The 56,192-nt window shown below is 68.3% G+C and carries 45 protein-coding genes, 1 rRNA gene and 1 pseudogene; 20 read left to right on the plus strand and 27 right to left on the minus strand.

All coding sequences use genetic code 11. The features are described from left to right. Positions 1-4: 4 nt before the first annotated feature. Positions 5-1,536: ribosomal RNA gene (locus AC1Q6V_RS08945) — 16S ribosomal RNA — on the minus strand. Positions 1,537-2,096: 560 nt separating this feature from the next. On the opposite strand from AC1Q6V_RS08945, the gene AC1Q6V_RS08950 reads away from it, so the two are divergent. Together AC1Q6V_RS08950 and AC1Q6V_RS08955 are read left to right on the plus strand one after the other, a co-directional pair. Then, entirely contained in the window at positions 2,097-2,486 is a 390-nt protein-coding gene (locus AC1Q6V_RS08950) for an OsmC family protein (protein WP_454751023.1), read from the plus strand. Positions 2,487-2,916: 430 nt separating this feature from the next. Next, positions 2,917-3,738: a hypothetical protein gene (locus tag AC1Q6V_RS08955; protein WP_010813533.1), complete on the plus strand. Its 822-nt coding sequence runs from the start codon at positions 2,917-2,919 to the stop codon at positions 3,736-3,738. Between the two features lie 182 nt (positions 3,739-3,920). Here the strand turns inward: AC1Q6V_RS08955 and AC1Q6V_RS08960 are convergent, their stop codons facing one another. The 8 genes from AC1Q6V_RS08960 to AC1Q6V_RS08995 all read right to left on the minus strand — a co-directional run bounded on the left by AC1Q6V_RS08960 (position 3,921) and on the right by AC1Q6V_RS08995 (position 12,979). Next, the gene (locus AC1Q6V_RS08960; protein ID WP_454751022.1) at positions 3,921-4,682 is read right to left on the minus strand and encodes a lipoate--protein ligase family protein; all 762 of its coding nucleotides are present in this window, start codon (positions 4,680-4,682) and stop codon (positions 3,921-3,923) included. A 46-nt stretch (positions 4,683-4,728) separates the two neighbouring features. Further along, positions 4,729-5,070: a carboxymuconolactone decarboxylase family protein gene (locus AC1Q6V_RS08965; protein ID WP_010813531.1), complete on the minus strand. Its 342-nt coding sequence runs from the start codon at positions 5,068-5,070 to the stop codon at positions 4,729-4,731. A gap of 79 nt (positions 5,071-5,149) precedes the next feature. Continuing rightward, complete coding sequence (locus AC1Q6V_RS08970) at positions 5,150-6,274, minus strand: acetoin dehydrogenase dihydrolipoyllysine-residue acetyltransferase subunit (RefSeq protein ID WP_454751021.1); 1,125 nt, start codon at positions 6,272-6,274, stop codon at positions 5,150-5,152. Then, the gene (locus tag AC1Q6V_RS08975; RefSeq protein WP_010813529.1) at positions 6,274-7,290 is read right to left on the minus strand and encodes an alpha-ketoacid dehydrogenase subunit beta; all 1,017 of its coding nucleotides are present in this window, start codon (positions 7,288-7,290) and stop codon (positions 6,274-6,276) included. The genes AC1Q6V_RS08970 and AC1Q6V_RS08975 overlap by 1 nt, the downstream gene beginning before the upstream one ends. A 36-nt stretch (positions 7,291-7,326) precedes the next feature. After that, the gene (locus tag AC1Q6V_RS08980; protein WP_011616379.1) at positions 7,327-8,328 is read right to left on the minus strand and encodes a thiamine pyrophosphate-dependent dehydrogenase E1 component subunit alpha; all 1,002 of its coding nucleotides are present in this window, start codon (positions 8,326-8,328) and stop codon (positions 7,327-7,329) included. Between the two features lie 71 nt (positions 8,329-8,399). Beyond that, positions 8,400-9,479, minus strand: coding sequence for an ATP-NAD kinase family protein (locus AC1Q6V_RS08985; RefSeq protein WP_010813527.1), 1,080 nt, complete (start codon positions 9,477-9,479; stop codon positions 8,400-8,402). A gap of 236 nt (positions 9,480-9,715) precedes the next feature. Continuing rightward, positions 9,716-11,722, minus strand: coding sequence for a sigma-54-dependent Fis family transcriptional regulator (locus AC1Q6V_RS08990; RefSeq protein WP_010813526.1), 2,007 nt, complete (start codon positions 11,720-11,722; stop codon positions 9,716-9,718). Between the two features lie 216 nt (positions 11,723-11,938). Continuing rightward, positions 11,939-12,979 carry an LLM class flavin-dependent oxidoreductase gene (locus tag AC1Q6V_RS08995; RefSeq protein WP_010813525.1) on the minus strand — a complete coding sequence of 347 codons (1,041 nt, stop codon included), beginning with the start codon at positions 12,977-12,979 and terminating at the stop codon, positions 11,939-11,941. 191 nt (positions 12,980-13,170) lie between these two features. Between AC1Q6V_RS08995 and AC1Q6V_RS09000 the strand changes: the two genes are divergently transcribed. Next, positions 13,171-13,926, plus strand: coding sequence for an IclR family transcriptional regulator (locus tag AC1Q6V_RS09000; RefSeq protein WP_037025844.1), 756 nt, complete (start codon positions 13,171-13,173; stop codon positions 13,924-13,926). Positions 13,927-13,938: 12 nt separating this feature from the next. Here AC1Q6V_RS09000 and AC1Q6V_RS09005 read toward each other — a convergent pair whose 3' ends face one another. After that, positions 13,939-16,716 carry a hypothetical protein gene (locus AC1Q6V_RS09005; RefSeq protein WP_454751020.1) on the minus strand — a complete coding sequence of 926 codons (2,778 nt, stop codon included), beginning with the start codon at positions 16,714-16,716 and terminating at the stop codon, positions 13,939-13,941. A 203-nt stretch (positions 16,717-16,919) separates the two neighbouring features. On the opposite strand from AC1Q6V_RS09005, the gene AC1Q6V_RS09010 reads away from it, so the two are divergent. From AC1Q6V_RS09010 to AC1Q6V_RS09035, 6 genes are all read left to right on the plus strand, one after another. Continuing rightward, a complete protein-coding gene (locus AC1Q6V_RS09010; RefSeq protein ID WP_454751019.1) occupies positions 16,920-17,591 on the plus strand; it encodes an IclR family transcriptional regulator in 672 nt (223 codons plus the stop codon). A 63-nt stretch (positions 17,592-17,654) separates the two neighbouring features. Continuing rightward, positions 17,655-19,262 (plus strand): OPT/YSL family transporter, encoded by a 1,608-nt coding sequence (locus AC1Q6V_RS09015; protein ID WP_037025827.1) that lies wholly within the window; start codon positions 17,655-17,657, stop codon positions 19,260-19,262. A gap of 67 nt (positions 19,263-19,329) precedes the next feature. Continuing rightward, positions 19,330-20,523, plus strand: coding sequence for an aminotransferase class V-fold PLP-dependent enzyme (locus AC1Q6V_RS09020; protein WP_010813520.1), 1,194 nt, complete (start codon positions 19,330-19,332; stop codon positions 20,521-20,523). 46 nt (positions 20,524-20,569) lie between these two features. Beyond that, on the plus strand, positions 20,570-21,325 hold the full coding sequence (gene pepE, locus AC1Q6V_RS09025; protein WP_010813519.1) for a dipeptidase PepE: 756 nt from the start codon (positions 20,570-20,572) through the stop codon (positions 21,323-21,325). A 134-nt stretch (positions 21,326-21,459) separates the two neighbouring features. Further along, positions 21,460-22,620: a porin gene (locus tag AC1Q6V_RS09030; protein ID WP_058697761.1), complete on the plus strand. Its 1,161-nt coding sequence runs from the start codon at positions 21,460-21,462 to the stop codon at positions 22,618-22,620. A 58-nt stretch (positions 22,621-22,678) separates the two neighbouring features. Continuing rightward, entirely contained in the window at positions 22,679-23,635 is a 957-nt protein-coding gene (locus AC1Q6V_RS09035) for a DUF1177 domain-containing protein (protein ID WP_454751018.1), read from the plus strand. 25 nt (positions 23,636-23,660) lie between these two features. On the opposite strand, the gene AC1Q6V_RS09040 is transcribed toward AC1Q6V_RS09035, so the two are convergent. Next, entirely contained in the window at positions 23,661-24,641 is a 981-nt protein-coding gene (locus AC1Q6V_RS09040; protein WP_011616368.1) for a DedA family protein/thiosulfate sulfurtransferase GlpE, read from the minus strand. Positions 24,642-25,051: 410 nt separating this feature from the next. On the opposite strand from AC1Q6V_RS09040, the gene kdgD reads away from it, so the two are divergent. Next, positions 25,052-25,966 carry a 5-dehydro-4-deoxyglucarate dehydratase gene (gene kdgD / locus AC1Q6V_RS09045; protein ID WP_454751017.1) on the plus strand — a complete coding sequence of 305 codons (915 nt, stop codon included), beginning with the start codon at positions 25,052-25,054 and terminating at the stop codon, positions 25,964-25,966. A gap of 103 nt (positions 25,967-26,069) precedes the next feature. Continuing rightward, entirely contained in the window at positions 26,070-27,596 is a 1,527-nt protein-coding gene (locus AC1Q6V_RS09050) for an aldehyde dehydrogenase (NADP(+)) (RefSeq protein WP_454751016.1), read from the plus strand. Positions 27,597-27,762: 166 nt separating this feature from the next. On the opposite strand, the gene AC1Q6V_RS09055 is transcribed toward AC1Q6V_RS09050, so the two are convergent. The 3 genes from AC1Q6V_RS09055 to gudD form a co-directional block, all read right to left on the minus strand. Further along, positions 27,763-28,761 (minus strand): Bug family tripartite tricarboxylate transporter substrate binding protein, encoded by a 999-nt coding sequence (locus AC1Q6V_RS09055; protein WP_011616365.1) that lies wholly within the window; start codon positions 28,759-28,761, stop codon positions 27,763-27,765. Between the two features lie 101 nt (positions 28,762-28,862). Continuing rightward, the gene (locus AC1Q6V_RS09060; protein ID WP_454751015.1) at positions 28,863-29,885 is read right to left on the minus strand and encodes a Bug family tripartite tricarboxylate transporter substrate binding protein; all 1,023 of its coding nucleotides are present in this window, start codon (positions 29,883-29,885) and stop codon (positions 28,863-28,865) included. 82 nt (positions 29,886-29,967) lie between these two features. After that, a complete protein-coding gene (gene gudD, locus AC1Q6V_RS09065; protein ID WP_037025823.1) occupies positions 29,968-31,323 on the minus strand; it encodes a glucarate dehydratase in 1,356 nt (451 codons plus the stop codon). 154 nt (positions 31,324-31,477) lie between these two features. On the opposite strand from gudD, the gene AC1Q6V_RS09070 reads away from it, so the two are divergent. Beyond that, entirely contained in the window at positions 31,478-32,242 is a 765-nt protein-coding gene (locus AC1Q6V_RS09070; protein WP_010814026.1) for a FadR/GntR family transcriptional regulator, read from the plus strand. A gap of 66 nt (positions 32,243-32,308) precedes the next feature. Here AC1Q6V_RS09070 and AC1Q6V_RS09075 read toward each other — a convergent pair whose 3' ends face one another. Next, on the minus strand, positions 32,309-32,938 hold the full coding sequence (locus AC1Q6V_RS09075) for a response regulator transcription factor (protein ID WP_010814027.1): 630 nt from the start codon (positions 32,936-32,938) through the stop codon (positions 32,309-32,311). A gap of 293 nt (positions 32,939-33,231) precedes the next feature. Between AC1Q6V_RS09075 and fusA the strand changes: the two genes are divergently transcribed. Continuing rightward, complete coding sequence (gene fusA, locus AC1Q6V_RS09080; protein WP_010814028.1) at positions 33,232-35,337, plus strand: elongation factor G; 2,106 nt, start codon at positions 33,232-33,234, stop codon at positions 35,335-35,337. A 92-nt stretch (positions 35,338-35,429) separates the two neighbouring features. On the opposite strand, the gene AC1Q6V_RS09085 is transcribed toward fusA, so the two are convergent. Next, positions 35,430-36,452 carry a DUF1338 domain-containing protein gene (locus tag AC1Q6V_RS09085; RefSeq protein WP_010814029.1) on the minus strand — a complete coding sequence of 341 codons (1,023 nt, stop codon included), beginning with the start codon at positions 36,450-36,452 and terminating at the stop codon, positions 35,430-35,432. A 188-nt stretch (positions 36,453-36,640) separates the two neighbouring features. Here AC1Q6V_RS09085 and AC1Q6V_RS09090 point away from each other — a divergent pair, with 188 nt between their 5' ends. From AC1Q6V_RS09090 to AC1Q6V_RS09100, 3 genes and pseudogenes are all read left to right on the plus strand, one after another. Next, the gene (locus AC1Q6V_RS09090) at positions 36,641-37,558 is read left to right on the plus strand and encodes a LysR substrate-binding domain-containing protein (protein WP_010814030.1); all 918 of its coding nucleotides are present in this window, start codon (positions 36,641-36,643) and stop codon (positions 37,556-37,558) included. A gap of 423 nt (positions 37,559-37,981) precedes the next feature. Next, positions 37,982-39,084: pseudogene (locus tag AC1Q6V_RS09095) on the plus strand (porin). Positions 39,085-39,284: 200 nt separating this feature from the next. Beyond that, entirely contained in the window at positions 39,285-39,710 is a 426-nt protein-coding gene (locus AC1Q6V_RS09100; RefSeq protein ID WP_010814032.1) for a PRC-barrel domain-containing protein, read from the plus strand. Between the two features lie 13 nt (positions 39,711-39,723). On the opposite strand, the gene AC1Q6V_RS09105 is transcribed toward AC1Q6V_RS09100, so the two are convergent. The 3 genes from AC1Q6V_RS09105 to AC1Q6V_RS09115 are packed head-to-tail and all read right to left on the minus strand — an operon-like array spanning position 39,724 to position 42,019. After that, the gene (locus AC1Q6V_RS09105) at positions 39,724-40,086 is read right to left on the minus strand and encodes a DUF3325 domain-containing protein (RefSeq protein ID WP_454750642.1); all 363 of its coding nucleotides are present in this window, start codon (positions 40,084-40,086) and stop codon (positions 39,724-39,726) included. Then, on the minus strand, positions 40,083-41,726 hold the full coding sequence (locus tag AC1Q6V_RS09110) for a PepSY-associated TM helix domain-containing protein (RefSeq protein WP_454750641.1): 1,644 nt from the start codon (positions 41,724-41,726) through the stop codon (positions 40,083-40,085). The genes AC1Q6V_RS09105 and AC1Q6V_RS09110 overlap by 4 nt, the downstream gene beginning before the upstream one ends. Next, a complete protein-coding gene (locus AC1Q6V_RS09115; RefSeq protein WP_454750640.1) occupies positions 41,726-42,019 on the minus strand; it encodes a DUF3649 domain-containing protein in 294 nt (97 codons plus the stop codon). Before AC1Q6V_RS09115 ends, AC1Q6V_RS09110 begins: the two co-directional genes overlap by 1 nt. Positions 42,020-42,695: 676 nt before the next feature. On the opposite strand from AC1Q6V_RS09115, the gene fur reads away from it, so the two are divergent. Both fur and AC1Q6V_RS09125 read left to right on the plus strand, forming a co-directional pair. Further along, positions 42,696-43,184: a ferric iron uptake transcriptional regulator gene (gene fur / locus AC1Q6V_RS09120; RefSeq protein WP_011616358.1), complete on the plus strand. Its 489-nt coding sequence runs from the start codon at positions 42,696-42,698 to the stop codon at positions 43,182-43,184. Between the two features lie 28 nt (positions 43,185-43,212). Then, complete coding sequence (locus AC1Q6V_RS09125) at positions 43,213-43,476, plus strand: hypothetical protein (protein ID WP_010814037.1); 264 nt, start codon at positions 43,213-43,215, stop codon at positions 43,474-43,476. Between the two features lie 22 nt (positions 43,477-43,498). Here AC1Q6V_RS09125 and AC1Q6V_RS09130 read toward each other — a convergent pair whose 3' ends face one another. From AC1Q6V_RS09130 to AC1Q6V_RS09140, 3 genes are all read right to left on the minus strand, one after another. Next, a complete protein-coding gene (locus tag AC1Q6V_RS09130) occupies positions 43,499-43,828 on the minus strand; it encodes a helix-turn-helix domain-containing protein (protein ID WP_010814038.1) in 330 nt (109 codons plus the stop codon). Beyond that, positions 43,812-44,066 carry a type II toxin-antitoxin system RelE family toxin gene (locus AC1Q6V_RS09135; RefSeq protein WP_058697758.1) on the minus strand — a complete coding sequence of 85 codons (255 nt, stop codon included), beginning with the start codon at positions 44,064-44,066 and terminating at the stop codon, positions 43,812-43,814. The genes AC1Q6V_RS09130 and AC1Q6V_RS09135 overlap by 17 nt, the downstream gene beginning before the upstream one ends. Positions 44,067-44,142: 76 nt before the next feature. Then, positions 44,143-45,072: a DMT family transporter gene (locus AC1Q6V_RS09140; protein ID WP_454750639.1), complete on the minus strand. Its 930-nt coding sequence runs from the start codon at positions 45,070-45,072 to the stop codon at positions 44,143-44,145. A gap of 519 nt (positions 45,073-45,591) precedes the next feature. Here AC1Q6V_RS09140 and AC1Q6V_RS09145 point away from each other — a divergent pair. Next, the gene (locus AC1Q6V_RS09145) at positions 45,592-45,915 is read left to right on the plus strand and encodes a PadR family transcriptional regulator (RefSeq protein ID WP_010814041.1); all 324 of its coding nucleotides are present in this window, start codon (positions 45,592-45,594) and stop codon (positions 45,913-45,915) included. 82 nt (positions 45,916-45,997) lie between these two features. On the opposite strand, the gene AC1Q6V_RS09150 is transcribed toward AC1Q6V_RS09145, so the two are convergent. The 4 genes from AC1Q6V_RS09150 to AC1Q6V_RS09165 form a co-directional block, all read right to left on the minus strand. Further along, positions 45,998-47,026: a putative 2-aminoethylphosphonate ABC transporter substrate-binding protein gene (locus AC1Q6V_RS09150; RefSeq protein ID WP_454750638.1), complete on the minus strand. Its 1,029-nt coding sequence runs from the start codon at positions 47,024-47,026 to the stop codon at positions 45,998-46,000. Between the two features lie 61 nt (positions 47,027-47,087). Further along, positions 47,088-48,815 (minus strand): putative 2-aminoethylphosphonate ABC transporter permease subunit, encoded by a 1,728-nt coding sequence (locus AC1Q6V_RS09155; protein WP_454750637.1) that lies wholly within the window; start codon positions 48,813-48,815, stop codon positions 47,088-47,090. Further along, positions 48,812-49,906 (minus strand): putative 2-aminoethylphosphonate ABC transporter ATP-binding protein, encoded by a 1,095-nt coding sequence (locus tag AC1Q6V_RS09160; RefSeq protein WP_439669572.1) that lies wholly within the window; start codon positions 49,904-49,906, stop codon positions 48,812-48,814. The genes AC1Q6V_RS09155 and AC1Q6V_RS09160 overlap by 4 nt, the downstream gene beginning before the upstream one ends. A gap of 163 nt (positions 49,907-50,069) precedes the next feature. Further along, positions 50,070-53,327, minus strand: a complete 3,258-nt coding sequence (locus AC1Q6V_RS09165; RefSeq protein WP_454750636.1) for a bifunctional diguanylate cyclase/phosphodiesterase — start codon at positions 53,325-53,327, stop codon at positions 50,070-50,072. Positions 53,328-53,551: 224 nt separating this feature from the next. Between AC1Q6V_RS09165 and AC1Q6V_RS09170 the strand changes: the two genes are divergently transcribed. After that, entirely contained in the window at positions 53,552-55,543 is a 1,992-nt protein-coding gene (locus AC1Q6V_RS09170) for a sensor domain-containing diguanylate cyclase (protein ID WP_454750635.1), read from the plus strand. A gap of 18 nt (positions 55,544-55,561) precedes the next feature. Here AC1Q6V_RS09170 and AC1Q6V_RS09175 read toward each other — a convergent pair whose 3' ends face one another. Continuing rightward, positions 55,562-55,936 carry a hypothetical protein gene (locus AC1Q6V_RS09175; protein WP_010814047.1) on the minus strand — a complete coding sequence of 125 codons (375 nt, stop codon included), beginning with the start codon at positions 55,934-55,936 and terminating at the stop codon, positions 55,562-55,564. Between the last annotated feature and the right edge of the window lie 256 nt (positions 55,937-56,192).

A 56,192-nucleotide genomic window follows, 5' to 3' on the forward strand; every position in this document is an offset into this window, starting at 1 on the left:
CTAGAAAGGAGGTGATCCAGCCGCACCTTCCGATACGGCTACCTTGTTACGACTTCACCCCAGTCATGAACCCTGCCGTGGTAATCGCCCTCCTTGCGGTTAGGCTAACTACTTCTGGCAAAACCCACTCCCATGGTGTGACGGGCGGTGTGTACAAGACCCGGGAACGTATTCACCGCGGCATGCTGATCCGCGATTACTAGCGATTCCAGCTTCACGTAGTCGAGTTGCAGACTACGATCCGGACTACGATGCGTTTTCTGGGATTAGCTCCCCCTCGCGGGTTGGCAACCCTCTGTACGCACCATTGTATGACGTGTGAAGCCCTACCCATAAGGGCCATGAGGACTTGACGTCATCCCCACCTTCCTCCGGTTTGTCACCGGCAGTCTCTCTAGAGTGCCCTTTCGTAGCAACTAGAGACAAGGGTTGCGCTCGTTGCGGGACTTAACCCAACATCTCACGACACGAGCTGACGACAGCCATGCAGCACCTGTGTCCACTTTCCCTTTCGGGCACCTAATGCATCTCTGCTTCGTTAGTGGCATGTCAAGGGTAGGTAAGGTTTTTCGCGTTGCATCGAATTAATCCACATCATCCACCGCTTGTGCGGGTCCCCGTCAATTCCTTTGAGTTTTAATCTTGCGACCGTACTCCCCAGGCGGTCAACTTCACGCGTTAGCTACGTTACTGAAGAAATGAATCCCCAACAACTAGTTGACATCGTTTAGGGCGTGGACTACCAGGGTATCTAATCCTGTTTGCTCCCCACGCTTTCGTGCATGAGCGTCAGTGACGTCCCAGGGGGCTGCCTTCGCCATCGGTATTCCTCCACATCTCTACGCATTTCACTGCTACACGTGGAATTCTACCCCCCTCTGACATACTCTAGCCTTGCAGTCACAAGCGCCATTCCCAAGTTGAGCTCGGGGATTTCACGCCTGTCTTACAAAACCGCCTGCGCACGCTTTACGCCCAGTAATTCCGATTAACGCTCGCACCCTACGTATTACCGCGGCTGCTGGCACGTAGTTAGCCGGTGCTTATTCTTCCGGTACCGTCATCGACCCCGGGTATTAACCAGAGCCATTTCTTTCCGGACAAAAGTGCTTTACAACCCGAAGGCCTTCTTCACACACGCGGCATTGCTGGATCAGGGTTGCCCCCATTGTCCAAAATTCCCCACTGCTGCCTCCCGTAGGAGTCTGGGCCGTGTCTCAGTCCCAGTGTGGCTGATCGTCCTCTCAGACCAGCTACTGATCGTCGCCTTGGTAGGCTTTTACCCCACCAACTAGCTAATCAGACATCGGCCGCTCCTGTAGCGCGAGGCCTTGCGGTCCCCCGCTTTCACCCTCAGGTCGTATGCGGTATTAGCTAATCTTTCGACTAGTTATCCCCCACTACAGGGCACGTTCCGATGTATTACTCACCCGTTCGCCACTCGCCACCAGGCCGAAGCCCGTGCTGCCGTTCGACTTGCATGTGTAAGGCATGCCGCCAGCGTTCAATCTGAGCCAGGATCAAACTCTTCAGTTCAATCTCTGTGTGGACCCGAAGGTCCTCGCTCTTTCGAGCGGTCGCTCACTCTCAGAAAACTGACTGACCAGATCCGAAGATCCAGTCACGTTTTGCTGTGCGAGCACTGTATAACTTGTGAAGCAACACTGTCCGAAGACAGCGGCGTCCGCTACCCAGCGCCCACACTTATCGGTTGTTTGGTTGTTAAAGAACTTCGCCGCCGGCTTTGCCGTCCAGCGCCGCTGCGTTGTCTGCAGCAGAGAAACGAGATTATGCAGAGCTTTCTTCGTTTCGTCAACCGTTTCAGCAACTTTTTTCGCTGCGGCCAGCGCGCCAACTTCGCTGCGCCAACCCTTCCGGTCGACCCCGCAACCCTTGCTGCGTCTGCTTTGCAGCGCTGCGTTGTGTTGCGAGGGGGCGAATATTAAGTGACCGCAGCGGGGTTGGCAAGGGATATTTCGAAAAAAAGCCAACCCACCTGAAAAAGGCACTCCAAGCCACTTCAGCTCTCGGCGGGCGCTACTTATAGAATGGCTGTTCCGGCCCACCGGGCCGCTCTTTATAGATGGGGACGTTTGATGACTATCCAAGCGACCTGGCAACCAAGCCAGGGCAACAGCATCTGCCACCTGACCAACAGGACTGCCGAGTGGCAAGCCGACCTGGATGCATCCGCCGGCGGCGACACCCAATACCCGAACCCGCATGACCTGCTGGATTCGGCCCTGGCCGCCTGCACCACGCTGACTTTGCAGCTGTACGCCAAACGCAAGGGCTACGCCATCACCGAAGTCCATGTATCGGTCGGTCATGAAGAGGCCAACGGGACCTACACCATGAACCGGGAGGTCAAGGTCAGCGGCGAGCTCACGCCCCAGATCCTGGATGATCTGCTCCGCGTGGCGAATCGCTGCCCGGTGCACAAGACCTTGTCGGGACAGTTTTCCATCCAGACGTCGATTGCCTGACCCACCCTGGCAAGATCACGCTGCTATTGTCACCTCAAATGATAATCGTTATCATTTGCTGACTCAGGCTGTGACACGTCCTGAGTCAGCAAATGGGTTCACCGGACACGGACGTGTCCGGTCTTTTCTTTCCGGCGACCTACCGTCGCGGCGGCCCCGTTCCGGCCGATTCCCTCCTGCCCGATGTCATCGTCCTGACGCACGTGGTGCGATACCGTACCTGGCGTGGACCAGGCGCGTGCCCCACCCGTTCGAGGGGCATCCTGCCCCGGTGTGTTGGCTGGCCCACCAAGGTTTCGTCGCTTTCCGGGCAAACCGGCGCCGTACGCTTTATCTGCCATGCACCGCAGGCTTACCATGAACGGAAAGCAGAACAAGTAGAAGGCGCCAACAGAAAGCGCCGATACATCGAAGCGAGCGGGGGGATTCCTTGACCAACTTCATCGAAGCGTATTGCGCGCAGGTTCGGCTTGCGGGCGCAGTCGGCGTGATCGCCAAACCGGTTGTGGTGGCACAGGACGGCACCTACGCCATGCACTACGTGCCCTGCGAATACCTGAACCCCCAGGCACCCCTGGTGCTGGTCAGCACCACGCCCGGCCACGCCCATGTGCGGCTGGCCGCCGCCGTCACCGAAGAACTGATGCGCGCCCATGCACCCGGCCGCGTGATCCAGCGCGAGAACAAGCGGCGCGTCGAACTGGGCGGCAAGCTGGTGCGGCCCAACCTGATCCGCATGCTCGACCACTTCCGGGTGCCCGAACTGGTTGGCCTGCCGCACGCCGCGGCATTGTGGAACGATGGGTTCGAGCGCCTGCAACCGCTTGCCTTGCTGCCGCATGCCACCACGCGGCGCGGTCTGGCGTTCGACGGACCGCTGGAAGAACTGCTGGAGACCCCGATGCTGCGCGAGGTATTCGAAGCGCGGTTCCTGGGCGCCGTGCGCCAGATGCGCACGGATGCGCTGTACATCGCGCTGGGCCGTACCGCCTGGGCAGGGCTGCGGCATGCAGTCAGCCGCCGGCTGCTGGCAAAGCACCAACTGCTGGGGATGATGCCAGTGCCAGCGCGCGCCGGCAGCATGGTGCGCTACTTCCTGCGCGAGATCGCCGCCAGCGACCTGTCGGCCAAGGATCCGGTGCGCCATCGCGTGGCCTGGCTCGATGCCGCCCATGCCGAGCTGGAAGCCAGCGTGCGCAAGCTGCGCGCTGCCATCCGGCCGGACCCGCACTCTGCCTACCTGATCGCGTAAGCGATCACTCGCCTCCATGACTGTGCTCGACAGACCCCACCGAAGTGGGGTCTCGGCGATCCATGCTGTGCCGATAACGTCTCCTGAGGCATCTGACACGCCTCGCATTCCCGATTTTTGGCGGCCCCGCGTGGGCCGCGATTTTTTTGGGGATCGCCAAATGGCGTCGCCCGGTCAAGCAGCTACGCCGGTGGCGGCGTCTGCCCCACGCTTCGCCGCAGCGCATCCGATACCTGCGCCATCAGCGCGGCGTCGTCATCGACCGCGCGGCCGCTGGCCAATAATGCCTCGAGCACACTGACGACCTTGCCCGCGTCATAGTGCCGGCCGCTGTCGATGGCCGCTTCGAACGCATTGGCGCGCGCGTTGATCTGCACGGGGCCGGCGCTGACCAGCAGCACCGCATGGGCCAGCACCAGGTGGCGCTGCCCGTCGGCCGTTTGCATGGCCGCGGGTGCGCGCCGCCAGTACTGCGCCGTGCCGGCGATCTTGCGCGCGGCTTCGGGCGGGCCCCAGGCCAGGTTGTAGCGGCCGTCGCAGAAGGAGCCGGCCACCGCCTGCCAGTGCGTGTCGACGCCCAGCGATTGCAGCGCGTCGCCGATGACCTCGCACAAGTGCAGGTAGACCGCGTCGCTGCGCGCGCCCGGCGGCTGTTCCACTGTGTAGGCCAGGCTCAGGTTGAGGATGCCGGGGCCCTGCGGCACCAGCCCGCCGCCGGACATGCGCAGGAATACCGGACATCCCTGCTGCGCGAAGTCGGCGCGCGCGGTTTCCAGCGCGGCATGGCGCAGGTAGGTGCGCGGCACCACCAGCGACAGCGGCGCCTCCCACAGCTGCGCCACCTGCCGGCCTTGTGCCGCGAGGTCGAGCAAGGCCAGCTCATCCTGCAGCGGGTCGCTGCCCGCCTGCCCGGCATGGGCCGCATCAATAAATTCAAACGGCATGGGATGGCACCAACCTCCGGATAGCAACGTGCCGAGTCTAGCAACACTAGGCATTGAGCGCATCGAAGTACGCCAGCGCCTTCGACGCGTACATGGCGCCGGGTCCGCCACCCATCTCGATATTGATGGCCAGCACTTCGGCGAGCTGCTCGCGCGTGGCGCGATGGCGCAGCGCCTGGCTGGTGTGGAACAGCACGCAGTCGTCGCAGCCCTTCTGCACCGCCAGCGCGACGGCAATCAGTTCCTTGACGGCGGCGGGCAGGCTGCCGTCCTGCGTGGCGGCCTTCATCACGCCCTGGAAGGCGCTCATGGCGGCGGGCTGGGCCTGGCCGAGCGCACCGAATTGCCTGTTGATCTCGGTCAGGCGGGTCTTCAGGTCTGTGGTCATGAGGTCTCCTGTCTTGAATTGGAACAAGGCGAGCTGGCCGAGCGGATGGCGCCCTGGGCGGCGCCATCCGCGCGCGGCATCAGCCGCCCAGATGCTGCTTCAGCAGCGCGTTGAAGTCATTGGCCTTCTCCATCTGGCTCATGTGGCCAGCATCGGCAAAGACCTTGACGGTTGCTCCCGGCGGCGCGGCTTCAGCGTGCGCGGCCGGGATGATCTGGTCCTGACCGCCCCACACCACCAGCACGCGCTTGCCGCTGTTGGCCAGCCGCTGGCCAGGCTGCTCGCTCTGGCGGCCGCCGCCGAAGAGTCCCTGCCCCAGCGCCGTCAGCGCCTCGGTGACGCCGTCCAGCCGCTTGTAGCGCAGCAGGTCGTCCAGCATCTGGCGGCTGACCAGCCCCGCGTCGGCGAACAGCAGTTCGACCACGGGCTTGAGCTCGCGCCGGGACTGGGCACTGACGAAGCCTTCGGTATAGCCGCTGTTGACGGCGTCGCCAAAGCCCACCGGCGACACCAGCGCCACCGACAGCACCCGCTGCGGTGCATCCACGGCCAGCTGCGCGGCCACGCCGCCGCCCATCGAATGGCCGACCACATGCGCCGCCTCGATCCCGGTCTCGTCCATGAAGCGCGCTACAAAGCCGGCCATCTGCGCCAGCGTCGTGCCCGCGAGCCGCGGCGACGACTGTCCGTGGCCGGGCAGGTCGAGCGCCACCACGGTGTACGCGTCGGACAGGGGATCGAGGTTGAACAGCCAGTTGTCCAGGTCTCCGCCAAATCCGTGGATGAAGAGCACGGTTTCGGCGCCGCCACCCTTGCGGGCATAGCGGACCCGGATGCCGTCGACGTCGGCAAACTGGTACGCGGCAGCGGCGTCCTCTTCGCCAGCGTCGTCCGCCGGCGTTTCATAAGCCGCGACATAGTCATCGATTTGCGCATCGCTCACCTCCGCAGGTGCCAGCACGCCCAGCAGCGCCTTCACCGGCAGCACGTCGCCGGCCTGCGCCACCTTGCGGCGCAGCGTGCCGGCGTCGGGCGCCTCCACCGCATTGGCGATCTTGTCGGTTTCCACATCCAGGATCGGCAGGCCCACGGTAATCTCGGTGCCTTCGTCGACCAGCCACGCATTGACCGTGCCTTCCTTCATCGACAGGCCCCACTTGGGCATCACGATCGGGATAATCGTGGGGGAAATTTCGGTTGCCATCAGTGCTTGCCTCCCTTCATGGTCTTGCGCGCGGCGGCCGCGATCTGCGCGGCGCTGGGGATGTACAGGTCCTCCAGCGTCGGCGAGAACGGCACCGGCGTGTGCGGCGGGCACACCATCTCGATGCCGGCCTTGAGCGCGCCGAAGGCTTGCTGCGCAACCTGCGCGGAGATATCGGTGGCGATATTGCAGCGCGGGCTGGCCTCGTCCACCACCACCAGGCGGCCGGTGTTCTCGACCGACTCCAGCACCGTGTCCATATCCAGTGGCGAGAGCGTGCGCAGGTCCACGATCTCGGCCTCGATGCCCTCCTTGGCCAGCGTTGCCGCCGCTTCGAGCGCGCGATGCACCATCAACCCGTAGGTGACGATCGACACGTCCTTGCCGTCGCGCACGATATTGGCCTCGCCGAACGGGATCGCGTAGGCGCCTTCGGGCACCTCGCCTTCCAGGCCGTACAGGTTCTTGTGCTCGCAGAAGATCACCGGGTCGTTGTCGCGGATCGCCTGGATCAGCAGGCCCTTGGTGTCGTACGGCGTGGACGGGCACACCACCTTCAGGCCGGGGATATGCGTGAACAGCGGCGTCAGCATCTGGCTGTGCTGCGCGGCTGCGCGAAAGCCCGCGCCGACCATCGCGCGGATCACCACCGGCGTCTCCGCCTTGCCGCCGAACATGTAGCGGAACTTGGCCGCCTGGTTGAAGATCTGGTCGAAGCAAACGCCCATGAAATCGATAAACATCAGCTCGGCGATCGGGCGCATGCCGCAGGCCGCGGCGCCGATGGCGGCGCCCACGTAAGCGGATTCAGACAGCGGCGTGTCCAGCAGCCGGTCGCCGTGCTTGGCGTAAAGGCCCTTGGTCACGCCCAGCACGCCGCCCCAGGCGTCCTTCTCGCCGTCCGCGCCGGCGCCGCCGACGATATCTTCGCCCAGCATGATGACGCTGGGGTCGCGGGTCATTTCCTGGTCGATCGCCTCGTTGATCGCCAGCTTGATGCTCAGTTTGCGAGCCATGGTTTGTCTCCTGATATTGGGTTAGCGCGTGGCGGATCAGTAGCTGACGTAGACGTCGGTGAGCAGGTCTTCGGGACCCGGCTGCGGCGCGGCCTTGGCTTCCTGCACGGCATGCTCGATCAGCGCGGCGACCTCGCGGTCGATGGTGTCGAGTTCTTCGCGAGCGACCACTCCCGCCTGGGTCACGGCGCGGCCAAACAGCTTCAGGCAATCCTTGTTGGCGCGGATGTCGTCGAGTTCGCCGGCGGCGCGGTAGGTCTGCGCATCGCCCTCGAAGTGGCCATAGAAGCGGACCATCTTGCATTCGAGCAGCGACGGCCCGCCGCCTTCGCGCGCGCGCCGGATCACTTCGCCGGCCGCTTCATGGACGGCGAAGAAATCGGTGCCGTCCACCGTCACGCCCGGGATGCCGAAGCCGGCGGCGCGGTCCACGTAGCTGTCCACCGCGGTGCCGTAATCGCGCGAGGTCGATTCGGCATAGCCGTTGTTCTCGATCACGAAGATCACCGGCAGGTTCCAGACCGCGGCCAGGTTCAGGCTTTCCAGGAAAGTGCCCTGGTTGGAGGCGCCGTCGCCGCAGAAGGTGATGCCGACCTCGCCCTTGCCGCGGAACTTGGCAGCCAGCGCGGCGCCGCAGATCAGCGGCGCGCCTGCGCCCAGGATGCCGTTGGCGCCCATCATGCCCTTGGACAGGTCGGCGATATGCATCGAGCCACCCTTGCCATTGCACGAGCCGCCCTTCTTGCCGTAGATCTCCTTCATCATCGCCACCGGATCGACGCCCTTGGCAATGCAATGGCCGTGGCCGCGGTGTGTGCTGGCGATGCGGTCGCCATCGTTCAGGTGGTGCAGAATGCCGACGCCCGCGGCTTCCTCGCCCGCGTATAGATGGACGAAGCCCGGGATGTCGCCGCGCCCGAAGTCCACGTGCAGGCGTTCTTCGAAATCGCGGATGGTGCGCATCTTCCGGTACACCGTCAGCAACGTCTCCTTGTCGAGCGGCAGCGCGGCGGAATCTTGAGAAGCTCTGGCTGTCATGTCTGTCTCCTTCGTTTTCAGGTGTTGCACTTCAAGAAAGGGGAAAAGCGGGCGGACGCGGTGCCCGCGCGTCATCCCACCGCGGCGGGCTGCGGCAGGCTGCGCATCAGGTGGTGGCGCGCGGCATGGCGCATGCAGGCCGCGACGTCGATGCTGCGAAAGGCGTGGTCATGCAGGGTGACCGTGACTTCGTCGTCCGGGCCGAAGGCCAGCTCGCGCTCTCCGTCCAGCGCGACAATGCCGCTGCGCTGGCGCACGCGATGGGGCCGGCCGTGTTCGAGCCGCTGCCAGCCGGCCACCGGCACGGTGCACATCAGGCCGGGTGCGATCGGCGCGCACAGGTCGAATTCGCCTTCGCCGGGCGCGGCCAGTTCGATCGCGAGGCCGCCCTCCTCACGCCGGCCCACCGGCTCCAGCAGCCCGGCGATGGATGACAGGCCGATGGCCTCGGGGTCGGCAAAGGACACGTAGACGGCGGCAAGCGTGTCGGTCTTCCACAGGGCGCGCGCGCCGATGAAGTGCTCGTGCGAGATCACCGCATCCACCAGCGCAATATCGCGGCGAAAGCCGCCGTTGCCGTCACGGATGACGATGTCGAGCCGCTTGTTCGACGCCAGCGCCTGCGCAGGAGGAATGCGGCCCGTGGCATAGAGGCCGGTTGCCAGCCCGATGATGGTGGGCTCGCGCATTTCGGGGTAGGCATTGTTGGTGCCGGTCGACAGGCCCGCGATCGGCACCGCGCCGCACTCGCGCACCACCGCGCGGTGGGTGCCGTCGCCGCCCAGCACGATGATCGCGGCCACGCCCGCATCGGCCATGCAGCGCGCGGCGCGCAGGGTGTCGTCGACGCGCGCGGTGACCGGCATGTCGAGGTAGTCGACCGCGGGCAGGCCCGAGTCCGGCCCCTGCCGGCGTGCCAGGTGCCGCGCCAGCATGACGCGCAGGCCTTCGCGGTCGGGCATCATCAGCACGCGCTCCACGCCGCAGGAGGCCAGCGCGGCCAGCAGGCGCAGCACGATATTGACGCGGTCGGCCAGCTGCAGGCTGTTGGCGTTGGCGATCACACGACGGATGTCGCGCGCGGAAATCGGGTTGGCGATGATGCCGACCACTGGCGCGATCTGCGCGCTGGCGCCTGCTGCGTGCCCCATTGCCTGTCTCCTGTTGTCGTTGTCTTGCCAGGCGTATTTGCAATGGCTGTGCCAGTGCGCGCAGGCAGTGAAAACAGCGGAAACAGGGGTATCAGCGGGTCGGATCCGAGGGATTACCCCGAGACGGCAGGGCAAAAACAACGCTGCGCTGTGACAGGTGTCACAGCGCAGGTGTACAGGGGATGGACAACCGTATCGCAAGGACGGCGCGCGTGCGCCCCGTGCTGCCTGCCGGCTTATGCGTCGGTGGGCTCCGGGCCGCCGTCGCGCCGGTTGGGCGACTGGATGCCGTAGCGCTCCATGCGCCGGTACAGCGTCATGCGGCTGACGCCGATCTGCCGCGCCACGGCGCTCAGGTTCCAGCCGGACGCGCGCAGGTATTGCATCAGCAGCATGCCTTCCGGCGGCAACTGGTGCGGGTCGAACGGTGCGGCAGCGGGTGACTGGGCGGGCCCTGGCTGCGGCAGGGCGGCGGACGGTGCGGGTCCCGCCAGGCTGTCAGGCAGGTCCGGCACATCGATATAGCCGTCGGCGCAGACCGCGCGCGCGTACTCCAGCACGTTGCGCAGTTCGCGCAGGTTGCCAGGCCAGCGGTGGCGGTGCAGCCGCTCGCGTGCCGCGGGCGACAGCGTGATCTCGCCGCCCTCTGCGCTCCCTTCCTGCAGCAGCTTGCGGACCAGCCAGTCCAGGTCGGTACGCGCACGCAGCGGCGGCAGCGTAAAGCGCGCGCCGTTGAGGCGGTAGTACAGGTCCTCGCGGAAGCGCCCGTCGGCCACCAGTTGCTCCAGGCTGTGGTGCGTGGCGGAAATGACCCGCAGCCGCACCGGCACCGGCCGCGCGGCGCCAACAGGCAGCACTTCGCCCTCGGCCAGCACGCGCAGCAGCCGCGACTGCAGCTCGCGCGGCATGTCGCCGATCTCGTCCAGGAACAGCGTGCCGCCGTCGGCCTCCTGGATCAGGCCGCGCTTGCCGCGCGGGCCTGCGCCGGAGAAGCTGTTGGGCAGGTGCCCGAACAATTCGCTTTCAATCAGTGTTTCAGGGATCGCCGCGCAGTTCACCGCTACGAACGGCCCGCCGCGGCGCGCGCTGGCAAGATGCAGCGCCTTGGCCAGGAACTCCTTGCCGCTGCCGGTCTCGCCGTGGATCAGCAGGTTGATCGGCGAATCGACCAGGCGCGCCGCGCGCTGCAACTGCAGCTGCAGCGCGGCATCGCCGCCGGTCAGCGCCGCCAGGGCATCCGGCATCGCCACCTGCGTTTCGGCGGGCGGCGCCTGCCAGCGCAGCGCGGGCGGCAGCACGCTCAGGTACAGCAGGCCGCCGCTGCGGGTCAGCGCCACCAGGCGCTGCTCGCTCGGGCGCGAATAGACATAGTGGCCCAGGTCCTCCAGGCGCGCGTCGAACAGCGTCTCGAACCGCTGGCCCAGCACGGTGGCGCCCGGTGCGCCACCCAGCTCGCCTTCCAGCATCAGCCTGGCGCGGTGGTTATGGCCGACGATGCGGCCCGCCTCGTCCAGCGCCAGCAGATATTCGGGATTGACGTCGACGAACTCCGGCGCCACGTTCAGCTTCAGGATCCAGTCGCGGCGGTGCGCGCGCAGGAAGTTGGCGTTCTCGATATGCGCGGCGTAGATGCGCACCATCTGCAGCGCCAGCCCCTGGCTGTCCTTGGCCTGCGGCGAGGTCAGCGCGGAGATGTCGAGGATGGCGTGCAGGTTGCCGTGCGTGTCGAACAGCGGCGCGGCGGTGCAGGTCAGCGGGATATGGGTGGCGTCGAAATGGTCGGCCTGGTGCACCGTCAGCGCCTGGCCCGTGGCCAGGGCGGTGCCGACCGCGCAGGTGCCGGCGCCGCTCTCGCTCCACTCGGCGCCCAGGTACAGGCCCGCGTGGCGCAGCGCGGCATCGCTGCGGGCCTCGCCGATATAGTCGACGGTCACGCCCTGCGCATCGGTCAGCAGCACCACATAGCCCAGGCCCGCCACTTGCCCATACAGGCTCTGCAGGCCGTGGCGCGCGATGCGCGCGAAGTCGTCGATGCGTTCCTGGTGTTCGCGCAGGCGCGGCTGTGGCAGGATGCGCGCCTCCTGCATGCGCGACGGATCCAGGCCGTACTGGTGCACGCAGCGGCGCCATGAGTTCTGGATGATGGCGTCGTGCGCGATCCGGTCCGCAAGCACGGCCGGCGGGGCAAGGTATGTGGTGGCCTGGACCACCGTCTCGATGTGCTCGCGTTGCCGCAGGTCCATCGCTGTCTCCTGTCGTCGCTGCCGTCGGCCCCATGTTTCGGATGGGGCGGTGGATCGTGCGAACTGTCGGGCGCGTGCTGCGGGAGCCGCGCCTCTCTCGGTCTCGGGCCTTCTAATGTATCCGAGCGGATCGGCCGGGCGCAAACAGGATTCGCGGCGCGCCGGCGGGCACACGCCGCAAGTGCGGCGCACGCCATACCGGAGCATCGCAGGCGCTCAGAGCGCTGATGAGGTCTTCAGGCTGCGCGCCGCATCGGCAGCGATGGCGAACGAGCGCAGGCGTGCCTGGTGGTCATGGATCTGCCCGGTCAGCATCAGCTCATCCGGGCGCAGGTCATCGACAAAGCGCTGCATGCCGGCACGCACGGCGTCGGGATCGCCCACTACCGAGCACGCCAGCGAGCGGCGGATATGATCGGCCTCGCTCTCGGTCCACAGCGCTTCGATATCGTCCACCGGCGCGCGCAGCTGCCCCGGAGTGCCGCGCACCAGCGCCAGGAACTGCTGCTGCAGCGAGCTGAACAGGCGGCGCGCCTGGTCGCCGGTCTCGGCCGCGAACACGTTCAGGCCCAGCATCACATAGGGCCGGTCCAGCGCTTCGGAGGGCCGGAAGGTGCGCCGGTACAGGTCCACCGCCTGGCGCATGAAGCCCGGCGCAAAGTGCGAGGCAAAGGCGAACGGCAGGCCCATCGCCGCCGCCAGCTGCGCGCTGAACAGGCTCGAACCCAGCAGCCAGATGGGCACCTTGAGCCCGGCGCCGGGCACCGCGCGCAGGCGCTGGCCGGGGCGCACGTCGTCGAAATAGGCCTGCAGTTCTTCCACGTCCTGCGGGAAGGTATCGGCGCTGTCGGCCGACAGGTGGCGGCGCAAGGCGCGCGCGGTGGCCTGGTCGGTGCCGGGCGCGCGGCCCAGGCCCAGGTCGATGCGGCCCGGGTAGAGCGAGGCCAGCGTGCCGAACTGCTCGGCGATCACCAGCGGCGAATGGTTGGGCAGCATCACGCCGCCCGAGCCCACGCGGATGGTCCTGGTGCCGTTGGCGACATAGCCGATCAGCACGGCGGTGGCGGCGCTGGCAATGCCGGGCATGTTGTGATGCTCGGCCAGCCAGTAGCGGTGGTAGCCCAGCCGCTCGGCATGGCGGGCCAGGTCGAGCGAGTTGCGCATGGCCTGGCCGGCATCGCTGCCTTCAGGGATGGGGGCCAGGTCCAGCACGGACCAGGCCACGCCTGCGCCGTTGGGAATAGAGTCGTGATTCATGTGGTGGATGGCGGGCGGCCGATGCCGCACGCGGGCAATGCGTATGGCCCGCTATCTTAGAGACCATGGCGCGATCGTGCTGGCGGCCTGATCGCGGCCCTTCGGGCGGCGTGGGTATCACGGGGGCGCGGGAAGGATTGAGTCGCGCCGCGCTTGCCCGTACCATGCAGCCCGATGCCAAGGAACAAGCGATGACACTCAAGACACTGGACGGTGCGCTGGCCCTGCTGACGCACTTCACCGTGCGCCAGCCGACCTGGGGCGTGCGCGAGCTGGCCAAGCACAGCGGCGTGCACTACGCCGTGGTGCACCGCGTGCTGGCGACGTTTGCCGCCAATGGCTTCCTGGTGCAGGACGCGGCCACCGGCAAGTATTCGCTGGGACTGCGGTTGTTCGAGCTGGGACAGGTGGTGCGCAAGAGCTTCTCGCCCGACGAGATCGTGCGCCCGGTGCTGGAAAAGCTCGCCGCGCAAAGCGGCGAGACCGTGTTCCTGTCGTGGCTCGATGGCCATGAGGGCCTGTGCGTGGGACTGGTGCAGAGCCAGCACCAGCTGCGCTTTTCGATCGAGCTGGGCGAGCGCTTCCCGCTCTATGCGGGCGCGCATGCCAAGGCGATGCTGGCCTTCCAGGACGATGCCTTCCGCGATGAGGTCTACCGCCAGGGACTGGCGCGCATCGCCCCCCACACGACGCTGGACCGCGAGCGCATCGAGCAGCAGCTGGCCGAGGTGCGCGAGCGCGGCTGGGCCCATACGCGCGAGGAAGCCGCCGCCAGCGTGGCCGGCCTGGCGTTGCCGCTGTGGTCGCGCGACCGCAGCGCGGTGGTGGGCTCGGTCGCCATCGCCGGGCCGCAGCAGCGGCTGGACCAAGCCGCGGTACCGCGCCTGCTGGAGGCGCTGCGCGATGCCAGCGGCCGGCTGGAAGACGTCATCGGCTTCGTGCGCTGACGCGCTGTCTCTTCACACCAGCAGGGCCTTGCCCACGGCCCCGCCCAGCACGCGCTGGCCGATCGCATGGCCCAGCGCGCGATAGCTCTCCCATTGCGCCTCATCGAAGAACTGGTCGCCGGTGGCCTCCTGCGGAAACGCGGGATGGGTCGCGCCGTAGTGGCGCACGTCGGCCGGCGCCCATGACACCAGCCGCGGCTTGAGCAGCACGATGCGGCAGGTGCGTGCGCGTGGCGCCCCGCACTCCGGGCCGGTGCGAAAGACGTTGAGCAGCACCGCGCATTTGTCGCCGGTCGGCGCGCCCGGCAGGAAATCATCCGGCACGCCGAAGACACGGCTCAGCACCGGGTGCGTGGTGGCAGCCTCGGTATCGACCACGATCTCCAGCCCGTGGTCGATGCGCACCAGCCGGATCAGGTTGGCCAGGTCGCCGAAGCGGTAGTCGGGGTCGCCCCCGCAATCACACAGCACGATCAGCGAGACATCGCGGCCCGGGCGCAGCAGCTCGTACACGCCGGTGTTGTCGAAATGCCCGCCATCGGACAGGTACTGCCAGCCGCGCCGCGTGCCGTGGAAGCGCGCGCTCAGTTCGCAGCCCAGGTAGTACTGCGTGCGGAAAAGCGCGATGCCCGCGGCCAGCCATGGATGCGCAGCGCGTTCCGGATGGCGCCGCGCGCGGCCCCGGCGCCCGCCTTCGCGCGCGTGGCTGGCCGGATACGACGGCCACCATATGCCCAGACGCAGGTTCGCCAGGCCAAGCAGCATGGATGTGCCCAGCGTGGTCGCGCGCCCCAGCCTGGTGGAGACGGCCGCGCCCGAGATCGCCATCCAATCTCCCACCGTGCGCGATTCGGCCAGTTTGCCCGACGACGGCCATGAAACGTCGGGGCAGCAACCCCGGCCGTCGATGGTAAAGCGCGCGTAGGCGTCCGGCGGGATCGCCGCCGCCACGCCGGACAGCACCACGCAGGGGCCGGGCGCCAGGCACAGCGGCTTGCCCTTGCGGTCGCGCTGCACCAGTTGCTCGGCCGGGTCGACGGTGAGATTCAGCGTGACGTTGATCAGGTGCAGCGGCGCCAGCACGCGCGGATCGTAGTAGGTGTTCAGGCTGAGCTGGTCGCCGGGCACGGGCTCGGCCACGCTGAAGCGGGCGCGCTGGCTGCCGTCGCGGCCGGCACTCGGGTCGGGAGCCGCGAAGCGCTCCCCGTTGGATGCGCCCAGGAACGCGCGCGCGAGCCGCGCCGCGTAGAACGGCTGCAGCGTCGACAGGTTCAGGAAGCCGGAGAAGCGCCCGGCCACCAGCGCCAGCACCAGGCTCACCACAGTGAACGTGGCCAGCGCCGGGCCGGTATAGGCGTTGCCGAACACCAGCCAGTCGACCGGCTCGCGCCCGTCCCAGCGCACCCACAGCACCAGCCACGACCACAGCACGAACAGCAGCAGGGCCAGCACCGCCGCCACCGCGCCCGCCAGCAGCGATACCGGCAGCCGGGCACACAGCGCGCGCCATGGCGTGTCGGTGCTGCCCTGGCGGCCGGCGTCGCGCCAGCGCGAACCGTAGCGCACCAGCCAGACCAGCACGCCCAGCACGGTTGCGGGCAGCGCCGCGCCCCACTGGTGGTGGGCCTGGTGGGCAAACAGGTAAGCGGTGCGTGCGATGGTGTCGGCAATGCCCAGCGCCGCCAGCCACAGGGTCAGCGTCAGCGCGCCACGCAGTGCGCGCGTGGCGCGCACGCGGTAGGCGGCCACGGTGCGCGGCTCGCCCTGCAGCAGCGCCAGGCACCACAGCACACCTAGCAGCGTCAGCACGCCCAGCGCGGCAAAGAGCTTGCCGATGACCAGCCCCGGACCGAGCCATTCCGACCAGCGCGCCGCGGCCAGCAGCATCAGGCCCAGCAGCGTGGCGAGCAGCGGCGCGGGGCTCAGGAAGCGGGCCGTCGCCTGCGGATCGTTGGCGCGCGGGTAGATCAGCCAGTAGGCCAGCCCGGGCGGCACCGCGCCAGCCAGCGCGGTGGCCAGCGGCAGCCACAGCAGCGTGCTCCACCAGATCGCGCATTCGCCCTGGTTGAAGGCCTGGCGCGCGTCGTGCAGCAGGTCCATCTCATAGCGCCCCAATCCGTAGGAAACCCCCACCGCGATGTGTTGCCCGAGCGCCAGCACAGCCAGCAGCACCAGCAGCGCGCTGCCGATCACGAAATGCATGGCCAGCCAGTTGCGCACCACCAGCGCGGCGGCATAGAGGTTGTCGCCGGCACCGGTGGGCGACAGGTAGCGGCCGTTCTCGCGCAGCCATGCGACCGCGCCGCGGCCGGGGTCCGCGGCATAGGACACCGAGGTATGGATGCGCCCCGGCGGCTCGCATTGCAGCGTGTGATAGGCGTCGGTGGCGGCCTGGACCGGGCCCGCGCCCCGACGCAGGCGGCCGGGCACGAACAGGCTGACGAAGAAGGCGCCGAGGTAGCCGCCGCCGCTGACGGTGGAGAGGTAGTCGAACTGCGCCAGCAGCGAGGCCAGGCCCGGCACGGTCTGCGCCGCGGCGGCGGCCGCCGGCGTCGCGGCTTCCGCCGCGGGGGCCGGCGCTGCCGCCTTGGCGGGCATCGCGGTGCCCGCCATCGCCTGCATCACGCCCAGGCAGAAGGTGGCGCTGCGGATGCCGCCGCCGGACAGCGCCAGGGCCCAGTTGCGCTGGCCATCGCCGGCGCGCGGCGCAATGCCGAGCTGGCGGCGGCGCTGGGCGATGCGGGTGGCCTCGTCGCCGGATCCGCCGGTTCCGTGGTGTTCCGCGGCCATGCGCGTCCTCCCGGTAACAGTCGGTCTGCGCCAAGTATAGGCGGCGGCGCTCCGCCGTTGCCGCCGCCGTCATTCGCCCGGCGCGGCCAGCCGGCCCCGCGTTAACCCTGATTGTTGAGAGCCGGGCCCAAGCCTAGCATTTCTCTGTATCAGAGACGTTGTCTCTTATATAGAGACACAAACAGTCGACGCAACCACCCGCCATGCTCAAGACCCTGGACGGCGCCCTGGCGCTGTTGACCCACTTCACCGCCCGCCAGCCCAGCTGGGGCGTGCGCGAACTGGCGCGCTACAGCGGCGTGCACCACGCCGTGGTGCAGGACGCGCTTGGCCGCTACGGCCTGGGGTTGCGCTGGTTCGAGCTGGGACAAGTGATGCGCAAGACGTTTTCGCCGGCCGAGGTGGTGCAACCGGCGCTGGAAGCGCTGGCGCGCGAATGCGGCGAGACCGTGTTCCTGTCGTGGCTGGACGGTGGCGAGGGCTTGTGCACGGATATCGCCCAGAGCCAGCACCAGCTGCGCTTTTCGATCGAAGTGGGCCAGCGCTTCTCGCTGGACGCGGGCGCGCACGCCAAGGCCATCCTGGCATTCCAGCCGGAAGCGTTCCGGCGCCAGGTAACGGGCGACGCGCCCGAGCCGGAAGCATGGCTGGCGCAGATCCGCGCCGACGGCTGGGCCTACACCTGCGAGGAATCCGCCGCCACGGTGGCCGGGCTGGCGCTGCCGCTGCGCCACCGCGACACCCGGGCAGTGGTGGGATCGCTGGCCATCGCCGGCCCGCTGCAGCGCCTGACGCCTGAGGCTGTGCCGCGCTTGCTGGAGGCGCTGCGCACCGCGCGCAACACCATCGGCCCGGTGGCGGGTTTCATGCGCTGAGCGCGCGCAAGGCATCACACACAACAGACAAAACCAGACAACACTACGGGGAGCAGTGGACAAATGACCATGCCAACACAACTGAACGCGCCGATGGCGGCGCAGCCTGCAACACGGACACGCTTCATGGAGCCCTTGCTGCTGCTGGTCTCCGTGGGGCTGTCGGTGTTCGGCGCCATGATCGGGATGCAGCTGATCGTGTCGCTGGGGATCTCGGCCAACACCTCGATCATCGGCGCGCTGATCGCGATCGTGTTCTCGCGCATCCCGCTCGAGATCACGCGGCGCTTCCGCGTGCTGGAGCGGCAGAACCTGGTGCAGACGGCAATCTCGTCGGCCACCTTCGGCGCCGCCAACTCGCTGATGATCCCGATCGGCGTGCCATACGCGATGGGCATGCCGGAACTGGCCACGCCGATGCTGATCGGCGCGGTGATCGCCATGTTCGTTGACGGCGCCATGCTGTACTTCCTGTTCGGCAGCAGGATCTTTCCCGCCACCGGCACCTGGCCGGCCGGCATCGCCACGGCCGAGGCCATCTGGGCCGGCGACCGCGGCGGGCGCAAGGCCGCGTTCCTGGGGCTGGGCATTGCCGTGGGCGTGGGCGGCGCCTGGCTGGGCGTGCCGATGTCCGCGTTCGGCGCGGCCTTCCTGGGCAACCTGGCGGCACTGACCATGTTCGGCATTGGCCTGCTGGTGCGCGGCTATTCGGTGGCGCTGACCGGCATTGACATCGCCAAGGCCTATATCCCGCACGGGCTGATGATCGGCGCGGGCATCGTCGCGCTGTTCCAGGTCGCCAATGAGATCCGCCGCGCGCGCCATGCCCCGGCCGCTGACGCGCGCACCATCGAAGTTCCGGCCTCGCGCGCCAGCCGCATCCTGTCGGGCGGCTTCGTGATCTACCTGGCGATTGCGCTGCTGATCTCGGTGCTGGCCGGCCATGTCTCGGACATGTCGCTGGGCATGCTGGTGGTGTTCGTGCTCTATGCCGCCTTTGCCGCCTATGTGCATGAGCTGATCGTCGGCATCGCGGCGATGCATTCGGGCTGGTTCCCGGCCTTCGCGGTAGCGCTGATCACGCTGACCATCGGCATCCTGATCGGCTTCCCGCCGACGGCGCTGGCGGTGCTGGTGGGTTTCTCCGCCGCCACCGGCCCGGCCTTTGCCGACATGGGCTACGACCTCAAGACCGGCTACCTGCTGCGCGGCGAAGGCCGCGACATGGAGGCCGAGCTGGCCGGGCGCAAGCAGCAGTTCCTGGCCGCGATGATCGGCTTTGCCGTGGCCGCGATGGTAGTGCTGGTGTTCCACGGCACCTTCTTCGCGCAGAACATGATCCCGCCGGTGGACCGCGTCTACGCGGCCTCGATCAAGGCGGGCTCGTCGGCGGAGATTGCCCGCAACCTGGTGATCTGGGCCATCCCCGGCGCGCTGCTGCAGCTGATCGGCGGCTCCAGGCGCCAGCTTGGCATCCTGCTCTCCACCGGCATGCTGATTGCCTCGCCGCTGGCCGGCTGGGCCGTGCTGGCAGGCCTCGCGATCCGCTTCGTGCTGCAGCGCCTGCGCGGCGACAAGCACGTGGCCGAGATGAGCGCCTTCGCCGGCGGCGTGATTGCCGGCGACGCCCTGTTCAGCTTCTTCGGCTCCGTCACCAAGCTGCGCAAGTAAGTGCGCAACTGAGTCTTACCTCGGGGCGCGGTCGCCGCGTCCCGCCTGTCATTACCCGAGACGTTCCATGGATATCCAAGCCATCCAGGCGATCCGCGCCGACACCCCGCTGACGGCCTCCACCATCTATCTCGACACCGCCGCGGCCTCGTTGCCGCCCGACGCGGTGCTCGATACCGTGCGCAGCTACCTGCTCGATACCGGCCACGTCGGCATCTACCTGCCGGCCTTCCGCAAAGAGACCTATGCGCGCGTGGAAGCGGTGCGCGGCAAGCTGGCCGGACTGCTCAACTGCGCCGCCGACGAAGTCGCCTTCACCAAGAACGCCACCGAGAGCATCTCGATCGTCGCGCGCGGCATCGCCTGGAAGGCCGGTGACGAAGTGCTGGTGGCTGACACCGAGATGCTGAGCAACCTGCTGCCCTGGCGCCGGCTGGAGCAATCGCACGGCATCGTCGTGAAGATGGTCGCGGCCAATGCCGAAGGACTGCTGTCGCCCGCGGCGTTCGAGGCCGCCGTGACCTCGCGCACGCGCCTGCTCACCTTCTCGCACCTGCCCAATTCGACGGGTGCGGTGCAGCCGGCCGCGCAGATCTGCGCGCTGGCGCGCCGCCATGGCGTGCTGTCGCTGGTCAATGCGGCACAGAGCGTGGGCATGCTGCGCTCGGACGTGGCCGAGCTGGACTGCGATTTCCTGGCAGGCTGCGGCCGCAAGGCGCTGCGCGCGACCGAGGGCTCGGGCTTCCTGTATGTGCGCCGCGCGCTGATCGAGCAGGTCGAGCCCGCGCTGGTGGGCTGGTGGAACGGCGCCTATGACCGTGCCACGGGCGCGCTGTCCCTTGTCGCTGGCGCCAGGCGCTTCGAGGCTGGCTGCCCGATCGTGCCGGCGATCCTCGGCATGGGCACCGCCATCGATTACGCCGCCGCCATCGGCATTGACGCCATCGAAGCGCGTGTGCGCGACCTGACCGAGTACGCGGTGGCGAAGTTCTCGTCGACCCCCGGCTTCGAGCTGTACGGCCCGGCCGACGTGGCCAACCGCATCGGCATCGTGCCGTTCAATGTGCGCGGCGTGGACCCGGCGCGCATCGTCGCCGCGCTGGAAACGCAGCAATGCATCATCGAGGCCGGCAACTTCATGGCCGACGCCATCCTGGCGCGCTATGGCGTGTCCACCATGGCGCGCGTCTCGCTGCACTACTTCAACACTCATGAAGAGATCGACCGCGTCGCCGCGCTGATCCGCGCCGCGATCGCCTGATCGCGCATTGAACTTCACCAGACTCTCTCCTGACGGAAACCAAGACATGACCCAACGCATCCTCCTGATGAGCAGCTCGCGCAAGGACAACCTCGGCTACCTCGAGCACGCCGGCGAGCAGATCCACACGCTGCTCAGGCGCGAGCCGCGCAAGGTGCTGTTCGTGCCGTTCGCCGGCGTGACCTTCAGCTTCGACACCTATGAAGGCATGGTCAAGCCGGTGTTCGAGACGCTGGGCTACGCGCTCGAATCGATCCACCACAGCGCCGATCCGCTGCGCGCCGTGGAGCAGGCCGAGGCCATCGCGGTGGGCGGCGGCAACACCTTTGCGCTGCTCAAGCGCATGTACGACGCCGGCATCGTCGACGCAATCCGCGCCAGGGTGCGCGCGGGCACGCCATACGTGGGCTGGAGCGCCGGCAGCAACGTCGCCTGCCCGACCATCCGCACCACCAACGACATGCCCATCGTGCAGCCGCCGTCGCTGCGCGCGCTGGGGCTGGTGCCGTTCCAGATCAACCCGCACTTCATCAGCGGCAAGCCCGCCGGCCACAACGGCGAAAGCCGCGAAGAGCGCCTGGCCGAGTTCCTGCACATCAACGCGCCGGAGCAGGTGTTTGCGCTGCCGGAGGGTTCGGCGCTGTTCTCGGACGGCACCCGCGGCACCGTGCTGGGCGAGCGCCATGCGCTGTGGTTTCCGGCCGAAGGCAAGGTCGAAACGATTCGCGAGGGCGAGATCTTCCCGCTGTCGCAGATCACCGGTCCGGCCGGGATGCAGGACTGGCCGGGATTTGCTGCCTGAGCCGGCGGCACTGCCCTGAGCCGCTGACGCACTGACCCGGGCCGGTCCCGGGCACAACAAAGAGAAAACCGCCCCGCGGGCCGCGCAGTGCCGCCCGCGCGGGCTCCCTTTTGCCTTTTGGAGGAGAAAACAACATGAGCCACACTATTCGCCACGCCGCCCGCCTGGCACTGCCGTTGCTGCTGGGCCTGCCGGCCGCCGCGATGGCGCGGTCCGGGGTGACGCTGTACGGCGTGATCGACACCGCGCTGACCTACCAGACCCATTCGAACCCGGCGGGCGATGCCCAGATCGGGCTGCAGCAGGGCGGCGAAGGCTTCCTGTCGGGCAGCCGCTTCGGCCTGAAGGGCACCGAGGACCTGGGCGGCGGCGTGAAAGCCGGCTTCGTGCTGGAAAACGGCTTCCTGGCCGACACCGGCAGGCTGGACCAGCAGGGCCAGCTGTTCGGGCGCCAGGCCTACGTGAAGATCGGCAACCAGTGGGGCGATCTGGCACTGGGCCGGCAGTACACCACGGCCAACACCATGCTGTACTACGTCGATCCGCTCGGCGTGGGCGCGGCGCCGTCGAACTCCTGGATGGTTTACCTGACCGGCCAGCGCTATGACAATGCCGTCAGCTATACCGGCAACTTCGGCCCGGTGTCCGTCATCGCCGAATACGCGCTGGGCGAAACCCCGGGCAACAGCAAGGCGACCTCGTCGATGTCGCTGGGCCTGAAGTACGCCGCCGGCCCGATCACCGCCATCGGCGACTTCCAGCAGACCCGCGACAGCCAGAGCCGCGCCGCGCGCATCTACATGGCCGGCCTGAAGGCCGCGGTCGGACGCGCCAACCTGTTTGCCAACTACATCTACAGCGACCGCGACGCCGCCTTCGATTCATCGAAGGGCGGCACCGACACGGCCACCATCACCAGCATGTCGACCGCCGCCACGGCCACCAACCGCGCCGCCATCAACTCGGTCTTCGGCAGCAGCCGGCGCGACGACTTCTTCACGCTGGGCGCCAACTACGCCGTCACGGGCAACGTCACGCTGACCGCCAGCATGATGCACAACCGCACCCGCGCCGACAACTTCAGCGGCAACCGCACCACGGCATACGGCGTGGCCGGCTATGCCTTCAGCAAGCGCACCGATGCCTACCTGGCGGTGGCCTATGACTGGGTGCGCGGCGGCTGGTCGGGCCTGTTCGGCAACAACACCACCAACTGGACCGGCGGCAGCGGCAAGCCGCTGGACGGGCGCGACAACCAGACCACGGTCATGGCCGGCCTGCGTCACCAGTTCTGACTTTTCGTAGACGCCATGCCCGCGCCGAGCGGGCATGGCACATCCTTTGGAGAAAGCCATGGCCCTGCAGCAGACGCTGGTCATTCATGAAGCCCTGGACAGCCCGCACGCCAACGGTGCGGTCGTCAGCGAACTGTTCGCGCCCTATGCCGGCGCCGGCGTGAGCGTGGAAGTGACCACGATCCACAACGCCCCGCCCGAGAACACGGCCAACACCACCGACTTCATCACCATCGTGATCCCCGGCACCACGGGCAAGCGTGGCGGCGGCAGTGCGCCGACGCTGGGCGTGATCGGCCGCAACGGCGCGATTGGCGCGCGCCCGGAACTGGTGGGGCTGGTGTCTGACGCCGACGGCCCGATCGGCTGCCTGGCGGTGGCGCTCAAGCTGGCGCAGATGAAGGCGCGCGGCGACCACCTGGCGGGCGACGTGATCGTGACCACGCACCTGTCGACCAATGTCTCGATGCAGCCGCACGACCCGGTGCCGTTCATGGGCATGCCGGTCTCGTCCGACACCATGAACGACTACCAGGTGCTGCCGGAGATGGACGCGATCCTGTCGATCGATGCCTCCAAGGGCAACAGCATCATCAAGCACCGCGGCTTTGCGATTTCGCCGACGGCGATGCAGGGCTACATCCTGCGCGTGGCGCCGGACCTGGTGGCGACCATGGAGTCCACCACCGGCTGCCCGGCGGTGACCTTCCCGATCTCGCAGCAGGACATCACGCCGTACCACAACGGCCTGTACCACTTCAACAGCATCATGCAGCCGCACGTGGCCACCCAGGCGCCGGTGGTCGGCGTGGCGGTGACGGCGCGGTCGGTGGTGTCGGGCAGCGCGACCTCGGCCAACCATGAGATCGACATCGCTGAAGCCGTGCGCTTCTGCGTGGAGGTGTCCAAGCGCTTCGGCGCCGGCAAGTGTCAGTTCTTCAATGCCGCCGAATGGGAGAAGATCCGCGCGGTCTACCCGGACCTGTCGGTATTCCAGACCGCGGGCAAGCGCTGAGCGCAGCGCCGGCGGCCTGGCAGGTTCAGGCGGCTTCGGCCGGCCCTGGCTGGTTGGCCGCCTCGGTCGGGGCGGTGCCGCCGTGGCGCCGCTTCCATTCGTCGAAGCCGCCGGCCAGCGCCCAGGTCTTCGGGTAGCCGGCCACGCGCAGGCGCTCGGCCAGCAGCGCGGCGGACAGTTCATTGGGGCAGGCGCAATAGACCACGATGTCGGCCCCGGCGTGCGGCACGCCTAACGCGTCCAGGCTGTCCAGCGCGCCCTGCATGTCGAGCACCACCGAGCCGGGGATGCGCTCCATCGGCGTGTCCCCGTGGGCGCGCACGTCGATCACCACCGGCAGGCTGCCGGCGAGCCGGCGCGCTTCCAGCTCATCCACCGTCATGCGCGGCACGCGCCGCGTGCGGCGCAGCAGCCGGAAGCGGCGCCACCAGCGCCACGCCAGGAACAGCGCGAACGCCACCAACAGCCCCACCACGGCCATATGCCCGTAGGCGCTAAACGCCTCCAGGATGGCATCGATAAAATCACTGAACACCACGCCGATCAGCAAGGCGCTGCCAGCCCAGACCAGCGCGCCGATGGCGTCATAGAACAGGAACACCGGCAACGGCGTGCCGGTCATGCCCGCCATCGCGGTGGACAAGGCCCCGGCACCGGGCAGCAGCTTGGCGATCACCAGCGAGCGCGGCCCCACGCGCAGGTAGAGCGACTGGGTCTGGCGGATGCACGAGTCCTGCGAAATCGATACCCGGCAGATCGTGCGCAGCATCGGCTGCCCCAGCCGGCGCCCGGCGAAGTACCAGCCGGTATCGGCAATCAGGCAGGCAAAGATCACCGCAGCCAGCACCGCGCCGATCGACGGCCCGGTCTCCTGCATGCCCAGCGCGCCGGCGACGAACAGCATCGGGTAGGCCGGCACCGGCAGCCCGGCCTGCTCGACCAGCACGTTCAGGAACACCAGCATCAGCCCGTGGTTTTCCAGCAAGGCCTGTAACTCTCCCACCATGTTCTCCCCGTCAGTCCAGGATGCCAGTGTGCCAGTCGCCGGGGGCCCGTGCACCGGCAGCTTTGCATGGGTGTTTCAAATTTCCTGAGTGGCAGGCGCGCTGGCAGAAACCACTCCGACTTACGTTGTCCTACAACATTACACGGCTGCCCCACCGGAGCTCACCCACGGTAGGACGGCCGCCCTCCATGCTTGAAGTGCCCCAGACGGCATGTTTCTGTCCCTTTTTGCTCGCCGGCAGGGCTTTCCAGCGAAAACGCCGGCCGCATCCGGTTAACCCCGAATGATCACAAGCCCTATTGCCTTCGCCAGAGCCTTGTCATACGATGACTGATAACTCGGATGATCTGCACCGCCGCAGTCAGCCGCCACTGCCACCCGGGGCCACTGGCCCGCTCAGGATTGCCGCAATGCTCGCACCCAACGAACTCAAGCAAATCATCTCCGAAGGCCTGCTGTCCTTCCCCATCACCGACTTCGACGCCCAGGGCGACTTCGCGCCGCAGTCCTACGCCGCGCGGCTGGAGTGGCTGGCCCCCTACGGCGCCACCGCTCTGTTCGCTGCGGGCGGCACCGGCGAGTTCTTCTCGCTGACACCGCAGGACTACTCGGCCGTGGTCGACACCGCCGTGCGCACCTGCGCCGGCAAGGTGCCGATCCTGGCCGGCGCCGGCGGCCCGACCCGCACCGCCATCGCCTACGCGCAGGAAGCCCAGCGCCTGGGCGCGGCCGGCTTGCTGTTGCTGCCGCACTACCTGACCGAAGCCAGCCAGGACGGCATCGCCGCCCACGTGGAGCAGGTCTGCAAGTCGGTGGATATCGGCGTGATCGTCTACAACCGCGCCAACTCGAAGCTGGATGCGACGCAACTCGCGCGCCTGGCCGAGCGCTGCCCCAACCTGGTCGGCTTCAAGGACGGCGTGGGCGACATCGAGGCCATGGTCAGCATCCGCCGCAAGCTGGGCGACCGCTTCTCCTACCTCGGCGGCCTGCCCACGGCCGAGGTCTATGCCGCGGCCTACAAGGCGCTGGGCGTGCCGGTGTATTCGTCGGCAGTGTTCAACTTCATCCCCGAGACCGCGATGGACTTCTACCGCGCCATCGCCGCGGATGACCACGACACCGTGGGCCGCCTGCTCGACAACTTCTTCCTGCCCTACCTGGCCATCCGCAACCGCAAGGCCGGCTATGCCGTGAGCATCGTCAAGGCCGGCGCCCGACTGGTCGGCCACGACGGCGGCCCGGTGCGCTCGCCGCTGACCGACCTGACCGGCGAGGAGATGGAGATGCTGGGCGCGCTGATCAACAAGCTCGGCCCGCAGTAAGCGGCAAGCAAGCCGCCCTCGCATTGCATATCGACAGGCCGGCCGCGGGGCACTTGCCCTCCGGCCGGCGTTCCCGTTCCAAACGCTGACAAGGAATCCTTCCATGCACATCACCGGCGACATGCTGATCGGCGCGCAAGCCGTGCGCGGCACCGAAGCCCTGCTGCAGGCCATCAATCCCGCCACCGGCGAAGCCCTGGGCCCTGACTTCCATGGCGGCGGCCAGGCCGAGGTCGAGCGCGCCTGTGCGCTGGCCGAAGCCGCTTTCGACACCTACCGCAACACCACGCCAGAGCAGCGCGCGGCCTTGCTCGAAGCCATCGCCACCGGCATCGAGGCGCTCGGCGACACGCTGATCGAACGCGCCCACCTGGAAAGCGCGCTGCCGGTCGCGCGCCTGCAGGGCGAGCGCGGCCGCACCGCCGGCCAGCTGCGCCTGTTCGCCACCGTGCTGCGCGAAGGCCGCTGGCAGCAGGCCACCTTCGACCCCGCACTGCCCGAGCGCAACCCGCCGCGCCCGGACCTGCGCATGCAGCGCATCGCCATCGGTCCGGTAGCAGTGTTCGGCGCCAGCAACTTCCCACTGGCGTTCTCCGTGGCCGGCGGCGACACTGCCTCGGCGCTGGCCGCGGGCTGCCCGGTCGTGGTCAAGGCGCACCCGGCGCACCTGGGCACGTCGGAACTGGTGGGGCGCGTGATCCAGCAGGCCGTGCAGGACGCGGGCCTGCCCGAAGGCGTGTTCTCGCTGCTGGTCGGGGCGGGCAATGCCATCGGCACGGCACTGGTCACGCATCCGGCAATCCAGGCGGTGGGCTTCACCGGCTCGCGCGCCGGCGGCCTGGCGCTGATGCAGGCCGCCCAGCGCCGCCCGCAGCCGATCCCGGTGTATGCGGAGATGAGCAGCATCAATCCGGTGTTCCTGCTGCCCGCGGCGCTCGATGCGCCCGGCGAGGACATCGGCCGCCAGCTGGTGGATTCGCTGGTGATGGGCGTCGGCCAGTTCTGTACCAACCCCGGGCTGGTGATCGGCATTGAAGGCCCCGCGCTCGACAAGTTCCGCGCCGCGGCGCTCGGCGCGCTGCAAGGCAAGCCGGCGGCGACCATGCTGACGCCCGGCATCCATGCCGCCTTTGAGCAAGGCGTGGCGCAGCTGTCGTCGCTCGACGGCCTGCAACGCATTGGCGATGGCGTCGACGGCAACGGGGCCAACCAGGCGCGGCCAGTAATGTTCGAGACCACCGCGGCGCAGTTCATGGCGGATCACCGGATGCAGGCCGAGGTGTTCGGGCCGTCGACGGTGCTGGTGGTATGCCGCGATCTCGAAGAGATGCTGGCGGTGGCGCGACAGCTTGAAGGCCAGCTGACGGCGACGATGCAGCTCGACGATGCCGACCACGCGGCCGCGCGGCGCCTGCTGCCGGTGCTGGAACGCAAGGCCGGGCGGGTGCTGTGCAATGGCTACCCGACTGGGGTCGAGGTTGCCTATGCGATGGTGCATGGCGGGCCGTTCCCGGCGACTTCGGATGCGCGTTCGACTTCAGTGGGAGCGACAGCGATTGACCGGTTCTTGCGGCCGGTTTGTTATCAGAACCTGCCGCAGGCGTTGTTGCCGGAAGCGGTGAAGGGTTGATCGCGCAGGCCCCGCAGTGCGCGGGGCTTTTTTCTTATTGGGGGGTCTTCGCTAGATTTGGGAAGCCCTGCTTTGGCTTGCTGCCATGCGGTCGGTTGTCGCCCTTGGCAACAACAAAAACACCCCGCAAATCTGCGAAGAACCAGCTACGGCCCGCGAGCCCAGATCAAGCCTCCAGCTTGATCCCCGCCTGCTTCACCACCCCCGCCCATCGCGCCTGCTCGGCAACAAAGAACTTCCCGGTCTCCCCGGGCGTCATCGTCACCACCTCCGCCCCCTGGGCCACCAGCTGCGCGCGCAGATCCGGCGCGCGGATGATGCGGATCAGCTCGCCGCTGAGGCGCGCCACCATCGCATCGGGCATGCTGGCCGGAGCCATCACGCCCTGCCACGTCCCGGATTCAAAATTCGGCACGCCCTGCTCGGCGATGGTCGGCACGTTCTGCAGCAGCGGCATGCGCGTGCGCTTGGACTGGGCGATCAGCTTGAGCTTGCCCGACTGCACGTGCGGCAGCGTGGCCAGCATACCGTTCATCAGCACCTGGGCGCTGCCGCCCACGGTATCGGCAATGGCCTGCGAGCCGCCCTTGTAGGGTACGTATTGCCACTTGGCGCCGGTGGCCTGCTCCACCGCCACGCCGGCCAGGTGCGGCGCGCTGCCGATGGCGGTCACGGCGAAGTTGAGCTGGCTGCGCTGCGACAGCGCCACCAGTTCCTTCACGCTGGCCGCCTGCACCGACGGATGCACCACCAGCAGGTGCGGCGAGTAGGCCAGCATCGACACCGGCTTGAGGTCCTTGGCGATATTGAAGGTCAGCTTGGTATAGACCGACGGGCTGATCGCCAGCGCGCCGATATCGCACAGCATCAGCGTGTGGTTGTCGGTGGCCTGCGCGACCAGTGCCGCGCCGACGTTGCCGTTGGCACCGGGGCGGTTGTCCACCACCACTGACTGGCCCAGCGCCTCGCCCAGCTGCTTGCTGATCAGGCGCGCGATGATGTCTGACGAGCCACCGGCGGTGTACGGCACCACCAGGCGGATCGGGCGGGTGGGCCAGTCCGGTCCGGCGTGCGCCGCCGAGGACAGGCCCGCGAGCGGACCGGCTGCCAGGCCGGCGGCCAGTGCGGAGGATTGCTTGAGGAAGGTGCGGCGTCCCTGGGTCATGCTGTTGTCTCCTGTCGATGACGCGAGCGCCGGCGCGGCACGCTATGCGTGCATGCCCGGCGCGTTCTGTGCTGCAGTGTCTGGGGTTCAGTGCGATGGCTTCAGTCCAGCGCGATCTTGCCCTTCTCGATCACGGTCTTCCAGCGCAGCAGTTCCTGCGCCTCGAACTGGTTGAACTGCTCGGGCGTGTTGGCCACCACCTCGAAGCCGCTCTCGGACAGCTTCTGGCGCATCTTCGGGTCGTTCAGCGACGACACCAGCGCGCCATGCAGGCGGCTCTTCACCTCGGGCGGCAGGCCGCGCGGCGCAGCAACGCCCTGCCACGAGTACACCTCGACGTCCTTAACGCCGGCCTCGGCCATGGTCGGCACATTGGGCAGCACCGGCGAGCGCTTGTCGGAGGTCACCGCCATGGCCTTGAGCTTGCCGGTGCGGATGTGCTGCAGCACGGCGTTGACGTTCTGGAACGACACGTCGACCTGGCCGGCAAGCAGGTCGGAGATGGCCGGGCCGCCGCCCTTGTAGGGCACGTGCAGGCCGTCGGTGGCGCTCTTCTGCCAGAACAGCGCAGCAGTCAGGTGGTCGGACGAGCCCGCGCCGGACGAGGCAAAGCTGACCTTGCCCGGATTCTTCTTCATGTAGGCCACCAGTTCCTGCAGCGTATTGGCCGGGAACTGCGGATTGGCCACCAGCACGTTGGGCGCGCGCACCGCCACGGTCAGCAGGTCGAAGTCCTTGGCCGGGTCATAGGTCAGGTTCTTCTGCAGGAACGGGTTCACAGCATACACGCCGATCGACGCCACCATCATGGTGTAGCCGTCCGCCGGCGCGCGCTTGACAAAGGTGGCGCCGATGGCGCCGGTCGCGCCGGGGCGGTTGTCGATGACGAAGGGCTGGCCCAGCTTTTCATTGAGCGGCACGGTCAGCATGCGCGCGATGGCGTCGCTGGAGCCGCCCGGCGGGAACGGCACCACCACCGATACCGGGCGTTGCGGCCACTCCTGTGGCGCGGCGTATGCGGCGGCGCTCACGGTCAGGGCCGCCACCGTGACGACAGAGCCGAGCGCAAAGGCGCGCAGCCAGTGAGGCAGGCGCAGGGCGCGCTGGCGTTGGAACGTGTACATCGTTGTCTCCTGCAGTGTCTTTATCAGATCAGCCAGCCGTGCCGATCACGGCAGCGGCCGGTTGGGCGTTGCCGGTACTGCGTCAGCGCACCATGCAGGGCGCCTTGTTGTTGAACTTCCAGCCGGGGATCAGGAATTGCATCGCCGCGGCATCGTCGCGTGCGCCCAGGCCCTTGCGCTGGTACAGCTCGTGCGCGCGCGCCAGGGCATCCATGTCGAGCTCCACGCCCAGGCCCGGGGTCTTGGGCACCTGCACCAGGCCGCCTTCGATCCGCAGCGGGTTGCGGGTCAGGTTTTCGCCGTCCTGCCAGATCCAGTGCGTGTCGATGGCAGTGACGCGCCCCGGCGCGGCGGCGGCCACGTGGGTGAACATCGCCAGCGAAATATCGAAGTGGCTGTTCGAGTGCGAGCCCCAGGTCAGGCCCCATTCGGCGCACATCTGCGCCACGCGCACCGAGCCCTGCATGGTCCAGAAGTGCGGGTCGGCCAGCGGGATGTCGACCGACTGCAGCCGCACGGCGTGCCCCATCTGGCGCCAGTCGGTGGCGATCATGTTGGTGGCGGTGGGCAGGCCGGTGGCAGTGCGGAATTCGGCCATGATCTCGCGCCCGGAATAGCCGTCTTCGGCGCCGCACGGGTCTTCGGCATAGGCCAGCACGCCGCGCTTGTCGCGGCACAGGCGCACGGCCTCTGCCAGCGACCAGGCGCCGTTGGGATCCAGCGTTATGCGCGCCTTCGGGAAGCGTTCGGCCAGCGCCAGGATCGCTTCCATCTCTTCGTCGCCGCTCAGCACGCCGCCCTTGAGCTTGAAGTCGTTGAATCCATAGCGCTCGTAAGCGGCTTCGGCCAGGCGCACCACGGCCTCGGGCGTCATCGCCCCTTCATTGCGCAGGCGGAACCACGCGTTGTCGGCATCGGGCTCGGTGCGGTAGTCCAGCGTGGTGCGCTGGCGATCGCCGATATAGAACAGGTAGCCGAGCATCTCCACGGCGTCGCGCTGCTGGCCTTCGCCGAGCAGTGCGGCCACCGGCACCTCGAGGTGCTGGCCGAGCAGGTCGAGCAGCGCCGCCTCGAGCGCCGTCACCGCATGGATGGTGATGCGCAGGTCAAAGGTCTGCAGGCCGCGGCCGCCGGCATCGCGGCTGGCGAATGCCGCGCGCACGCGGTTCAGGATGGACTGGTACTGGCCGATGGGCTGGCCCACCAGCAGCGGCCGCGCGTCTTCCAGCGTCTGGCGGATGCCCTCGCCGCCCGGGACCTCGCCCACGCCGGTGTGGCCGGCGCTGTCGCGCACGATCACGATATTGCGAGTGAAGTACGGGCCATGGGCGCCGGACAGGTTCATCAGCATGCTGTCATGCCCGGCCACGGGCACCACGGTCAGTTCGGTCACGACCGGGGTGTGGGCGGACGCCATGGGGGCGGCGGTTGGGGTCATCTCAGGGTTGTCTCCGGCATTTCCGATGGCGGGCGCAGTATCGTTCACCGGACCATCACTTCGCGTATGTTATCTGTCATCGTATGACTGATAACCCAGTATAATGAGGCCATCTCGAACCGGTCAAGTCCGGGAAACCCCGCCCGTATCCACCATGCCGAACTCCACCTCCGCCCAGTCCGTTCCGCCCGTTCCTGCGCCGCTGCGCCGCCGCGGCCGCACGCTTGCCGAAGAAGTGGTGCAAGCCCTTGGCGAAGAAATCCGCCAGGGCCAGCTCAAGCCCGGCAACAAGCTGCCGACCGAGTCGGAGATCATGGCGTCGATGGGGGTCAGCCGCACCGTGGTGCGCGAGGCACTGTCGCGGCTGCAGGCCAGCGGCCTGGTCGAGACGCGCCACGGCATCGGCACCTTCGTGCTGGCGCGCGCGGCCGAGGCGCCCTCGCCCTTCCGCATCGGGCCGGACGCGCTGGGCACGGCCATGGATGTGATGGCGATGCTGGAATTCCGCGTCAGCCTTGAGGCCGAGGCCGCGGGCCTGGCCGCGTCGCGCCGCACCGACGCGCAGCTGGCCGCGATGCGCCAGGCGCTGGACGAGCTCAAGCGCAGTGCCGGCGCCGGCAACGACGCCGTGGAGAGCGATTTTGCCTTCCACCTGGCGATTGCACGCGCCACCGGCAACCGCTATTTCACCGACATCATGGGCCACCTGGGCACCATGGTGATCCCGCGCAGCCGCCTGCAGGTCAGCACGCCCGAGCGCGAGCAGTACCTGGACCGCGTCAGCATCGAGCACGAGAACATCTACGACGCGATCGAGCGCCGCGACCCGGACGGGGCCAAGGCCGCCATGCGCATGCACCTGACCAACAGCCGCGAACGGCTGCGCAAGGCCTCGGCGCCGGCCGGCGCCCAAGGCTGAGCGACGCGCGCGCACTGGGTGGGTGCGGCCGCCAAGTCATACGATGTCTAATGATATGGACCGAGATCAGGGGGTCAGCCGGCAACGCCGCGCAAAGTCCACCAGCTCCACCAGGGACGAGACCTGCAGCTTACCCATGATGCGTGCCTTGTAGCTGCTCACGGTCTTGTTGCTGATAAAGAGGCTGGCGCTGATGGCCTTGTAGGACATGCCGCGCGCCAGCATCTGCAGCACCACCAGTTCCTTGTCGGAAAGGCGCCGCAGGATCTCCTCATCCGCCGACATGGCCTGGCGCGGCGCGCCGCCGCGGCTGAGCACCGGGAACACGGTATAGCCCGCCAGCACCGCCTCGACCGCACGCAGGATTTCCTTGATGTCCTGGGTCTTGCTGACGAAGCCCTGCGCACCGGCCTGCCATGACCGGCTGATGAACACCGCCGGGTCCAGCGCCGTCACCACCAGAATGCGCACCTGCGGATGGATCGCGCGCAGGCGCGGCGCCACATCCAGCCCGCTGGAGCGCGGGATGTCCAGGTCGAGCAGCACGAGGTCCGGCGTGCGCGCGCGCACCAGCTCGATGGCGCACTGTCCGTTGTCTGCTTCGATCACCTCGTCTACGCCAAGCAGCTGCAGCAGATGGTGCCTGAGCACCAGCCGCATCGCCGGATGGTCGTCAACGATCAGGATGGTTGTCATGCGTGGCTTCGTAGTCCGGGAACGCATCGGCGACGGCGCGCATTCTGCCCGGGCATGGGATGGCAGGGCGATTAACACGCGGGGCGCGATGCTGCGCCAGTATAGGGAGCCGCGGACGCTGGCAGGATGGGAGAAATCGGTTTCGCATGAGGCCGAATCCTAGGCCCGCCTCAGACACGCGCTCATGCCGGAGCACGGGGCCGTGGCGGTGTTGCCCCTGCGCACGGCAGGGACAACGGCAAACAGCCAGTGGTGCTACTCTATTCAAGCGTGTTTCATCCATGGAGAACACTGTGCCTCGCAAGACCCCCATCGAGCGCTACCGCAACATCGGCATCAGCGCGCATATCGACGCCGGCAAGACCACGACGACCGAACGGATCCTGTTCTACACGGGCGTCAACCACAAGCTGGGCGAAGTGCACGATGGCGCGGCCACCATGGACTGGATGGAGCAGGAGCAGGAGCGCGGCATCACCATCACGTCGGCCGCCACCACTGCCTTCTGGAAAGGCATGGCCGGCAACTACCCCGAACACCGCATCAACATCATCGATACGCCGGGACACGTCGACTTCACCATCGAAGTCGAGCGCTCCATGCGCGTGCTTGACGGCGCCTGCATGGTCTACGACGCCGTCGGCGGCGTGCAGCCACAGTCCGAGACGGTCTGGCGCCAGGCCAACAAGTACGCGGTGCCGCGCATTGCCTTCGTCAACAAGATGGACCGCGTCGGCGCCGACTTCTTCCGCGTGCAGACGCAGATCGCCGACCGCCTCAAGGGCCGCGCCGTGCCGATCCAGATCCCGCTGGGCGCCGAGGACCATTTCCAGGGCGTGGTCGACCTGGTCAAGATGAAGGCCATCGTCTGGGACGATGCCAGCCAGGGCGTGCGCTTTGCCTACCAGGACATCCCGGCGGACCTGCTGGCGACCGCACAGGAATGGCGCGACAAGATGGTCGAAGCCGCCGCCGAGGCCGACGAGACGCTGCTCAACCAGTACCTGTCGGGCGAGCCGCTGACCGAGGAGCAGATCAAGCGCGGCCTGCGCAAGCGCACCATCGCCAACGAGATCGTGCCGATGCTGTGCGGCAGCGCCTTCAAGAACAAGGGCGTGCAGAGCATGCTGGACGCGGTCATCGACTACCTGCCCTCGCCCGCCGACGTGCCGGCCATCCTGGGCCACACCGAAGACGACCGCGAAGCCGAACGCCATCCCAACGACGACGAGCCGTTTGCCGCGCTGGCGTTCAAGATCATGACCGACCCCTTTGTCGGCCAGCTGATCTTCTTCCGCGTCTATTCCGGCGTGGTCAAATCCGGCGACACCGTCTACAACCCGGTCAAGGCCAAGCGCGAGCGCCTGGGCCGCATCCTGCAGATGCACGCCAACGTGCGCCAAGAGATCAAGGAAGTGCGCGCCGGCGACATCGCCGCGGCCGTCGGCCTGAAAGAAGCGACCACCGGCGACACCCTGTGCGACCCCGACAAGGTCATCATCCTGGAGCGCATGAGCTTCCCGGAACCGGTGATCTCGCAGGCAGTGGAACCCAGGACCAAGGCCGACCAGGAAAAGATGGGCATTGCGCTGAACCGCCTTGCGCAGGAAGACCCGTCCTTCCGCGTGACCACGGACGAGGAATCCGGCCAGACCATCATCTCCGGCATGGGCGAGCTGCACCTGGAAATCCTGGTCGACCGCATGCGGCGCGAGTTCGGCGTGGAGGCATCGGTCGGCAAGCCCCAGGTGGCCTACCGCGAGACCATCCGCCAGCCGGTCAAGGACGTGGAAGGCAAGTTCATCAAGCAATCGGGCGGACGCGGCCAGTACGGCCACGTGGTGCTCAACCTCGAGCCGATGCCGCACGGCGGCGGCTATGAGTTCGTCGATGCCATCAAGGGCGGCGTGGTGCCGCGCGAGTTCATCCCCGCGGTGGACAAGGGCATCCGCGAGACCCTGCAGTCAGGCGTGCTGGCCGGCTACCCGATCGTCGACATCAAGGCCACGCTGGTGTTCGGCTCCTACCATGACGTCGACTCGAACGAGAACGCATTCCGCATGGCCGGCTCGATGGCGTTCAAGGAAGGCATGCGCCGGGCCAGGCCCGTCCTGCTGGAGCCGATGATGGCCGTCGAGGTGGAAACGCCTGAGGAATTCACCGGCAACGTGATGGGCGATCTGTCGTCACGACGCGGCATGGTGCACGGCATGGAAGACATCGCCGGTGGCGGCGGCAAGATCGTGCGCGCCGAGGTGCCGCTGGCAACCATGTTCGGCTACTCCACCACGCTGCGCTCGCTGACGCAGGGGCGCGCGACGTACACGATGGAGTTCAAGCACTATGCCGAGGCGCCGGCCAATGTGGCTGAGGCGGTGATATCGACGAAGCGGGGGTAATAATGGTTTGCTCCCCTCCCCCGCGTGCGGGAGAGGGGCCGAGGGAAAGGGCCGGCGCATCCACGCGCCCGCGCCCTCCTCCTTCATCGCAATCAGCAGGCCGCCGCCGTCATCTTGAAGATCCCCTGCGCATTCCCGGCATCAAACCCCAGGTCATAACGCTGCGGCGCTGCCGCTTCATCAGCAAAGCGATCGCGCGTGATGAACTCGTAGAACGATCCCGGCACGTCCCGCTCCACCGTCTCGCCGTGCGCGCCGACGAAGGCGCGGCGCACCGTATCCGCGCGGAACGCGGTCTGCTTGACGCGGCCGCTGCGCGAGACTTCGACCTTGTCCTTCATCGGCCGGCCCAGCTGCTTCTGCTGCTCGGCGAGCGCGAACACGTCGTCGACGCGGTCGGTGGCGTGGTTGAAGGCGTTGCCTTCGGTGGCGACCCAGGCCATCTCGGCCGATTCACTGAGCAGCGTTTCATAGTCGGCCAGGCTCGGGGTGGCGTGCTGGCGCTCGAAGCATGGCACCAGCAGGCCGACCAGCTCGGCGCCGTCGGCCAGGTCCAGCGCGCCGTCGCGCTCCAGTTGCCACAGCAGGGTCTGCGCGCGCGGCGTGAGCGGGTCGGCGGAGGTGCCGGTGACGCGGCTGACGGCGGCGCGGAAGGCGTCGCTGAAGCGTTCCGGATGGAATTCGCTGAGGAAGAACTGGGCGATGCCCTCGGGCGCGTCGGCATGCGCGTATGAGCGACCGGTCATGCCGATGCGGTCCAGCGGATAGGTGCCGTTGAGCACGTAGCCGAGCGGGCGCAGGATGCGGGTGAAGGCGGCCTCGCCTTCGGGCAGCGCGCCGTTGTCGCGCCACTTGACCGTGCGCAGCGCGCCGTGGTCGAAAGTGACCTTGCCGCCGGCGGCGGCAACGTCGTCGGTGTAGGCGCGGCCGCTCGGCACGCGCTCGAGGATGCCGCCGAACAGCACCATGTTCAGGGCCTGGGCGATTTCCGCGCGGCTGGCACGGCCCTGCGGGGCCTGCGGCAAATCCGCGGGCAAGGTGACCAGCGCGAGCAGTTGCGCGGCGCGGGCGGCGCCGACGTTGGCGGTGAGAAGCGTGGAGAGATTGGAGGTCATGGGCACAAACAGGTGAGCACTGGGATGGCAGCCGGGCTGGCGACGATACGCGGGGCAGGATAGGGGCACCCCCATGGCGCGCACAAGCGCGCATTGCGCACAACGTTGTGCGTGCGGCGCACGACCGCGGTAGCGGTGCGGCCTGGCGCCGCTGTTTATACTGTCAGCCTTCCTTCCCTCGCAGTCCCATGAGAAACGACATCCCCAACCTGGGCGCGCTGCAGGCCTTCGAGGCCTCGGCGCGGCTGGGCAGCTTTACCCGCGCCGCGGCAGAGCTGGCGCTGACGCACAGCGCGGTGGGGCGGCAGGTGGCGCAGCTGGAGCAGCGCCTGGGCGTGGCGCTGTTCACACGCGTGCGCCGGCGCCTGGAGCTGACCGATACCGGGCGCGAATACGCCGCGCGCATTCGCCGGCACCTGGACCACCTGCAGCGCGACACGCTGGAAATCACCACCGGCCGGGCCATGGGCTACACGCTGGAGCTGGCGGTGGTGCCCACCTTTGCCACTCAATGGCTGATCCCGCGCCTGCCGGACTTTGCGCGGCGCCATCCCAATGTGACGGTCAACCTGGCGGCGCGCTCGCAGCCGTTCTCGTTCCAGGAATGCGCCTATGACGCGGCGATTTATTTCGGCGACCAGTTCTGGCCCGGCACGCGCGGCGGCGTGATCTTCCGCGAAGGCGGCATGGTGCCGGTGTGCAGCCCCGCCTTCCTGGCCGGGCATCCCGTGACCGACGCCGCCAGCCTGGCGCGCTGCCGCCACCTGCACCTGAGCACGCGCGCCAACGCCTGGCGCGACTGGTACGCGGCACAGGGCTGGGCCTATGACCTGGCCGCCTCGCGCGGGCCGCGCTACGAACTGTTCACGATGATGACGGCCGCCGCTACGGCCGGGCTTGGCATCGGCCTGGCGCCGCGCCTGCTGATCGAGCGCGAGCTGCAGACCGGCCAGCTGGTAATCCCGCTGGCGGGCATGCTGGACGAACAGCAGGGCTACTACTTCGCCTATCCGGAGGGCCGGCCCGAATCCGAAGCGCTGGCGGCCTTCCGCAACTGGATCCTGGGCCTGTCGCGCGATGCGCCGGCCACCGCTGCCGGCAACTGATCGCGCCGCCTCGCTGCGCCCGATGACGCACTTTCCGGGGGCATTTGCGCAATGCAGGTAAACTAGCGCCTGTTCGCCGCACCCGGGACGACCCGGAACATGCCTCCCCAGTCATATCGGCCCAGGCCGCCATGACTGCCGTAGTGGGCGCCGGCGAACCCGCTCAATGGCCTTCGGGCCGCTCCCGTGGCGCCGGCAACCGGCGCTGCCCAAGGCTTGCCCGGCAACACTGCCGGCATTCGCCGCCAACCAGGCATCGCCGCCCACTTCGACCTTCGCCCGGGCCCTGCGCATCCGTTGCGCTGCGCCCGATGACGACCCGCGCGCCCCCGCGCGGGACTGGAACCCGCAGGCCATCGGCCTGACGGATCCGCGCCGGCGCGCTGCAAGCACCGGGGCGGGTCGGACTTCCGGAGGAAATCCATGAACCAGACAGCCAGCCACTGGCTGCTGGCGGCCGGGCTTTTGCCTTTCGTCGCCCTTGCCGCCCTCGCCGGCACCAACGCCCACGCCGAGCCAGGCGTGACCCTGTACGGCATCGCCAGCTCCGCCGTGCGCTACACCTCCAACCTGGATGGCCACCACAACGGCCAGGCCGCACTGGTCTCCGGCGGCATGGTCGGCAGCCGCTTCGGCCTGAAGGGCGATGAAGACCTGGGCGGCGGCAACCACGCCATCTTCCGGCTCGAGGCCGGCATCGGCAGCGACGACGGCCGCTCCAGCACAACACGCTGTTCGGGCGCCAGGCCTATGCGGGACTTTCCGGCGACTGGGGCAGCCTGACCTTCGGGCGCCAGTACAACGCGCTGAACAATATTGGCTGGGCCTTCAATCCGCTGGACCAGGGCTGGGGCAATTTCTGGTCCGACCCGCTGTATATCGGCGGCGACATCTTCTTCCAGGACTACCGCATCAACAACAGCGTGGTCTACAGGAAGACCGCAGGACCGTTCACGCTGCAGTTGGACCATGGCACCGGCGAGCAGCCCGGCAGCCTGGCGCGCGGCACCACGCTGGGGGGCGGGCTGATGTTCCAGCAGGGCGCACTGGCGCTGGGCGCGGCCTATGACCAGCGCAAGAGCGCCGACGGCGGCAACACCGTGCGCAACTACTCGGTGGGCGGCTCCTACGCTTTCGGCAAGGCCACGGCCTACCTCGGGCACATGGGCCGGCGCGAATCGGCGGGCGACGCTCGCTTCAATATTGCCTTTGCCGGCCTCGGCTACCAGCTCACGCCGGCGCTGCACGTCTCGGGCGCCTACTACCGCTACTGGCAGGGCGGCAACGTGACCACGCAGTTCCAGGACGTGCCGGCGCTGCTGGGCAGCGGCAACGCCGACAGCATCGCCGTGGTGGCCGACTATGCGTTGTCCAAGCGCACCAGCGTATACCTGGAAGCCGATGCCGTGCACGCGCGCGGCGGCGCGGTCGGACGCGAGACCGAATACTGGGCCGGCGCGCCCGCCGCGGGCGTGGACAGGACCACGCGCGTGGGCGTCATGCTCGGCATGCGGCATCACTTCTGAGGATCGCGGCGGCACCACCGGGTGCCGCTGCAGGAAGGCACGCGGCGCCATGCTGACGCGCCTTTTTTTCCATGCCGCGCGAAAGAATTACCACGGCGGCAGCCGGCAACTTCAGCCCCATGCGTACGGCGCCACAAACGGCGCAGGCATGGTCATTGCGCATGCCATGCATTCCAACGTCCTGCGACAAGGAGCACAGCATGCCGAACCAACCTCCCACCAGTGAAGGCGCGGCCATCATCGGTTCAGGCGTGGGCGAAGGCCCGGGCCCTGAAGTGATGGCGGCATCGAGCCTTGACGGCACCAAGGCCTATTCATCCGATGGCGAACACGTCGGCAAGATTTCCGAGATCATGCTGGATGTGCCGCACGGCCGCATCGCCTACGCGGTGCTGACCACCGGCGGCTTCCTCGGCATTGGCGACACGCTGCACGCCATCCCATGGAATGCACTGGTCATGGACACCGACGAGAAATGCTTCCGGATTGCGGTGACGGCAGACCGGCTCAAATCCGCACCGGGCTTCAACAAGGACAGCTGGCCGAGCATGGCCGATCCCCAGTGGGGCAAGTCGCTGCACGAGTACTACGGCCGCGATCCGTACTGGGTGCCCCCGCCGCTGTAAGGCTGCGCAGGGGCTACATCCAGGTTGCAAGCAGCCAGCGCGCGGCCAGCGCGGCCAGGCCGATACCCGCCACGCCCGGCAGCACGCGCTGCACCGCGCGTGGCGCATAGGACAGGCCCAGCGCCACGGCAAACGCGCTGGCGGTCAGCGTGCCAAGCCACGACACCGTTCCCAGCGGCCCGCCGTCGGCAGCAACGTGGAGCGACCAGGTTAGCGCGAGCGCGCCGGCACCCGCCGCGCGCAGCCCAGCCACCGCGCGCCGCGACGGCATGCTGCCGCGGCCATGGATATCGGCATGGTGGCGGTCAAGCGACAGCGCCAGTGCGGCGAATCCTGACAGCGACAGTGCGAAGGCAGCCAGCATATTCATGCTCATGCGGGCTCCTGTGTGACGGCAGCCACTTCGGCCACCTTCTGCGGCTGGCGTGACGTGCGCCGCGGTGCCGGCTGCCCGCGTCCGACCATCCAGGCCGCGGCTGCCAGCGCTATACCGAGCGTCAGCGTCACCAGGTCGAAGCCAGCCACCGCCGCCGGCCCGCGCCCCTGCAGCAAGGTCACGCCCAGGTGCGATCCGGTGGTCAGGGCGTTGAGCACCGGGACGCCCCCGAACAGCGCCGCACCCACCCACAACTGCGCGCGCCACATGCCACGCGCGGGACGCAGCAGCGCCAGCAGCGCGCAGGCGGCCCAGGCGATGAAGAACCAGCGGATCTCCGCTTCAGGCCGCTGCGCCAGTTCCACCGGCAACAGGCGGTTGGCCCAGAAGTAGCTGGCAAAGGCAATCGGCAGGCCGGCGATGGCGCCGATGTTCAGCGCCTCGACCAGGCGCAGGCCAACGCCGGGCCGAGCACCTGCAGCCAGCGCCTTGGCCTGCTGCTGGCGCGTGCGTACCGCCCACAGGATCGCCCCGGTAGCCACCATGGCGGATCCGGCAAGGCCGCACAGGAAGAACAGCGCGCGCAGGCCTGGTGAAGCAAAGCCGGCGATATGCAGGCCGGTCATGACGCTGCGCGTCAGCTCTGCCGCTGACTTGTCTTCCGCGTACGCGCGCAGCATGGCGCCGCTGGTGCCGGAGAATTCAAGCGTGGACGCATCGTGTGCCAGCGTGGTCGGCTCGGCACGGGTCAGCGCCACGGTGGCATTGGCATCGCCCGGCAGGTTCACGGTGATGCGCCGCGGCGCGGCCCCCTGCCAGCGGCGCTCCGCCTGCGCCACCATGTCTGCCACGCTTGCCAGCGCGGCGGGCGTGCCCGCTGCGCTGGCTGGCCGCGGACGCAGCATCGCCTCGGCCTGGAAAGCGCGCTCGCCGCCGCGATAGGCGGCCTCGATGCCCCAGGGCATATACATGAACAGCAGCGTGACCAGCCCCGTGTAGGTGATCATCAGGTGGAATGGCAGCGCCAGCACCGCCAGCGCATTGTGCGCATCGAGCCAGGATCGCTGGCCCTTGCCGCGCCGGAACGTGAAGAAGTCGGCAAAGATGCGCCGGTGCGTGATGACGCCGCTGACGATGGCAACCAGCATGAACATGGCGCAGAAGCCGGCGATCCAGCGCGCCCACCTGGCCGGCATGTAGTGCAGGTCGAAATGCAGCCGGTACAGGAACTCGCCGCCGCGGGTCTCGCGCGCGGCCTGCAGCGGCGCGCCGGTGGCCGGGTCGAGCAAGCGGCTGTCGAACCGGCGCGGCTTGCCGTCGGCATCGCGCGGCGCCTGGCCCGGCTTGTAGACCCACCGCACGGTGGCGGCCTGGCGCCGATCGTCGGGCAGCGTGATGAACCAGCGCGCGGCATCGGGTGCCTGCCGGCTGAGGTAGCGCACCGCGTTCTGCGCCACCTGCGTGGCCGGCACCTCGGCGGCGGGCGCGGTGCGATGCAGCTCGGGCCGCATCCACAGCGAGATCTCTTCCTTGAAATAGCTGGCGCTGCCGCCGCAGAACATCAGCAGCAACACCCAGCACACCAGCAGGCCGCTCCAGGTATGGAGCCATGCCATCGACTGCCTGAAACCTGCCCGCATCAGCCGCTCCGTCCCACGGCCAGCAACGCCAACAGCAGCGCGGCCGGCAGCGCCAGCCCGGCCCAGGCTCGCCACGCGCTGCGCACCGCGAAGACCCAGACCACCGCCGCGGCATAAACCGCGAAGGACAGCAGCGTGGCCGTCGTCACGGCATCGGGCCGCGCCATCGGCAGCCACACGGACAGGGCCGCGGTGGCCAGCGCCGCCAGCGCGTAGCCGCCAGCAATGGCCGCGACCGCGCGCGAGGCCACCCCGGCGCGATAGCGCCAGCCGGAAGCGTGGGCCTGGCTCATGCCGGCACGCGCAGTACTGCGCCGCAGGCCAGGCCGGCCGTCACGGCTGGGGCTGACTGCAGCGGCATGCCAGAGACGGGGCGGCGATGGCGGGAGGAAAGTCGATACATGGCGCAGGACCGGGGCAAGAAATCGTTACGAATGATAACAATTCGCATTATTACCCTCAAGGTCGTACATTGCGCCACCGGGCCACCCTCAAGAAATGAGGCCACCCGTAAAATTTTCCTTGTAATGAGATCGATTCCCATTTACCATCCGATCACTGCCTGACGCACGACGCACCTCCCGACAGGCAGACCGGCCAGGTCCGGCGCGCCGCGGCACGCGGCAGCAACCGAAGCTGGCAGGAACGACAGGATTTCCGGATGCCGCCGCTGCGGCATTCGACACCGACTTTTGTGGGGACCGCTCCGTCACGCGGAGCGTTTGGCAGTAGCCAGTCTTCGGAAGATCGGGAAAGCAACCAGACCCCGCTTTCCCGATCGCGTCTTCCGGTGACAAGCCAGGCCATCTTTTTATTCCGCGCGTCGTGCAGGCACGGCGCGCCGCCAGGGACGGGGGCGCCAGCACTGGTCCGACCCTGGCGCTTCAGCCTGAAATCCCGCCAAGCCATCGACGCCGCCCGTGCGCGGCGCCAGGCCGGGCGCCGCCCTGCGCGCGGGGCGCCAGCCGCATGCCAATGCCTTCCGCCATGTCATTCGAGAGCACAAACCCGATCCATCTCAAGCGCGCCGGCCTGAAGGCCACCTCGCCGCGCATGCGGATCCTTGAAGTGTTCCGCACCAGCGCCCGGCGCCACCTGAGCGCCGAAGACGTCTACCGCATCCTGCTGACGCAGGACGAGGACGCGGGACTGTCCACGGTGTATCGCGTGCTCAACCAGCTGGTGCAGGCCGACATCCTGCTGCGACACAGCTTCGAGTCCGACCACGCCGTGTTCGAACTCAACGAAGGCGGCCACCATGACCACCTGATCTGCGTCGCCTGCGGCCGCGTGGAGGAATTCCGCGATGAAAGCATCGAGCAGCGCCAGCGCCAGGTAGCCGCCGACAACGCCTTTGTTTTGCGCGAGCACATGCTGGTGCTGTACGGCGTCTGCCCGCAATGCCGGGCCGGCGCCACCGAGGCCGAGCCCACGCCGGAGCTGCCCGCCCGGGCGTAAGCTCGCCGCGCACCTGACGGAGCCATCCATGGAGCGCCTGAACAAGCCCCTGTCCGAACTGAAACGCCTGATCAACCTGTGCCTGCGGCAGGAGCCCGGCTGCCACGACTGCCAGCTGCGCGCGGTCTGCGTGCACCGGCCCGACCACACCGGCTGCAACTGGAGCGCCGAAGTCGATTTCCCCGAACGCAGCGAAGCCGACGCCGTGCGCCACCTGCGCCAGGCACGCCGTGTGGTGATGATGGTGCGCGAGCAGTACAACGTGGCGGCGGGCACGGCGGCACAGGCCTGAGTCAGGGACCTCGCGTCCTGGCTCAGATATCGAGTTGCGCTGCAGTGATGCCGAGTGCGGCGGCAATGCGCTCACGCGAGGTCTTGCGCAGGCGGGTGCTGTTCTCCTGCTGCGCATAGGCTGGCTGTGAAATGCCGAGGCGCACTGCGACGTCTGCCTGGGTCAGGCCAAGATGCTCGCGCCAGGCGCGCAGAGGCGGCACGTCATCGGCTAGCACGCGACGCACGACCGCATGCGGAACCAGATCACTGGCGCGCGCATATTGCGAGAGGTAGTCCCCATAGGGAATCACGACAAACGCCGGCTTGCCATCCGGCCCGATGATCGTCTGGATGTTAGTAGGTGCGTTCATCCCGCTTTCTCACTTCCTGTATTTCCACGATTCGTATCGCTCCGTCCCCGTCGAACAGCACCCGGTAGTTGCCGACTCCGAGCCGATAGCCATAGGCATGGTTGGCTAGCGCTTTGACATGTTGGCAGTTCGGCATATGCCCCAAGTCCTCAATCGCATCAAGGATCGTGGCGCGCATTGGCTTGTCGAGCTTTCGGACTTGCCTCGTGGCCTTCGTTGCCCAATATATCGAGTTCATCACTCGAATATAAGAAATTTATAAGCAATAAAGGCGTTATGGCAATGAATATAAGTTTACTCTTATCCAGAGGCGCTCAACGTTTGACCGCTACACCACCTGCCGGACTGGCGCCGTGCTCCACCCCCGTCACCGGCCGCAACACCAGCCATACCGCCACCCCGATCAGCACGCCACCCGCCGCGTGCGCCCACGACAGTGCCTCGCCCAGGAACAGCGCGCCCCAGACGATGCCGAACGGCGGGATCAGGAAGGTGACGCTCAGCGAGCGCACCGGGCCCAGGTCGGCAATCAGTCGGTAATACAGGATATAGGCCAGCGCCGTGCACAGCACGCCCAGCCCCAGCATGGCCGCCCACACGCCGGCGCCGGCAGCGGGCAGCGTGTTGTGGCGCCACAGCGCGGCGAGGCAGAAGGGCAGCAGGAACACGGTGGCACCGACCATGCTGCCGGCGGCGACCAGCCGGCTGTCTAGCCCGCCGCGCCGCGTGATCCAGCGCCGCGCGAGAAAGCCGGAGAGGCCGTAGCAGGCGGTGGCCGCCAGGCAGGCCAGCGCGCCCAGCAGCACGTCGGTCGAGAACGCCACCGGTCCGGTGCGGGTCAGCACCGCGACGCCCGCCACGCCCAGCAGCACGCCCAGGGCCTTGGCGCGCGTGAGCCGTTCGGAAAACGCCAGCGCGCCGATCAGCACGCCCATCAGCGGGGTCATGGCATTGAATACGGCCGAATAACCGGCCGGCAGCCACAGCGCGGCGATGGCGTACATGACAAACGGGATACCGGAATTGACCACACCCAGCGCCAGCACCGCCGGCCATTTGCCCTGCATATCCCAGCGCAGCTTCAGCAGCGGCAGGCATGCCGCCAGCGTGAGCGCGCCGATCAGCACCCGGACGAACGCGGTCGGCATCGGTCCCAGCGCCGGCACGCCGATGCGGATAAACAGGAAACTGGCGCCCCAGATGGCGGCCAGGGCAAGCAAGCGGGCGAGATCGGCGGGTTTCATCAGGGGAACCGGGAGGCGCGGGTTGGAGGTTGCCGCGATTTGACGCCTGTGCAGCGCATGCCGCAAGCCGGATTCGGACCTGTGCCCCGCCGTCGCCACGATGGCGATCCGCTTTCCGCCAGAAATTTAGGTGATGTTGACTGATTTACGACATTTTCGAGCGCCGCTCCCTGCACAATGTCACGCCAACTCGTCACTTTTCCAATCAAAAGCTTTCATCATCACCCCACGCTGGAGGGGGGCTGTTACCGGCGCGTGACAAGCCGCCTTCGATTAAATTAAACTCTGGTCTGCGCCAGAGTTAATTGACCCCTCCGACGCATTCCCGACAAGCCGCCAGGGCTCCTGGCGGCTTCTTTTTTGTCCGAACGGGTAAAATGCGCCTTGCCCGGCGCATGAGCACTGCCAGTCCAGCAGGATGACAGGTGCCGCGCCACAGGCAACACAACGCCTGCAAACCCCGAGTTCCGGACGGCGCCTGCGTCAACCGGCGCGGCGTCTGCCGCGTTGCCAGTCCACATGAAACGACAGTTCCTGGGCCTGCTGGCCCGCGTCTACGTCCTGCAATTCGCGCTTGAAGTCCCGGCTACGGTGGCCATGCTTGCCGACATGTTGCTGGAATACGGCTTCCAGGTCGATATCGGCTCAGTGCGCCCGTTGCTGCGTGCCCTGCAAATGGAAGGCTATCTGGAAAGCGTGCTGCGCGACGGCATCGGCCGGGTCTATCTGCTGACCGAGCGCGGCCGCGAAGAGCTCCAGGCCAGCCGCCAGCGCATCGACGATCTCTACCGCCGCCTGCACGCCGGCCAGCCGGCCACCGACGAAGTGCCGCACCAGGCCTGATCCGGCCAGGGCGGCCGCCGCGGCGCGGGGAGCGTACCCGTTTCTGCGGGCCATCTCCTCGCCGCCGGGCGCGCCGTGTGCCTTACTTCTTCTCCGCCTTCCCTTCGTAGCGCTTGCTCCATTCAGCCAGGATGCGGTCGCGGTTGTCGCTCGCCCAGCGGAAGTCGTTCTTGATCAGGCGCTTCTCGTAGTCGGCGGGCAGCAGCGCGTCGGGCCTGGCAATGCCGGGCACAGCCAGCACGGCAAAGTTCTTCTCATACAGCGCCATCGCTTCACGCGAGGCCGAGAAGTCAGCCAGCTTGCGCGCGGCGTCCAGGTTCCTGGTGCCCTTGACGATGGCGGTGGCCTCGATGTCCCAGCCCAGGCCTTCGCTCGGCAGCACGATATCGATCGGCGCGCCTTCCTTCTTCGACTTCATGGCACGGTACTCGAACGCAATGCCGATCGGGAACTCGCCCTGCGCGGCCATCTTGCACGGCTTGGAGCCCGAGTGCGTGTACAGGCCGATGTTCTTGTGCAGGGCATCCATGTACTGCCAGCCCTTCTGCTCGCCCATCATCTGCAGCCAGGCGCTGACATCGAGGAAGCCCGTGCCCGACGAGGCCGGGTGCGGCATCACCACCTTGCCCGCGTAGATCGGCTTGGTCAGGTCGGCCCACGAGGCCGGCTTGGGCAGGCCCTGCTTCTGCGCCTCTACGGTGTTGAAGCAGATCGCCGCGCCCCACACGTCCATGCCGACCCATGCCGGCGGACTGGCCGGGCTGCGGTACTTGGCATCGATCGCGGCCAGGTTCTTCGGCGCATACGGGTCGAGCATGCCTTCCTTGTCCAGGATCGCCAGGCTGGAGCCGGCCAGGCCCCACACCGCATCGGCGCGCGGCGCGGCCCTTTCCGCCAGCAGCTTGGCGGTGACGATGCCGGTGGAATCGCGCACCCACTTGATTTCGATATCGGGATGCACCTTCTCGAACGCGGACTTGTAGGCGGCGATCTGGTCGGCTTCGAGCGCGGTATAGACCGTCAGCACGGTGGCGGCGCCGGCGTTGCCGGCCAGCATCGGCAGGGCGGCCGCGGCGGCAAGCGCCGCGACAAGGTTGGTGATGCGGGACATGGTTTCTCCTTGGGTTCGGTGAGTGTTCCGGAATGCAGGGGTACGGCGAATCGGGCAAAGGTCAGCCGGCGCGCCAGCGTTGCGCGCGGCGCAGCCAGCCGGCCGAGACCGCGTGCAGCAGCAGGGCCGCCAGCACCGAGGTCAGCAGGATCAGCGTCGACATCGCGGCAGCGGGCGCGGTGTCGCCGGCATCGTCCATGTTCAGCACCGAGATCGCCGCCAGCACGGTGTCGGGGCTGTACAGGAAAATCACCGCCGAGACCGTGGTCATCGACGACACGAAGAGGTAGCGGAAGATATCGAGCAGTGCCGGCAGGCACACCGGCACGGTCACGCGCCAGCACGTCACCAGCGGCGCCACCCCGAGCGACAGCGCCGCGGCCTCGAACTCGTTGTCGAGCTGGCGCAGCGCCGCGGCCGCGGTCAGGTGGCCGGTGGTGTAGCAGTGCGCCACGTTGCACAGCACCAGCAGCGCCATGGTGCCGTACAGCGCGTGCAGCGGATTGCCGGGCGCGTTGAAGAAGAACACATAGCCCAGGCCCAGCACCAGCCCCGGCACCGCCATCGGCAACAGGAAGCCCGCGCGCAGCACGCCGTGCAGCCAGGCCGGGCCGCGCGTGCGCAGCGTCAGCCAGGCGCCCAGGAAGATCGCCGCCGTGCCCGCCAGCGCGGTCAGTGCCGACAGCTTCAGGCTGTTGCGGTAGGCCAGCCAGCCGCCGCCGTCCATATTGTCGAAGTCGTAATGCGCCAGCGTCAGGCCCAGGTTGTACGGCCACAGCTTGACCAGCGACGCGCCCAGCGCGGTGGCGATCACTGCCAGCAGCGCGGCACTGACCAGCGCCACCAGCAGCAGGCACGCGCCGTCGCGGCCGCGCTCGGGCGCCGGCACATACACCTGCGCGCGGCTGCCCATCTGTGTGCGCTGGCGCTGCTGCATTGCCATGTCCACGGCAAAGGTCAGCAGCGCGGGCGCCAGCAGCAGCATGCCGATCAGCGCGCCGCGGTCGAACTGCTGCTGCCCGACCACCGCCTTGTACGCTTCCAGCGCCAGCACCGGATAACCGCCGCCCACCACCTTGGGTACGCCAAAGTCCGTGATCACCAGCGTCAGCACCAGGCAGGCGGCGGCGAACAGGCCCTGGCGCGCGCCCGGCAGCGTGACCGTGCAGAAGGTACGCCACGGGCTGGCGCCCATCGCGCGCGCCGCCTCATAGAGGCGCGCATCGGCCAGCGACAACGTCGCCACCAGCACCATCAGCGCATGCGGGAAGGTGTAGAAGGCCTCGCCCAGCACGATGCCCCAGAAGCCATAGATGCCGCCCGGCCCGAAGGCGCCGCGAAAGATGCCCTGGTTGCCGAACAGGTAGACCAGCGCGATCGCCGGCAGCAGCGACGGCGCAAACAGCGGCAGCAGCGCAATGCCGCGCCACAGCGGCCGCAGTGCGATGCAGGAACGCTGCAGCGCATAGGCAAAGCCAAATGCCAGCGGCACCACCAGCGCCACCACCGCCAGCGACACCGCCACGCTGCGGCCGAGCATCGGCAGGAAGTTGGAGCTGGTCACCAGCGCCGCCATGCGCGCGCCCAGCGCCCATTGCCCCGCCGAATCGAACCACGCCTGGCGGAACAGCGCCAGCAACGGCAGCAGCAGGCCGACGGCCAGCCCGGCCAGCCAGAGCCACTTCATCGCGGCCGGGGCACCGTGCGCCAGCCGGGAGGCCAGGCCGGTGCCGCGCGGCGATGCTGCCTGCGTAGCCTCGGGCAGGACGGCAGTGACCGCGCGCATCATGCAAACACCCGCAACGCCTGCGCGGGCAGCGCAATCCAGAACTTGTGGCCGCCCGCGTCGGGCAGCCGGTGCCGCGCCTCGCGCGCCACGTCGGCAAACAGGGTCAGCCCCGGCAGGCGATCCGCTTCCAGCGCCAGCCGGTAGCGGTTGCCGAGGTAGGTCTGGTCGACCACGCGCGCCAGCAGCCGGTTGGGCTCGGCAGGATCCGGGTCCAGCCGCACCGCTTCCGGGCGGCAGCACAGCCGGCCGGCGGATGCCGCCGGCTGCGGCGAGTCGACCAGGAAATCGACGGCCTGGCTGCCCTCGCCGACGGTGAAGCGCCCGGCCTGCACGCTGCGCCCCGGCAGCCAGTTGGCCTGCCCGACAAAACCGGCGACAAAGGCCGACGCCGGCTGCTCATAGATTTCGGCGGGAGTGCCGGCCTGCACGATGCGCCCGCCGTCCATCACGGCAATGCGGTCGGCCATGGTCATGGCCTCTTCCTGGTCGTGGGTGACCATCACGGTGGTGATATTCAGCCTGCGCTGCAGCTGGCGCAGCTCCAGCCGCAGGTGTTCGCGCACGCGGGCGTCGAGTGCCGACATCGGCTCATCAAGCAGCAGCAGCGAAGGCGCCGGCGCCAGCGCGCGGGCCATCGCCACGCGCTGCTGCTGGCCACCGGAGAGCTGGCCCGGGAACTTGCGCTCGCTGCCGGCCAGGCCGACCAGGTCGAGCATCTCGGCCACGCGCGCGTCGCGGTGCGTGCGTCCCATGCCGCGCCCGTGCAGTCCATAGGCCACGTTCTGCGCCACGGTCAGGTTGGGAAACAGTGCATAGGACTGGAACAGGATGCCGTAGTCGCGTGCCTGCGGCGGCAACCCGGTCAGTTCACGCGCGCCGGCATGGATGCGTCCTGCGTCCTCGCGCTCAAGTCCCGCGATGATGCGCAGCAGCGTGGTCTTGCCGCACCCGGACGGGCCCAGCAGGCACAGCAGCTCGCCCTGCCCGACCGACATCGACACGCCGTCCAGCGCCACGAAGCTGCCAAAGCGCTTGCTGACCTGCTCCACCGCCAGGAACGCCCGGCCCTCCCCGGACTTGCCTGCCTGCATCACCGAATCTCCGCAATCTCAATTGAATCGGTCGCCAGCATAGGCAGCGCAGATGCCAGCCGTGTGGCAGATCGGCAAAGTATTTCGATGGAGGTATCGGGGGATTTGGGATGGGGCAGCGGCGCGGGCACGCCGGCAAGTTATGAATGGTGCCCCTGGACGATTATGACTCGCGCAGCGCAGTGGCGCCCGCAGACGTGGGGGTCGGCACCCGAATCCCCTGTTCCAGGATCTCCCGCAGCACCTGCTGCGGCACCGCCTGGCTGAACAGGAACCCCTGCAGCCCGTCGCACCCCTGCGCCCGCAGGAACTCGAACTGCGCCGCCGTCTCCACCCCTTCGGCAATCACCTTGAGGTGCAGCTGGTGGCCCAGCGCGATGATCGCCGCTGCCACCGCCTGGTCGTGGCCGGGCGTGGCCACGTCGTCGACAAAGGACTTGTCGATCTTGAGCCGGCTGATCGGCAGCCGGGTCAGGTAATTGAGCCCGGAGTAGCCGGTGCCGAAATCGTCGATCGACAGCCCCACGCCCAGCTCGCGCAGCCGGCGGAAGGTCTCGATGGTGGTCTCGCCGCCGTCGACCAGGATGCCTTCGGTGACTTCGATCACCAGCCCCTGCGGCGGCAGGCCGGCCTGCTGCAGGCAGTGCGCCACGGTATCGGGGAAGTTGGCCTGGCGCAGCTGCAGCGGCGAGATATTGACCGCGACCTCGATCTCGCTGCCCAGCGCCTGGCGCAGGGCCTGGATTTCGCGGCAGGCGGTGGCCAGGGTCCATTCGCCCAGCGGCGCCACCAGGCCGCTCTGCTCGGCGATGGGGATGAACTCGGCCGGCTGCATGGCGCCGCGTTCCGGGGTGTTCCAGGTAATCAGCGCCTCGACGCCGGTTATAGCCAGGGTCGCGGCATCGACGATCGGCTGGTAGCGCAGCCGGAACTCATCGCCGGCGAGCGCGCGCCGCAGCAGCCCTTCGATGGTGAAGCGCGCCAGCGAGGCCTCGGCCATGGCGCTGGCAAAGCGGCACAACTGTGCGCGCCCGTCGTGCTTGGCCGCGTAGACGGCCGAATCGGCAGCCTTGAGCAGCTCGGTCAGGCTATCGCCATCGTCCGGGTAGATCGCCATGCCGATCGATGGCGTCACGCGCAGGCGCTGGCCGCCGGCCTGCAGTTCTTCATTGACGCGCGCCTGGATCTTGGCGGCAATCAGCTCGGCTTCGCTGTCGTGGCGCAGGCCGCCCAGCACCACGCCGAATTCATCGCCGCCCATGCGCGCCACCAGGTCGCCCTGTCGTACCGCGCCCTTGAGGCGGTCGGCCATGGTGCGCAGCACGTCGTCGCCGACGGGGTGGCCGAGCGAGTCGTTGATGTGCTTGAAATGGTCCAGGTCAAGCAGCAGCAGCGCCACGCGCTCGCCGTGGCTGCGCGCGTACAGCAGCAGCGCCTGCGCGCGCTCGCTCAGCTCGGCGCGGTTGGGCAGGCCGGTCAGCGGGTCATGCAGCGCGAGGTGTCGGATGTACTCGTCGACGCGGAGGCGCTCGGTCAGGTCGTAGCCGATGGCCTGGTAGCCAGGCGACGGCGCGGACCGGGGCACATCGGCACGATCGGCACCATCGGCGGGACCAGCTGGCGCTGCGTCAGCGGCTGGAGCCTCGATGGGCGCCGGCAGGGCGAACACCGCCAGCTGCACCGGCATGCGCGAGCCGCCCTTGCGCACCCAGGTCCATTCGCGCTCGTCGGTCAGGGCAAGCCGTGCCTTGGCCACCAGGGCGGGCAGCCCCGGCGGCACCGGCTCGCCCAGTTCGCCACTGAGCATGCGGGCATGGTCGGCCAGTTCGTCGGCAACATGCAGGCCGGTCATGTGCATGTGGCCGACCAGTTCCGCGGCGTTGTACCAGAGCATGCGCTGGCCAGCCGCGTTGATGCCGGTGATCAGCCCGTCCTCATCGAACGTGATCACGCAGAAGGCGGCATGGTCGAGCAGCCCGGCATAGCGCGCGGCCTGCACCGCGGCGGCCTGCTGGGCGCGCCGTTCCGGTTCCAGGTCCGTGACCGCCCACAGCCAGTGCGCCGCGCCGCCGTCGGCCGCAGGCAGGCGCGCGGCGCTGGCGCGCAGCGTGAAGCGGCTGCCGTCTGCGCGCACGCCCGCCAGTTCACGGTGGACTTCGGACCCCGGCGCAGCATCGCCGGGGACAACGCCGGTGGCGCCGGGGACCAGGGTGTCCAGGCTGCGTCCGGCCAGCCGCTGCGGATCAGCGCCGAACAGTTGTCCCGCCCGCTCGCTCGCGCGCACCACCACGCCCTGCGCATCGATCAGGATAAAGCCGTCGGCCGACTGCGCCAGGCACGCCTGCAGCATCGCGCTGTCATCTTCCCAGGCATGCACGGCCTGCGCTTCGCGCTGGCATGCGGCACGGCCCTGGCGTGCCAGCGCATGGGTGAGCCACGCCAGCAGCAGCGTGGCCAGCGTGCCCGCGGCCAGCGCCAGGTACGCCTGCCGCGGGCCATGCGCGGCTTCGAAGGCGGGGCGCGTGGCGGCGCGCAGCGTCCAGGTGACACCGCCATACTGGAACTGGCGCTCGCCGTGCAGCAGCGCCGCACTGCCGTCCTCGCGGCGCTCGCCCTCGGTCGGCCCGCCGGACAGCATCGGCCCGGGCGCGGCCGGGGAGCCCTCGTGCAGCGAGAGCTCCAGTTCCGCCGCCGCCGGGGCACCGACCGCGCGCATCAGGTCGCCCAGGCGCAGCGACACGTAGACATAGCCAAGCACCGCCTGGCGCCGCTGCGCCACCGTGCTGACCGGCGCCTCGCCGGCGTAGACCGGCAGGAATACCAGCGCGCCGTGCTGGTGCTGCGCCGCCTCGGTTTCGCGGACCAGTGCCAGGCCGGGCGTGAGCCGCGGTTCGCCGCTGTCGCGGGCGGCTTCCAGCGCCGCCCGGCGCGCCGGCTCGGACAGCATGTCAAAGCCGGCGGCGCGCGTGTTGCGCCCGTCCAGCGGTTCGATATAGAGGATCGGTGCGTACAGGTCGCGCTTGCCGCCGGGATGAATGTCATAGTCGGCAAGGCCGTCGGCACGGGCGGCCTGCACCAGCCGCGGCACCCGCTGCAACGGCGTGAGCGGCGCGTAGCCGATCGACTGGGTGCCGGCGGGCAGGTCGTCGAGCTGGGCAGTATAGAGATAGTCGCGCCACTGCGTGCGCGAGGTGTCGGGGTTGGCGGTCAGCACGGCGGCCACGCCGCGCAGCAGGCGTTCGTTCTCCAGCATGCGCTCGCGCAGCGCGCTGCCGGCCTGTCCCAGCAGCGCGTCGAAATGCTGCTGCGCCTCGCGGCGCTCGAGCCGCTCCGCCTGCAGCCATGCCCCTGCCGTCAACAGCGCGCCGCCGGCCGCGACCAGCAATGACAACAAGGCAGGGGAAAGCGAAGTCAGTCTCATGGTCGATCGGTTCCGGCATGCAGCAGGGGCATGCCGTCTGCGTGGACGTGCCTTCGCATTAACGGGGGACTATACCGTGGCACGGGCAGCGCGCACACCCCCGCCGGGGATGGACCCGTTCGGGGGAAAGACCGCATGCCCCCCATGGCGGGGTATGGTAGGGTTGCACCGGAGATGCCCCCAAGTACGCGGTCTGCGCCACTGGCACTCCAACTGCGCCCTACATGCCCGTCTACACACCCACGCTGAAAGCGCGCATTGCGATCATCACCACCGTGCTGGCCGCGGTGTTCGGCACCGGCATCGTACTGACCGCCCTGTACGATGCCCACCGCGACCTGCACGATGCGCTGCAGGTCCAGCAGGATTCCGTCGTCAAGCTGACCGCCAACCAGCTCGACACCGCCATGAACGACCGCATTGTGCTGCTGTCGCACCAGGCTGCGCAACTCAGCGGCCTGCTGGTGCAGGCACAGGGCGCGCAAGCCGCCGCGGCGCGCGAGCGGGCACTGGATACGCTGTCCGCAGCGATCCCGGTGCCGGCCGCGTTCAACGCGCTGCTGGTCGCCGACATGCAGGGCAACATCGTCACCCACCGCGGCGCCGGGGCGGACATTGGCGACCGCAGCTATTTCCGCGAGGCCGCCCGCTCGCTCGCGCCCGTAGTGTCGCCGCCCATCCGCTCGCGCACCAACGGCCAGATGGGGGTGATGGTGGCGGTGCCGGTGCTGACGCCGAACTGGACCTTCGTCGGCCTGGTGGGCGGCTGGCTGGACCTGTCCAGCGCCAACTTCCTGGTCGAGATCCTGCACAACCGCCTTGGCACCACCGGCTACTACTGCCTGGTATCGGCCGGCCCCAAGCCGGTCTATATCCGCCATCCCGATCCCGCGCAGGCGCGCCAGCCGGCGCTGGCCGTGGCCGATACCTGCGGCGAGGATGACAGCCCCGCGCCGCTGGAATTCCTCACGCCGGCGCGGCCGGTGATCGCGCGCTACCTGATGTCGAGCACCGGCTGGGAACTGGTGGCGCTGCTGCCCGCGCGCGAGGCCTACGCACCGCTGCACCAGATGCAGCAGCGCTTCCTGGGCATGGCCGGGGTGGCCATGGCGGCGGTAGCCCTGCTGATCTGGCTGGCGGTGCGGCGCCAGCTGGCGCCGCTGGCGCGCCTGCACAAGGTGGTACAGGCCAGCGCCAACGATCTGTCCGCGTTCGAGCGGCTGCCGACACGGCAGCAGCGCGACGAGATCGGCGACCTGACGCGCGCCTTCATCAAGCTGATGCGCGACGTGCGCGAGCGCCGCCAGGCGCTGGACCGCAGCGAACGGCGCCTGCGCGCGGTGACCGACACGCTGCCGTCGCTGCTGGCCTTTATCGACACCGATGAGCGCTATGTGTTCAACAACCAGGCCTACGAACGTGTCTTCGGCCTGAAGCCGGAGGAACTGCGCGGCAGGCACGTGCGCGAAATCCTGGGCGAGGCCCGCTACGCGCGCGTGCAGCCCTTCATGCAGCGCGCGCTGGCGGGCACTGCGGTGACCTTCGAAACCGAAGACAGCGACCCCGAATACCACTGCATGGAGAGCAGCCTGCGCCCGGAATGGAGCGCCGACGGCAGCGAGGTGGTGGGCGTGCATATCCACGTGCAAGACATCACGCAGCGCAAGCTGGAGACGCAGCGCCTGGCGCGCATGTCGCGCACCGACCACCTGACACAGCTGATGAACCGCAGCGCCTTCGAGGGCCAGCTGCATGCGGCGATGGTGCGCAGCCGCGAGCATGGCACGCTGATGGCCCTGCTGTACCTGGACATGGACCGCTTCAAGGCCGTCAACGATATCCACGGCCACGCCGCCGGCGACCAGCTGCTGCAGACCTTTGCCCAGCGCGTGCGCCGCTGCGTGCGCGAGCGCGACACCGTCGCCAGGCTGGGTGGCGACGAGTTCGCGGTGGTGCTCGAAGACATGACCCAGCCCGCCGCGGCACGCCGCGTGGCGCAGGCCATCCTGCAGGCGATGGACGAGCCCTTCGACTTCGAGGGCGTATCCGCCGACGTTGACGTCAGCATCGGCGTGGCGCTCTACCACGGCGGCCCGGCGCAGGACCGCGAACTGATGCGGCTGGCAGACGTGCTGCTATACCGCGCCAAGGGCGCGGGCCGCGGGCGCTATGAGATCGGCCCGCCGGAACTGGCGGGCGAGCTCAGCCCGCAGTAGGCGGCCCCGGCCGGGGGCTCAGTGGATAGTGCCGCCGGGCTTGTCCGACGCCGCGCCGCCGGCCCCCTCGGGCTCGAACGGCACGTGGCGGCCATCGCTGGACTGGTAGCCCAGCTGCGCATCGGCGCCCAGCATCTTCTCCCACGCGATCATGGCCTGGGCCACCGCATCGGGCGCGCCCTTGAACACCACCACGTCGTTGCCGCAGCCGGGGCATTCGCCGCCGAACACGGCATCGATGCCGGGCAGGCCCGGCACGTCGAGCGCGTCGAATTGCGCGAACGCGGTCTTGCAGTGCCCGCAGACCAACTGGGCGGGGCGCAAGGCCTCGATCTTTGCGCGTGCCTGTGCCGCACGCTCCTCGGGGGTTCCCCGCCGTTTTGCCTCGCCCATGATGTGCCTTCCTTCCCCGTGCTGCCGGTGTGTGTTTGCATCGGCCCCGCCAGTGCGGCCGGACCCGTGCCTGTTAGATGCGCAATGCGGGCCGGTGGTGCCCGGCCATGGTCGCAGGTGACGGCGGCGCTGCGTGCGCGCCGTCGCCGATCTGCTGCGCTCAGTTGGCATTGTAACCAGCGGCGCGCAGCAAATACCGGGCCGACAGGAACCGGCAGCGCCTGCTATTGTGGATAACGATGCCCCGTGCGCGTGC

This window comes from Cupriavidus sp. GW823-FHT07B10 (genome assembly GCF_058794355.1).

What these genes read in the sequence shown, in the direction of transcription:
- AC1Q6V_RS08950 (WP_454751023.1), top strand. Translation starts at nt 2,097, where the DNA reads ATGACTATCCAAGCGACCTGGCAACCAAGCCAGGGCAACAGCATCTGC.
- AC1Q6V_RS08960 (WP_454751022.1), bottom strand. Translation starts at nt 4,682, where the DNA reads ATGCCGTTTGAATTTATTGATGCGGCCCATGCCGGGCAGGCGGGCAGC.
- AC1Q6V_RS08965 (WP_010813531.1), bottom strand. Translation starts at nt 5,070, where the DNA reads ATGACCACAGACCTGAAGACCCGCCTGACCGAGATCAACAGGCAATTC.
- AC1Q6V_RS08970 (WP_454751021.1), bottom strand. Translation starts at nt 6,274, where the DNA reads ATGGCAACCGAAATTTCCCCCACGATTATCCCGATCGTGATGCCCAAG.
- AC1Q6V_RS08975 (WP_010813529.1), bottom strand. Translation starts at nt 7,290, where the DNA reads ATGGCTCGCAAACTGAGCATCAAGCTGGCGATCAACGAGGCGATCGAC.
- AC1Q6V_RS08980 (WP_011616379.1), bottom strand. Translation starts at nt 8,328, where the DNA reads ATGACAGCCAGAGCTTCTCAAGATTCCGCCGCGCTGCCGCTCGACAAG.
- AC1Q6V_RS08985 (WP_010813527.1), bottom strand. Translation starts at nt 9,479, where the DNA reads ATGGGGCACGCAGCAGGCGCCAGCGCGCAGATCGCGCCAGTGGTCGGC.
- AC1Q6V_RS08990 (WP_010813526.1), bottom strand. Translation starts at nt 11,722, where the DNA reads ATGGACCTGCGGCAACGCGAGCACATCGAGACGGTGGTCCAGGCCACC.
- AC1Q6V_RS08995 (WP_010813525.1), bottom strand. Translation starts at nt 12,979, where the DNA reads ATGAATCACGACTCTATTCCCAACGGCGCAGGCGTGGCCTGGTCCGTG.
- AC1Q6V_RS09000 (WP_037025844.1), top strand. Translation starts at nt 13,171, where the DNA reads ATGACACTCAAGACACTGGACGGTGCGCTGGCCCTGCTGACGCACTTC.
- AC1Q6V_RS09005 (WP_454751020.1), bottom strand. Translation starts at nt 16,716, where the DNA reads ATGGCCGCGGAACACCACGGAACCGGCGGATCCGGCGACGAGGCCACC.
- AC1Q6V_RS09010 (WP_454751019.1), top strand. Translation starts at nt 16,920, where the DNA reads ATGCTCAAGACCCTGGACGGCGCCCTGGCGCTGTTGACCCACTTCACC.
- AC1Q6V_RS09015 (WP_037025827.1), top strand. Translation starts at nt 17,655, where the DNA reads ATGACCATGCCAACACAACTGAACGCGCCGATGGCGGCGCAGCCTGCA.
- AC1Q6V_RS09020 (WP_010813520.1), top strand. Translation starts at nt 19,330, where the DNA reads ATGGATATCCAAGCCATCCAGGCGATCCGCGCCGACACCCCGCTGACG.
- pepE (WP_010813519.1), top strand. Translation starts at nt 20,570, where the DNA reads ATGACCCAACGCATCCTCCTGATGAGCAGCTCGCGCAAGGACAACCTC.
- AC1Q6V_RS09030 (WP_058697761.1), top strand. Translation starts at nt 21,460, where the DNA reads ATGAGCCACACTATTCGCCACGCCGCCCGCCTGGCACTGCCGTTGCTG.
- AC1Q6V_RS09035 (WP_454751018.1), top strand. Translation starts at nt 22,679, where the DNA reads ATGGCCCTGCAGCAGACGCTGGTCATTCATGAAGCCCTGGACAGCCCG.
- AC1Q6V_RS09040 (WP_011616368.1), bottom strand. Translation starts at nt 24,641, where the DNA reads ATGGTGGGAGAGTTACAGGCCTTGCTGGAAAACCACGGGCTGATGCTG.
- kdgD (WP_454751017.1), top strand. Translation starts at nt 25,052, where the DNA reads ATGCTCGCACCCAACGAACTCAAGCAAATCATCTCCGAAGGCCTGCTG.
- AC1Q6V_RS09050 (WP_454751016.1), top strand. Translation starts at nt 26,070, where the DNA reads ATGCACATCACCGGCGACATGCTGATCGGCGCGCAAGCCGTGCGCGGC.
- AC1Q6V_RS09055 (WP_011616365.1), bottom strand. Translation starts at nt 28,761, where the DNA reads ATGACCCAGGGACGCCGCACCTTCCTCAAGCAATCCTCCGCACTGGCC.
- AC1Q6V_RS09060 (WP_454751015.1), bottom strand. Translation starts at nt 29,885, where the DNA reads ATGTACACGTTCCAACGCCAGCGCGCCCTGCGCCTGCCTCACTGGCTG.
- gudD (WP_037025823.1), bottom strand. Translation starts at nt 31,323, where the DNA reads ATGACCCCAACCGCCGCCCCCATGGCGTCCGCCCACACCCCGGTCGTG.
- AC1Q6V_RS09070 (WP_010814026.1), top strand. Translation starts at nt 31,478, where the DNA reads ATGCCGAACTCCACCTCCGCCCAGTCCGTTCCGCCCGTTCCTGCGCCG.
- AC1Q6V_RS09075 (WP_010814027.1), bottom strand. Translation starts at nt 32,938, where the DNA reads ATGACAACCATCCTGATCGTTGACGACCATCCGGCGATGCGGCTGGTG.
- AC1Q6V_RS09085 (WP_010814029.1), bottom strand. Translation starts at nt 36,452, where the DNA reads ATGACCTCCAATCTCTCCACGCTTCTCACCGCCAACGTCGGCGCCGCC.
- AC1Q6V_RS09090 (WP_010814030.1), top strand. Translation starts at nt 36,641, where the DNA reads ATGAGAAACGACATCCCCAACCTGGGCGCGCTGCAGGCCTTCGAGGCC.
- AC1Q6V_RS09100 (WP_010814032.1), top strand. Translation starts at nt 39,285, where the DNA reads ATGCCGAACCAACCTCCCACCAGTGAAGGCGCGGCCATCATCGGTTCA.
- AC1Q6V_RS09105 (WP_454750642.1), bottom strand. Translation starts at nt 40,086, where the DNA reads ATGAGCATGAATATGCTGGCTGCCTTCGCACTGTCGCTGTCAGGATTC.
- AC1Q6V_RS09110 (WP_454750641.1), bottom strand. Translation starts at nt 41,726, where the DNA reads ATGCGGGCAGGTTTCAGGCAGTCGATGGCATGGCTCCATACCTGGAGC.
- AC1Q6V_RS09115 (WP_454750640.1), bottom strand. Translation starts at nt 42,019, where the DNA reads ATGAGCCAGGCCCACGCTTCCGGCTGGCGCTATCGCGCCGGGGTGGCC.
- fur (WP_011616358.1), top strand. Translation starts at nt 42,696, where the DNA reads ATGCCAATGCCTTCCGCCATGTCATTCGAGAGCACAAACCCGATCCAT.
- AC1Q6V_RS09125 (WP_010814037.1), top strand. Translation starts at nt 43,213, where the DNA reads ATGGAGCGCCTGAACAAGCCCCTGTCCGAACTGAAACGCCTGATCAAC.
- AC1Q6V_RS09130 (WP_010814038.1), bottom strand. Translation starts at nt 43,828, where the DNA reads ATGAACGCACCTACTAACATCCAGACGATCATCGGGCCGGATGGCAAG.
- AC1Q6V_RS09135 (WP_058697758.1), bottom strand. Translation starts at nt 44,066, where the DNA reads ATGAACTCGATATATTGGGCAACGAAGGCCACGAGGCAAGTCCGAAAG.
- AC1Q6V_RS09140 (WP_454750639.1), bottom strand. Translation starts at nt 45,072, where the DNA reads ATGAAACCCGCCGATCTCGCCCGCTTGCTTGCCCTGGCCGCCATCTGG.
- AC1Q6V_RS09145 (WP_010814041.1), top strand. Translation starts at nt 45,592, where the DNA reads ATGAAACGACAGTTCCTGGGCCTGCTGGCCCGCGTCTACGTCCTGCAA.
- AC1Q6V_RS09150 (WP_454750638.1), bottom strand. Translation starts at nt 47,026, where the DNA reads ATGTCCCGCATCACCAACCTTGTCGCGGCGCTTGCCGCCGCGGCCGCC.
- AC1Q6V_RS09155 (WP_454750637.1), bottom strand. Translation starts at nt 48,815, where the DNA reads ATGATGCGCGCGGTCACTGCCGTCCTGCCCGAGGCTACGCAGGCAGCA.
- AC1Q6V_RS09160 (WP_439669572.1), bottom strand. Translation starts at nt 49,906, where the DNA reads ATGCAGGCAGGCAAGTCCGGGGAGGGCCGGGCGTTCCTGGCGGTGGAG.
- AC1Q6V_RS09165 (WP_454750636.1), bottom strand. Translation starts at nt 53,327, where the DNA reads ATGAGACTGACTTCGCTTTCCCCTGCCTTGTTGTCATTGCTGGTCGCG.
- AC1Q6V_RS09170 (WP_454750635.1), top strand. Translation starts at nt 53,552, where the DNA reads ATGCCCGTCTACACACCCACGCTGAAAGCGCGCATTGCGATCATCACC.
- AC1Q6V_RS09175 (WP_010814047.1), bottom strand. Translation starts at nt 55,936, where the DNA reads ATGGGCGAGGCAAAACGGCGGGGAACCCCCGAGGAGCGTGCGGCACAG.